This window comes from Variovorax boronicumulans, assembly GCF_030812215.1.
GTDB lineage: Bacteria > Pseudomonadota > Gammaproteobacteria > Burkholderiales > Burkholderiaceae_C > Variovorax > Variovorax boronicumulans_C.
In genome coordinates this window covers 956,214-1,012,485 of the sequence record NZ_JAUSSG010000001.1, presented here as the reverse complement: position 1 = coordinate 1,012,485, position 56,272 = coordinate 956,214, and the positions used below count along the sequence as shown (strand labels likewise).

Here is a 56,272-nt window from a genome sequence, read left to right as displayed (position 1 = left end):
CGGTGTGGACCGCATCTTCAAGCACGCGCCGTTCGCGCAAGCCTACAGGCAGGCCGGATTTCAATACGGCACCGACGTCCTGAAAAAGGCCTATCCCCATTTCTTTTCGTCGCTGACCGTGTCCTCGACGATCAGCGAGGCAGACATCAAGGCGGTGTACGGCAACGATGCGGCGGTTGTCATCGAAGACCACCGCACGCCGCAGTTCGAGAACGACGCCAACAACCAGCGCAAGATGTTCTACAAGATCCAGGAGGCGCACCGCCTGATGGCAGAGGACGGCGAAGCCTACGACCTCGTGCTGAGAATCAGGCCGGACCGCACCTTCCGTGCCGGCCCCGCGAAGCCCGACTGGGCGCAGATGGCCGAAGAGTGCCGCAGCCAGCGCGTGATCTATTTCAATAACCTCATGCTCACCAAGACGCTCTATGCGGGCGATCAATTCGCCATCGGATCGCCCGAGGCGATCGGCTGCTATGCCAATACGCTGAAGCTGCAGATGCAGGCGATCGAGGAAAAATGGTTCGGCTTCCCCGGGCGGCTGCGTTCCCATTGCTCGCTCGCGCACTCCCTGCTCTTCCAGGGCGTTCGGCGCCGGCCGCTGGAGAACATCCATCCGACCGAAGCCATGCCGGCCGCGTCGTACGGCAAGGACGAGCTGAAGAAATTGCTGTCCGCCGATTTGCCTTCGGGCCCGGTGAGCGAGATCGACAGATTGCTCTGGAACTCCCTCAATTGAAAAGAGCCGCCATTCCTTGAACGCCTGGCTCCGACTCCAAGAAATCGTCATGCGAATGTCTGCAAACGGCGTGGTGGCTCCGGCCATCCAGTTGCCATGGAAGCAGTTCTTCGCGGGGGGCACTATCGCGTGCGCCGCCTGTGTTCCGTCGGTGTCCGCGCAGGAATTGAAGGACTTTCCGGCGTGCAGGACCTCGAAGAATCAGCACCGCCTGGAGCTCGAGCAGAAATATGAGTTCAACGGCATCCGCGTTTTCTATACGCAAACGGGGCCCCATGCGCTGTACACCGTCGCAGATCTCAATCGCAACGGCGTGCCGGACATGGTCGAGGACGCTGCGCTTCACCTGGACACGGTGCGCCAGATCTTCAACCGCAACGGCTTCCGCGATCCGCTCGACAGCCCGAGATTTCGGCATGCCGAATCCATCGACATCGATTTCCTGAACTTCGATGTCTACAGCCCCGAGATCACGGACAAGCGGGGCCTGTCGTTCTCGGGCGTCATCCGCTATCCGGGGAGCCGCATCAGGGCCGACAAGTGCGCGATTTCGATGGCCATCAACTCCTCGCTCAAGGGCAACCACGAGCGGGTGAAGGACTACCTCATTCCGCATGAGCTGTTCCACCTGTACCAGTACGGCTACACCATGTTCCGTGCGAGCTGGTTCCTGGAGGGCATGGCGAAATGGGCGGAATGGGTCACGCTGGCGGAGAACGATCGCAATCCGACGTTGTGGAGCACGCCCCTGCCCGCGTCGGCGCAGGAATTGAACGAGCGAGTGTTCCTCAATCCCAATCCCTACGACGTCAGGCATTTCTGGAACCGGCTGGCGGAGCTCGCGAAGAAGAAGGAATTTCCGATGATCGTGCCGCCGGAGCTGCGAAACCGGAGATTCGCTGATGGAACCCCGGTGATCAGGGACAACATCTGGCGCGGCCGCGCCCTCATGCTGAAGATCCTGGAAGGGCTGGATGCGGAAGACGATGCCGCCGCCCAGGAAAACAAGATCCAGCCCTACGCATGGGCCAATGAAGAGCAAAGAAATACGGCGCACAACCCGCGGCTCATGAAGGTCGTGCAGCGCGCGCTGGCCTCCTATGGAATCGCCGGTGCCGAAGTCAGGCAGTTCCTCGCCATCGATCCGGTGCCGTCGACACCGAGAGAAGGAGAAAACAGGTTGATTCCATCGATTCCCGGCCGGGGACATGAGCGGTGATCATCATCACGTCCGCCGCCTATGTCGATTCCGAATTGCAATCCGAATTCGGCCGATTGCCCCCGGCTTTTCTACCCGTCGGCAACCGCCGCCTGTTCCTGCGGCAGTTCGCGGTCCTGCATGCGTGCTTTCCGGGCGAGAGCATCTACCTGTCGCTGCCCGAAAGCTATGCGATCCCCCACCGGGACGTCCGCGCGCTCGAAGCCGAGGCGGTGCAGGTGCTGCGGGTGCCGGACGGGCTTACGCTGGCCGATTCGGTGCTGTTCTCGATCAACACCATCGGCCGCTATGAGGAGGGGCTGCGCATCCTCCATGGCGACACGCTCATCCTTGACCTCCCGGCCGCCTGGGACTGCCTCTGCGTTGCGGAGTCGGCCGACGACTACAACTGGCATGCCGACCCGAGCCCCGACGCCGCGGCACGCGTGTGGTGCGGCTATTTCGCATTTCAATCGGCGGGCCGGCTCGCCAAGTGCCTGGTCGCCGCGCGCGGGTCGTTCGAAAAAGCCGTGGGTGCCTACGACCAGGCCTGCTATCTGGAGCGCGTCGACACCGAAAACTGGTCGGACTTCGGACACGTCAACACCTTCTATCGGTCGCGCGCCCGCATCACCACGCAGCGTGCGTTCAACGACCTCGCCATCGGCGACCGGCGCGTGCGCAAGACCGGCCGGCCCGCCGAAAAGATCAGGGCCGAAGCCGGGTGGTTCGAGGCGCTGCCTTCGCGGCTGCGCGTGTACGCCCCGCAACTGCTGGCGCAGGGCCCCATCGAGCCGGATGGCTACAGCTACGAGCTGGAATACATGTGCATGGCGCCGCTCAACGAGCTGTATGTGCACGGCCGGAACTCGACGGCGTTCTGGTCCCGCGTCTTCAGGCACCTGGCCGGCTGGTTCGCGGCCTGCCAGTCGGCCGTGCCCATGGGCGAGCGCGAGCGGCAGATGGCCGCCGACGACAGCCGGGGCATGCTGGCTGAAAAAACCCGCATCCGCATGGGTGCCCATGCGTCGGCCAATGGACTGAGCGTGTCGGCGCCGACGCGCCTGAACGGGCGCCCGCTGCCATCGCTTGCCGCCATCCTGGACCGCTGTATCGATGCCGCCGCGCGCGTACCGCTGGCGCCCGGCGTGCTGCACGGCGACCTGTGCTTCAGCAACATCCTGTTCGACACGCGTTCGGACTGCATCAAGGTGATCGACCCGCGCGGCCTCAATTTCGAGGGCGAGCCCCGGTTGCTGGGCGACCTGCGCTACGACCTGGCGAAGGTCTCGCATTCGGTGCTGGGCCTGTACGACTACATCGTGGCCGATGCCTTCGACATCGACGAGGGCACCGGACTGGACTTTCACCTGCGCATTCACGCCGACGAAGACGCGGCCGCCATCCAGAAGCTGTTTGCCGGCCTGCCGCTGCTGAACGGCATGACTGCGCGCCATGTCGCGCCGATCACCGTCATGCTGTTCCTGTCGATGCTGCCGATGCACCAGGACACACCGCGCCGCCAGCGCGCGATGCTCGCCAACGCACTGCGCCTTTTCGAGCAAATGGAGCACTGAAGAAATGTTTGTCATTCCCATGGTCGGCAAGAGCCGCCGTTTCACCGAGGCCGGCTATGCGCTGCCCAAGTACCGCCTGCCGCTGCACGGAGAAACGGTTTTCTTCCATGTCGTGAAGTCGTTCGAGCATTACTTCGAGGACGACCTGTTTCTGTTCGTGGTGCGCCGCGATCACGACGTCGCGGGGTACCTGAAGCAGGAGTTGAAGAACCTGGGCGTCAAGGAGTTCCGTATCGTCGAGCTCGACGGCGACACGCTCGGCCAGGCCGACACCGTCCACCAGGGGCTGCGGCAGGTCGACGCCGGCGATGCGCTCTACATCTTCAATATCGACACCATCCGGCCCGGGTTCAGGAAGTCGCCGCTGGCGGCCGGTGCGCAGGGCTACCTGGAGGTCTTCGAGGGCGAGGGCGAGCATTGGTCCTTTGTCGAGCCCGGTCCCGACCGCACGGTGCGAAGGACCACGGAGAAAGAGCGCATCTCCAACCTGTGCAGCGACGGCCTCTATCACTTTGCCGATGCGCGGGTGTTCGACGAGGCCTTCGAGCACCAGCGGTCGGGCAAGCTGCTGAACCGGGGCGAGTTCTACATCGCGCCTTGCTACAACGCATTGATCGCGAAAGGCGCGCGCGTCGTCTACGAGCTGATCGACCGGAGCGAGGTGGTGTTCTGCGGCAATCCGCAGGAGTACGAAGAGGCAGGGGCAACAAAATGGGCATGAACATCGCCGTCCGAAGCGACCGGGGAATCGCGCAATGAGCCTGGGCGAACTGCTGGCATCGGCCAAGCCGGCCCTTGCGGCGACGTGGGGCGAATGCGTGGCTGCGCCGGCTGCGGGCGTGCTCTTCATGTCGGTGTGCAACGGCAAGGAGCGCGCACACGTGGTGACGGTCCGCAGCAAGAATTTCGAAGAGGCCTGGCGCCGCGGCGCGCAGTTGCTCCAGGCCTGGTTGCGCAAGCAGGGCAGCGCGCCGCTCTGGCTGCGCGTGGACGTGGTGCACACGGTGCATGCCATGACATGGCAGGCGCTCAAGCAGGCGCTCGCGACCACCAAGCGCAATTACTTCCGCCACGGCATCGCCTTCGACGCCGAACTGTCGGTGGCCATGCTCGAGGAGGACATCGGCGCGAACGCCGTGCTGTACGACGGCAAGTTCGAAGAGGCGACGCCCAATGCCGCCAACCTGAAGCTCTTCGGCCAGCACCGCTACGGGCGCGAACTGCAATGGCCCACCGAGGCGCAGCAGCCGGTGTGGGTGTTCGACACGCGGGCGGTGTTCACCGACGGCAGCGAGTGCCATGCCATCGCGCACGAAGGGCGCTACCGCGGCCATCGGCGCCTGGCGACGTGGGACGCGGGCCGTGTCCACGACATCGTCTCCACCGGCGCGGCGTATCTCGCGCGGCAGGTGAGGTCATCGGGGGCCTATCACTACGGCTGGTTTCCATGTTTCGACCGTGCCATCCCTACCTATAACGCACTGCGCCATGCGAGTTCGACCTACGCGCTCATCGAAGGCTGGGAACTCACCCGCCGGCCCGAACACAAGGCGGCCATCGACCTGGCGCTGGGCTACCTGACCGGCACGCTGATCCAGCGTGCGGCGCTGCCCGGCGGCGAGGCCGCCGCCTTCCTCGTCGACACCGGCGGCGAGATCAAGCTGGGGGGCAATGCCGTGTGCCTGCTGGCACTGGTCAAGTACACCGAGCTCACCGGCGACAGGCAATACCTGGCGCTGCTGGAGCAGTTGGCGCTCGGCATTCTCCACATGCAGGATGCCCAGAGCGGGCGTTTCGTCCATGTGCTCAACCATCCCGACCTGAGCGTCAAGGAAGAGAGCCGCATCATCTACTACGACGGCGAAGCCGCCTTCGGCCTCATGCGCCTGTACGGGCTGACGCGGGATGCGCGCTGGCTGCAGGCGGTCGAGAAGGCATTCGAGCACTTCATCGCGGCCCGCCACTGGGAGGCGCACGATCATTGGCTGAGCTACTGCGTCAACGAACTCACGATCTACAAGCCGGACGCGCGCTACCTGCGCTTCGGCCTGGACAACGTGCGCGGCCACCTCGATTTCGTGCTCGACCGCATTACCACCTTTCCGACGCTGCTGGAGCTGATGATGGCGGCGCAGAAGATGATCGTGCGGCTGCAGGCGGAGCCCGAGCACGCGCACCTGCTCGAAGGTTTCGACATCGACAAGTTCTACCGCGCGCTGGAGCAGCGCGCGCGCTACCTGCTGACGGGCCACTTCTGGCCCGAGCTCGCGATGTTCTTCAGGAATCCGGCGCGCATCGTGGGGAGCTTCTTCATCCGGCATCACAGCTTTCGCGTGCGCATCGACGATGTGGAGCACTACCTGTCCGGCTTCGTGGCGTACCGCAAGTACCTGGAGGCCGGGGGGCGGCCCGCAGCGACGCAGGCGCCGGCTCAGTGCAGCTCGGCTGCCGCGTGAATCGTCTCGCGCACCCGCGGATAGATCTGCGCGTTCCACTTGCTGCCGCTGAACACGCCGTAGTGCCCGACGCCCGCCTGCAGGTGATGCGCCTTCAGATAAGGCCGGATGCCGCTGCAGAGGTCTTGCGCGGCCACCGTCTGGCCGACTGAACAGATGTCGTCGCGCTCGCCTTCCACGGTGAGCAGCGCGGTGCGGCGGATGGCGGCCGGGTTCACCGTGCGATCGCCCACGGTGAGCACGCCGCGCGGCAGGTCGTAGGTCTGGAACACGCGCTCCACCGTCTCCAGGTAGAACTCGGCCGGCAGGTCGTTCACCGCAAGGTACTCGTCGTAGAAGGTGCCGATGGTGCGGGCTTTTTCGACGTCGCCTTCCACGAGGTGCTGGAACATGTCCTGGAACTGCTTCTTGTGGCGCTCTGGGTTCATGCTCATGAAGGCCGAGAGCTGCAGGAAGCCGGGGTACACGCACCGCATCACGCCCGCATGTGGCCATGGCACATGGCTGATGAGGTTGCGGCGGAACCACTCGATGGGCTTGCTGGTGGCGAGCAGGTTCACGCCCGTGGGGTTGATGCGGCAATCGACCGGTCCCGCCATCAGCGTGAGGCTGCGCGGCGTGGCGGGGTTGTCGTCCTCGGCCATGAGGGCGGTGGCGGCGAGCGCGGCCACGCAGGGCTGGCAAACCGCGACCATGTGCACGCCCGGGCCGATGGTCTCGAGAAACTTGATGAGCTGCAGCGTGTAGTCGTCCAGGCTGAAGCCGCCATGCCACAGCGGCACGTCGCGTGCGTTGTGCCAGTCGGTCAGGTACACGTCGTGATCGCGCAGCAGGGTGCGCACGGTTTCGCGCAGCAGCGTCGCGAAGTGGCCCGAAAGTGGTGCGACCAGCAGCACGGGTGGATGCACCGCCTGTATGTCCTTGCGGAAGTGCAACAGCGTTCCAAACGGCGAGACCAGCGTTTTCTCTTCGTGGACAACGACTTGCGTGCCGTCGACCGTCACCGAGTCGATGCCGTAGGCGGGCCGGGAATGGGTCAGCCGCATGCGCGAGAACACCTCGAACTGGGCGGCGAGGCGCCGCATCATGGTGCGGTCCGTACCGTCTTTCCAGAGGGCCTTGCCCAGGTACTGCGCCGCGAGCCGCGAGGGCGAAAGGAGGTCGGCTTGGTTCTGATAGGCCCGGTACAGCATGCGGTGGATGCAGGCAAGTTGCGGGCCAGCAAGCGCCTGCTGCGTGGCATGGCGCTTGCACGCAAGCAAGCAACGTCAAGGAGCTTCCCGATGGCCAAACCCGTTCTCACCATCAGCAGCAAGAACTACGGTGCCTGGTCGCTGCGCGGCTGGCTGATGTGCAGGCTGGCGGGGCTCGATTTCAGCGAGAAGATCATTCCGCCCGACGACCCGGCCATGAAGGCCGAGATGCTGCTGCTCTCCTCGTCGATGCTGGTTCCCTCGCTGCAGCACGCTGGCGTGAAGGTGTGGGACACCCTGGCCATCGGCGAATACCTCAACGAGATCAAGCCCAAGGCCGGGCTGCTGCCGGCCGACGTGGCGGCCCGCGCGCACTGCCGCGCAATCTGTGGCGAGATGCATTCGGGCTTCGCGTCGATGCGCGGCGCGCTGCCGATGAACATCAAGGCCCACTTCAAGAACTTCAAGGTGTGGTCGCGCGCGCAGGCGGACATCGACCGCATCGTCGCCATCTGGCGCGAATGCCTGAAGGCCTACGGCGGCCCCTTCTTGTTCGGCAAGCAGCCGGGCATCGCCGATGCGATGTATGCGCCGGTGGTCACGCGCTTCCTGAGCTACGACGTGGCACTCGACAGCGTGTGCGCGGCCTACTGCAAGCGCGTGATGGAGCTGCCGGCAATGAAGGAGTGGGTGGCCGCGGCGAAGCAGGAGCCCGAGGAAATCGACGAACTCGACGCCGAGTTCTGAGCCCACGCTTCTAGCGCCGGAACATCCGCAGATCGAGCGCGCTTTCTTCGCCGAGCCACATCGCATGCGCCGTGTGATCGGCGAGGTCGTCGCCCGTCACGCCGTGCACGAAGACATCGAGGCCGTTGCGGTTGGCATCGAGCCATGCAATGACCTGGTCGAACTCGGCCGCGTCGAAGGCGAGCTGGCAGCTCCAGTGCGGATGGGGGCCCACAAGCCGTTCGTGCACGCGGCCCACGACGACCATCAGCTCGCGGCCCGCGCGTTCGCACAGGTCACGCGCCTGTGCCACCGTGGCGGGGGCGAAGTAGACGTGGGCGTGGTACTGGGGGTAGAGGTTTTCGGGGCGGCGCGGCATGGTGCGCTCATTGTGATCCCGCGCGCGGCATGGGGTGTGGGGGCAGGTGAAAGCGCCCGCTGTAGCGGAACACGTCGCCGAACCAGCGGTGGCGCAGCAGCATCTTCATCGTGAAGTGCTCAGGGCTCGATGGGTCGGGTCGTTCTTCGACATAGGCCGTGCCCATGAAGAGGCCGAGCGGCAGCGGAATGCGCAGGCCCGCGATGCGCCAGATATAGCACTTGTCGCGGAACACCAGCGCGCCGTCTTCGGCGCTCACCGCCAGGCGCATGCCGATGCCGAAGCGCACGTACTCGACCACCTCGGCGCCGTGCGCTGCGGTGTGTTCCATGTGCGAGCGGAAGTGGAAGGGCTTGCGGCCTGCGAAGTGGAAGACGCGGTCCCAGTACAGGTTGGCATCGCCGGGGTTGCAGCGGTAGTGCACTTCGATCGGCACCTCGGTGCCGGTGTAGGGCACGAGTGCGCCGAAGAGGCGGCCGAAGGGCATCAGCAGCGCGGCCCATGGCGCGTGATGCACCTCGTTCATGGTGCCGCGGACGCACACGTAGTCGTCGGAGAAGGGCATCATCGTGTAGTGCCGGCGGATCACGTCGCCCAGGCGTTCCCAGGCCGGGCCGAGCGCCTGCTGGAAGACCGGTGGGCGGGCCGTCATCCCGCCACCGCCACGGCGCCTTCGCTGCGCGCCTTGTAGAAGCGCAGGATGTGCTCGGCGCCATCGCCCAACAGGAACCCCGCGACCCGGTCCGCATACCAGTTGAAGCGCGTGCTCACGCGCCACGCCACATCGACGCGCAGCTCGGTACCGCCCTCGCGCGGCGTCAGCGTGAAGGCCGAGTCGCGCAGGTCGAAGTACTGGCCGCCGATCATCACGTGGTCGTCCAGCGCGCCGGGGGGAAAGGAGTCGGGCGTGAAGCGGTAACGCCACTTCAGCAGGCGGCCGGGTTGCCACTCGGTGATGACCTCCTCGAAGTGCACGTTCTTCTGCCAGAGCACCTTGCGCACGCGGCCTTCGGGCGTCTCCTCGGTCACGCCGGCGAGAGGCAGCGGCACGCCGATGCGGTAGGCCCAGGCGTCGTCGACTTCGGCGGGCTGGATGTCGCGCGCGTTGTTCAGTTCGTGCCAAACGCGCTCGGCTGGCGCGGCGATGAAGAGCGTGCGCGAGGTGGTCGAGAACTGGTCGGGGTTGGCCAGGTACGGCTCGATGGCGCCGAGCGCGAGCGGCAGCATCGCGAAGCTGTAGAGCGCGGGCTTGGGCCAATTGGTGACGCGGCACACCAACCCCATCGCCAGGCCGCCGACGCTGCCCATGACCGCGAAAAGCGGCACGATGACGACGGCGCAGATCATCCCCTCGATGAACACCAGCAGCGTGCCGATGACGAAGAGCGCGGTCGACACCCACGGCGCCCAGATGTAGTAGCCCCAGCTGCGCCGCTCCATGCGCTCGGCCATGTACACCGTGACCGCGCCGCACACCGCGGGCGCAAGATAGATGAAGGCGCCCAGCATCGCCGAGAAGGGGTGGCCCGGCCCGCCGCTGAAGGCGATGCGCAGCACGAGCGCGGCGGCCGCGCCGACCAGCAGCGGCCAGAACCAGGCGAAGGGCATGCGGCGGCGGGGCGTCTCTTCGGCCTCGTTCGAATCGGCGTCGACAGGGGCGAGCTCGGAGAGCCTGCTTTCTTCGGGTTCGGTGCTCATGGAAACGTCTTCTCCTCTTTTGTTTTTATCAGCTGGCGCGCTTGGCGCTCACCATGCAGTAGTCGAAGTCGCGCCAGAACATGCCCAGTGCGAGCGCGCAGTAGCTCGCCACGATGTGCTTGCGGCGCCACGGGCTCAGCCTGCCGCGCGCCTTCCAGAGTTCGGCCAGTGTGAAGCGTGTGGCCAGGACCGGGATGTGCAGCGCGCTGGGCGCGACGCGCCAGCGCAGCGACTTGAATTCGATGTCCTCGAAGCCGTTGTCGCGCAGCGCGTTGATGAAGTCGTCGCGCCTGGCCAGCGTGGGCACGGCCCAGCTGTCGGCCCAGAGGCGGTGCAGCCGGGCGGCGATGCGGCCGGGGTTCTTGCGCAGCAGAAAACCATCGACCACCACCAGCCGCGCACCGGGCTTGAGCAGGCGCGCGGCCTCGCGCACGAAGTCGGTCTTGGCGGTGCCTTCGGCATAGCAGGCGCTTTCCACCGCCCAGGCACCGTCGGCTTGCGCGGCAGGCAGGCCGGTGCGGGTGTAGTCGGCTTCGATGCGGGCCATGCGGTCGGCCACGCCGGCCGCGGCATCGAGCCGCGCGGAAATGCGGTTCTGCACAGGCACGTTGGTGACGGTGACCGCGTAGAGCGATGCGTCGTCGCCGACCAGCGTGCGCGCGGTGGCGCCGGCGCCGCAGCCCATGTCGATCACGCAGCGGCGTTGTCGGCCTGCTGCGGCGGGTTGCGATTCGTCGAGCCGCAGCGCGCGGCCGACGGCGCGGTTCATCTCTACCAGCATGCCTTCGCGACGCAGCGGGTTGAGCCCGGCGCGCCAGAAGCCGAAGTGCATGTTGTAGCTCGGGCTCCAGGCGCTGTAGTCGACCGCGACCTCGGTGAAGTAGTCCTGCGTGTCCTCGGCCGTGACCGGCGCGCTCGTGGCGTGCGCAGGGGCGCGAGTTGCAGTGGGCGGCATGCGGAAGTCGGGCTGGAAGACGTTGGGCATCGAGGCTCCTTCTGGCGTTGGCTCTTGTGATTCCCTGGGGGCGTGACAGCGTGATCGGTTCAGAAGCGGCAGTGGTCTTCGGCACAGGTGGCCGGCGCGATCGCGCCACGGCCCGCGAGGCGTGCGACCAGCCAGCGGGGCAGGCGGTAGCGGTTGCGTGCGAGCACGGCATAGGCGCGGTCGGCCAGCGCGCCGACGATGGGCAGGTCGAGCAGCGCGCCTCCTGCCGGCATGCCCACGGCCGCGCGGCAGGCGCGGATCGCCGCAACGCCGGACAGCACCCTGCCTGACGCGTCGACCGCGTGCATGGCCGTCATCAATGCCTCGCGCGGGGCCGGACCGGTGCAGAAACCGAGGGGCGAGCAGTCGACGAGATGGAGCCGTCCGGCCGTATCGCGTGCGCGCATCGCGCCCATCTCGGCCACGCAGAGCGGGCAGGTGGCGTCGTAGTAGACGGTCAGCGGGTACGCGGCAACGGCGAGGCGGCTCATGGTGTTTTTAGTTCCCGATATTTCAGTCAAAATAGAAATTGATTGGCAAAAAAAGAGAACTCAGATCATCGGCAGGCTGGCATGGTGCGCATCGGGGTCTTCGCCCTTGCCGGCAGGCGCCGTATCGCCGCGCACGAACTTCTGCACGCTGGCCCCGAGCGTCAGCACCTTGTCGAGCGTGCCGGGCGAGAGCCGCAGCATCTCGTCGGCCCAGGTGGCGAGCTTGTCCATGAGTTCCATCGTGGAGCGGATGCGGTCCTGCGCATCGGCCGGCTCCTTCTGGAAATCGGGGCTGGACACGAGCTCGTGCAGCACGCGGATGGTGGGGTCGAATTCGCGTTCCTTGCGCTCGCGCACCACGGTGCGGAACAGCTCCCACACGTCGACGCTGGTCTCGAAATAGTCTCGCCGGTCGCCCAGGATGTGGGTGATGCGCACGAGGTTCCAGGCCTGCAGTTCCTTCAGGCTGTTGCTGATGTTGGAGCGGGCCACGCCCAGGGTGTCGGAGAGCTCTTCGGCGTGCATCGGCTTGCCGTGGGCAAAGAGCAGCGCATGGATTTGCGAGACGGTGCGGTTGACGCCCCACATGGAGCCCATTTCGCCCCAGTGGACGACGAACTTGCGTTGAATTTCTGTGAGTTCCATGGCGCCGAGTCTAGGATTTCCTGAATTTCTGTCAATAGAGAAATAGAAAAATCACCGCCAGCCAAGGAATGGTGAAATACTGTATGAATACACAGTGAATTCATCGAAAGGATGTGCCATGCCACCCGCATCTCCCGTTCCCATCCACATCATCAAAGGCCGCGGCGCGGCCACCCGGCTGGCGCACCGTTTCTCCAAGGACGAGCGCAATGCCTTCGACGACGGCTGGGGCACGCTCGAAGAGGGCGCGGCCGAGGCCGAGGAGCTCATGCCCCTGGCGACCGAGGTGCGCTTCGAGGACGTGAAGTCGGTGCTCACCGAAAACGACTCGCCCGACATCTACTTCGATCGCGCGCTCAACCCGTACCGCGGCTGCGAGCACGGCTGCATCTATTGCTTCGCGCGGCCCACGCACAGCTACCTGAATCTCTCGCCGGGCCTCGACTTCGAGACCAAGCTCATCGCCAAGCGCAACATCGTCGAGGTGCTGCGCGCCGAACTCGGGCGCAAGAGCTACCGGCCGAGCCAGATCGCCATCGGCACCGCCACCGACTGCTACCAGCCCATCGAGCGCGAACTGCGGCTCACGCGCTCGGTCATCGAGTTGTTGAAAGAAGTGCGGCACCCGTTCGCGCTGGTCACCAAGTCGAGCGCCATCGAGCGCGACCTCGACCTGATCGCGCCGATGGCGGCCGAGCACCTCGCGGCGGTGTACGTGACGGTGACCACGCTCGACGGCGAACTCGCTCGCAAGCTCGAGCCGCGCGCGGCCGCGCCTCATCGGCGGCTGCGCACCATCCGCACCCTGGCCGAGGCGGGGGTGCCGGTGGGCGTGAGCGTGGCGCCGCAGATTCCCTTCGTCACCGAAGACATGGAGCACGTGCTCGAAGCCGCCTGGGAGGCCGGCGCGCGCAGCGCGTTCTACACGGTGGTGCGGCTGCCGTGGGAGGTGGCGCCGCTCTTCAAGGAATGGCTTGCGCTGCACTACCCGCAGCGCGCGGACCGCATCATGGCGCGCATCCACGAAATGCGCGGTGGCAAGGACTACGACGCCGATTTCGCCACGCGCATGAAAGGCTCGGGCCTTTGGGCCGACCTGATCCACCAGCGCTTCCAGAAGGCGACGAATCGCCTGGGCTTCAACCGCGAGCGCATCCCGATGGACCTCACCGCGTTCCGGCCGCCGGGGGCGGCGGGGCAGGGCAACCTGTTCTAGAGAATCCGTGCGCGGTGGCGACCTTCGCTTGGCGCTGCTCGAGCACCCGGCCGTTTCGGTTCCTACTTGTCGTGATGCAGGTAAGTCGCACGGCGCGGCAGCATCAGGCTGACCGCGAACACCACCACCATCATGGCCGTCACGTACCAGTAGAAGTACGACTCGTGGCCGATCGACTTCAGGCCCAGCGCCACGTATTCCGCGCTGCCGCCGAAGATCGCGTTGCCCACGGCGTACGACAGGCCCACGCCCAGCGCGCGCACTTCGGGCGGGAACATCTCGGCCTTCACGATGCCGCTGATCGAGGTGTAGAAGCTCACCACCGCCAGCGCCACGACGATCAGGATGCCGGCCAGCAGCGGGCTGGTCACGTTCTGCAGGCTGGTCAGCACGGGCACCGTGATCAATGCGCCGAGTGCGCCGAACAGCAGCATGTTGCTGCGCCGGCCGATGCGGTCCGACAGCGCGCCGAAGAGCGGCTGCATGCACATGTAGATGAACAGGCACGCCGTCATCACGTTGCTGGCCGTCTTGATCGACATGCCGGCCGAGTTCACCAGGTACTTCTGCATGTAGGTGGTGAAGGTATAGAAGATCAGCGAGCCGCCGGCCGTGTAGCCCAGCACCATGAAGAAGGCGCGCTTGTGGTGCCTGAACAGTTCGCCCATGGTGCCGGCGCCCTTGGCGGCGCGGGTCTGCGTGCTGGCGGTTTCGGTGAGCGAGCGGCGCAGCATGAGCGCCACCACGGCGGCCACCGCGCCCAGCACGAAGGGAATGCGCCAGCCCCAGCTCTTGAGCTCGGCGTCGTCCAGGAACTGCTGCAGCACCACCACGACCACGACCGCCAGCAACTGGCCGCCGATCAGCGTCACGTACTGGAAGGACGAGAAGAAGCCGCGCTGTCCGCGCATCGCCACTTCGCTCATGTAGGTGGCGGTGGTGCCGTACTCGCCGCCGACCGACAGGCCCTGCAGCAGCCGCGCGGCCAGCAGCAGCACCGGTGCCGCCGCGCCGATGCTGGCGTAGGTGGGCAGGCAGGCGATGACCAGCGAGCCCACGCACATCATCGTCACCGAGACCACCATCGAGGTCTTGCGGCCCTTGCGGTCGGCCAGCCGGCCGAAGATCCAGCCGCCGATCGGGCGCATCAGGAAGCCGGCGGCGAACACGCCGGCCGTGTTGAGCAACTGTGCGGTCGGGTCGGACTTGGGAAAGAACGCGGGCGCGAAGTAGATGGCGCAGAACGCGTAGACATAGAAGTCGAACCACTCCACCAGGTTGCCCGACGAGGCGGCGAAGATCGCGAAGATGCGCTTGCGCTTTTCCTCGAAGGTGTAGGGGGTGGAGGAGGCGTCGGTCGCGGGCGCGTCTGGGCTTGCTGTGCCGGTGGTGCTGGCAATGGCGGTCATGGGAGGTCCTTGTCTCTGGGCGCGGCCCGTGGGACCGCCTGAAGCTTGTGCCTGGGAGTCTGTCCCGCCGTCGCCGCGCCGTCGTCCGTAGCCGCCCGCCGCGTCCCTGCGTAGGTGTACGCAAGGGTAAATACCTAGAAAAGCCTACACGGCCTACAGCGCGTGTTCCCGCAGGAAGCGGTCGAGCTCGTGGCTGTTCGACAGGCCCAGCTTGGCGAACACATGGGCGCGGTGCGTCTCCACCGTGCGCAGCTCCAGCGGCGCAAGCTCGAGCGCGATCTTCTTGTTGGGCTTGCCCTCGGCGACCAGCCTGGCCACCTGCATCTCACGCGGCGTGAGCTTGGCCCACAGCAGTTGCGCGGCCTGCCGGGCCTGCCGGCGCACGGCGATGTCTTGCGCCTGGCCGAGGGCTTTGGCGATGCTCTCCAGCAGACGCTCGTCGTTGCAGGGCTTCTCGAGCCAGCCGAACGCGCCGTTCTGCACCGCCTCGACCGCCATCGGAATGTCGCCGTGCCCGGAGAGGAACAGCACCACCAGCGGACTGTCCTGCGCGCGCAGCGCATCGAACACCTGCAGCCCGCTCATGCCTTCCATGCGCAGGTCGAGCACGACGCAGCCCGCGCGCTGGGTGTCCGCGCTCGCCAGGAACGCCTCGCCCGAGGCAAAGGTCTGCACCGCGTAGCCGCGCGACAGCAGCAACAGTCCCAACGACCGGCGCACGGCCTCGTCGTCGTCGACCACGCACAGGTTGTTGGCAAGGGTGGCATTCACGTCGAAACCTCCAGCTCCAGTGTGAAGACCGTGCCGCCGCCGGCCCGGTCCGCGAAAGACAGTCGCCCGCGATGAGCCTCCACGATCGTGCGGCAGATGTTCAGGCCCAGCCCCAGCCCACCCGTCTTGGTGGTGAAGAAGGGCGCGAACACCTGCTCGGCCAGCGCCGCATCGATGCCGGGCCCGCGGTCGGCCACGCGGATATGCACGCGGCCTTCGACCACCTCGGCTTCTACCTCCACGGTCCGCTGTTCGGGCGGCGTGGCCTGCATGGCCTGCAGGCTGTTGGACAGGAGGTTCAGCAGCACCTGCTCCAGCAGCACGCGGTCACCGCGCACGGTGGGCAGCGCGGGCGGGATGCGAACCTCGGCGCGCACCTGCCGCAGCCGCATTTCACCCTGCAGCAGCGCCAGCGCATTCGCCACCAGCGCGCTCACCGCGCAGTCTTCGGCGCCGGCGGTGCGCTGGCGCACGAAGCCGCGGATGCGCCGCACGATCTCGGCGCTGCGCTGGGCCTGCGCCACGGTCTCGTCCAGGCTGTCGGCCAGCAGCGCCTGGTTGCCCTGTTCCGCAAAGGCCTTGGCGGCGCTCGCGAAATTGCTCAGCGCCATCAGCGGCTGGTTCAGTTCGTGGGCGAGGGTGGAGGCCATCTCGCCCAGGCTCGCCAGGCGCTGCGCATGCTGCAACTGCTCGTCGTTCTCGCGCTGGCGCAACTCGGCGCGCTTCTGCGCGGTGATGTCCACCACCGAGCTCATCCAGCCGCTGTGCTGGCCGCCGGCATCGATCAGGCGCGCGGTGTAGACCATGGTGATGACGTCGTGGCCGTCCCGGTGGCGCAGGCGCGATTCGAACCCCGAGAGATCGGCCTGCCCGCTCAGCATGGTGTCGTTGTGTCGCCAGTGCTGCGCCACGTCGTCGGGGTGCCAGTAGGGGTAGGGCGGCAGCCGCCCGAGCAGTTCGTCGGCGCCGTAGCCGACCATCTCGCAGAAGGCCGGGTTGACGTAGATGATCCGGCCCTCCAGGTTGCGCGCGCGCATGCCGACCAGGAGCGAGTCTTCCATTGCCTTGCGGAAGGCGTGCGCTTCGTCCAGCGCCCGGGTGCGCTCGCGCACCCGCTGCTCCAGGTCGCGCCGCGCATCGCGCTGCTCGGCGAAGCGGCGCTCGCGCAGTTGCCAGTACAGCCCGCCCAGCAGCAGCACGCCGGCGCCCAGCAGCCCGAGCATCCAGGTGCGCTCGCGGGCGTTGGTCACCTCCGCGTGGTCGGCCATTACCGTCAGGGTCCAGCCGAGATCGGGCAGCACCTCGTCCACAGCGAGGAAACGGCGCGAGCGGCCGTCGATATCGGTGCGCACGAGGTAGGCGGGCTTCCCGTCGTCGCCGCGTGCCACGGTCCAGGGCACCGCCGGGAAGCGGTTGCGATCGCCGTACTGCTGGTGGCGCTGTACCTCGCCCAGGTCCGCATCGCTCAGCGCCCGCGTGGAGCGGTACATCCACGACGGCACCGAGCTCAGGAACACGATGCCGTGGGCGTCGGTCAAGAGGATCGGGTCGCGCAGGAACGCCCACGCTGCCTGGCGCAGGACGACCTTGACCGCCATCACGCCCAGCACCGCACCGCTGTCCGAACGCACGGGCGCCGACACAAAGAGCCCGGGTTCGCCGGTGGTCTGGCCGACACCATAGAAGAGGCCCAGGCGCCCCGCGAGCGCATCGTTGAAGTAAGGCCGGTTGGCGTAGGACTGGCCGACGAAGCTCTGCGGCGTGGCCCAGTTGCTCGCCGCCAGCGTGAGGCCCTGTGGGTCGATCAGGTAGAGCACATCGGAGCCCGCGTCGCGGTTCACTTCCTCGATGTAGCGGTTCGCGCGCTGGCGCACGGCCGCATCCTGCGGATGCGCGAGCGCGGCGAGCACGTCGGGGTGCATGCCCGCGGTGAGCGGCAGGTAGCCGTATTTGCCGGCGGTGTCGCGCAGGCCCAGCACGTGGACTTCCATCGCGCGGCGGATCGAGTCCGTCTGGAAGGCGGTTTCGCGGTGCGCGGCCCATTGGCCCGCGGCGCCGATCAGCGCCATGGTCACCGCGACGGCGACCACCCAGCCAAACAACGCGCGGCGACCGGAGCGGGCGTGGGGCGTGGTTGATTCAGGCGGTTCTGGCGTGAGAGGCGGCATGGAAAGGCGGGGCCGGCTGACGCGGCGGATGAGATTCTGCACGCGCCGCCCGCTGGCGCCCCGCGCGCCGCGACCGCTCAGGCCGGCGCTTCCCAGTCGCCGCCGAGCGCCTTCACGAGAAACACCGCGGTCAAGAGGCGCTGGCCCTGCAACTGCGCGGCCTGCCGCTCGACCGTCAGCAGCGACTGCTGCGCGGTGATCACATCCAGGTAGGTCGACGCACCGCCTTCGTAGCGGCTGGTCGCCATGTCGAGCACGCGGCGCGCGGCGGCAACGGCCGCCTGCGCCTGCTTGGTGGCGCTGTCGAGCGCGGAGAGGCCGGTGATGCCGTCTTCCACTTCCTGCATTGCGACGAGCACCGTGCGGCGGTAGTTGCCCACGGTCGCGTCGTAGCCGGCCTCGGCGAAGGCTACGTTCGCGCGCACCCGGCCGCCATCGAACAGCACCTGCGTGGCCGACACGCCCACCGACCACAAGAGGCTCGGCCCGTTGAACAGCGACTCGATCAACCGGCTGTCCACGCCCACGGTCGGCGAGATGATGAAGCTCGGATAGAAGGCCGCGGTAGCCACGCCGATCTGCGCGTTCGCCGCTGCCATCGAACGCTCGGCCGAAGCCACGTCGGGCCGGCGCTGGAGGATTTCGGACGGTACGCCGAGCGGCACCGCGGGCGGACGGATCTCGCGCAGGTCCACCGGCAGCGCGAAGCTCGGCGCCGGCGTGCCGGTGAGAGTGGCGAGCGCGTGCTCGTACTGGGCACGCTGCTTCTTCAGCACATCGACCTGCGTCAGCGTGGTCTCGAGCAGCGCCTGCTGCTGCGCCACATCGAGGCCCGACACCGCGCCCAGGTCGTGCCGCGCCGTGACCAGCTCGAGTGCCCGGCGCTGCAGGCCGATGGAGCGCGAGAGCACGTCCAGTTCGATGTCGGTCGAGCGCAGGCTGAAGTAGTTGTTCGCCACGTCGGCGGTGAGCACGAGGCGCGTGTTCGCGAGGTCGGCGGCCGATTGCTCGGCCGAGGCCTTCGCGCCTTCGACGGTGCGCTGCACGCGGCCGGCCAGGTCGAGCTCGTAGCTGGCGTTGAGCGACAGCGCGAAGTCGTTCTGTACCGTCGACGAATTGCTGGTCGCGTAATTCGTGAGCGGCCGGTTGGCGGAAATCTTCAGGCGCGAGGCGCGGGCGCCAAGGCCCAGCTGCGGATACTGGCTCGCCGAATTGGCCGCGAGATTGGCGCGCGCCTGGGCGAGCCGCGCATTGGCGATGACCAGCGTCGGGCTGCCGGCGAGCGCCTTGTCCTGCAGCGCGTCGAGCTGCGCGTCGTTGAAGCGCTTCCACCACGGGCCCTTGTCGGCCACGTCGTTCGGCGTGGCCTGGCGCCAGGGCGCCTCGAGCGTCCAGCTGACGGGCAGCGGCGTTTCCGGTGTCTTGTAGTCGGGCCCGACCGCGCAGCCCGCGGCGAGCAGGGCCGCGGCGGCAATGACCAACAGTCTCACGCCGGTTCCTTCTTCGCGGCCGCCTTCGCCGCGGGCGCGGGTTCCTCTGGCGCCACCGTCACCACGTCGCCTTCGGCCAGCGAGTCGGAAGGGTTGAGCACCATGCGGTCGTTGTTGCCGAGGCCATCGATCACCTCGACGTTCTCGCCGTAGTTGCGGCCCAGCGTCACTGGCCGCAGGCCGATGCGTCCTTGCGCATCGACCACCGCGACGCGCGTGCCTTCGGCGCGGAACAGCAGCGCATTGGCCGGCACCGTGATCGTGCGGGCCGCGGCCAGGGGCAGCGACACCTGCACATAGGCGCCCGGCAGCAGTGCGCCGTCGCGGTTGGGCAGCGACACCTCGACCTGCATCATCCGCGTGGTCGCATCGATGGCGCCCGAGGTGCGGGCCACTTCGCCCTTGAAGGTCTGGCCGCGCAGCTCGGCCTGCGTCACCACCACCGGCTGGCCGGCCTTCACGAGCTGCGCATAGGCCTGCGGCACGTTGATGTACACGCGCAGCGGATCGGTCTGCGCCAGCATGAAGAGCGCGCGCCCGGCGCCGCCGCCCGCACCCGCATCGATCAGGTCGCCCACGTCGACATTGCGGCGCGTGATGACGCCCGCGAACGGCGCAACGACGCGCTTGAAGCCTTCGGTCTGCTTCAGGCGCTGCACGTTGGCATCGGCGGCGGCCACGTTCGAGGTGGCCTGCGCGACGGCGCTGCGGCGCTCGTCCAGGTCCTGCTGCGAGACCACGTCCTTCTTGCGCAGGTTTTCCCAACGCTCGGCCGTGCTTTGCGCGAGCGCGAGGCCCGAAGCGGCCTGCGCGCGCGCGGCAACGGCTTGCGAGAGCTGCTGGTCGATTTCCGGCGTTTCGATTTCCGCGAGCAGCTCGCCCTTTTCGACGCGGCTGCCGATGTCCTTGGTCCAGCGCTTCAGATACCCGCTCGCGCGCGCCGAGATCGGCGACTGCACGAAGCCCTGCAGCGTGCCGGGCAGCGCCAGCGTCTGGCCGGCGGTGGGCGTGCGCGGAAGGGCGGTCTGCACATAGAGCTTGGCGCGCTCCGCGGTGCCCGCCTCGAGCGCACGCGCATTCGCGATGCGCACGACCACTGTGCGCGCCGCACCGAGCGCCAGCAGCACCAGCACGATCACGACGAGCCAGCGCGTGCGCTTCAGGATCTGCCGGCGGCGCAGCAGTTCGCCTTCGCCCTCTTCGACGGCGATGGGGTGGATGGCCAATGCCGAGTGGCGTTGCTCCGTCATGAAATCAGTTCTCCTGGGGCGCTGCGCCCGCTGGCGGTTGCGCCGAATGGGGGGCTTCTTCGCGTACGGCCTTGCGATGCGCAAGCCGACTGTGCACCCCCGCGAACACGGCGGGCACGAAAAACAATGTCGACACCGTGGCAAAAAGCAGGCCACCGATGACCGCGCGGCCCAGCGGCGCGTTCTGCTCGGCGCCTTCGCCCAGGCCGAGCGCCATCGGGATCATGCCGATGATCATGGCCAGCGCCGTCATCAGCACCGGCCGGATGCGGGTGGCGCCGCCTTCGAGCGCCGCCGAGAGCGGCGGAATGCCGGCCTGCAGCCGCTCGCGCGCGAACGACACCAGCAGGATGGAGTTGGCCGTGGCCACCCCCATCGTCATGATCGCGCCCGTGAGCGCGGGCACGCTCAGCGTGGTTCCGGTGATGAAGAGCATCCATGCGATGCCGGCGAGCGCCGCGGGCAGGGCGGTGATGATGATGGCTGCATCGAGCCACGACTGGAAGGTGACCACGATCAGCAGGTACACCAGCACGATCGCCATCACCAGCCCCACGCCCAGGCCGATGAACGACGACTGCATCGTCTGCACCTGGCCGCGGATGGTGACCTGGCTGCCGCGCGAGAGCTTGGGCCGCATCTCGTCGACCAGCACCTGCACCTTGGACGCGACGCTCGCGAGGTCGGTGCCCTGCACGCTCACGTAGACGTCGATCACCGGCGCGATGTTGTAGCGCGACTGGATGGCCGGCTGGCGCGACGCCTGCGCATCGACCAGGTTGCCCAGCAGTTGCTGCGAGGCGCCGCTCGCGGCCGCCGCACCGCCCGTGCCCACCGGGATGTTGAGCAGCGAATCGAGCGAGTCGATGTTGTACTGCGGCGTCTGCACCGCGATGCTGTAGACCACGCCGTTCACGGGGTTGAGCCAGAAGGCCGGCGCCGTCTGCGAACTGCCCGAGAGCGCGATCAGCACGTTCTGCCCGACGTTGGCCGCCGTGAGGCCGTATTGCTGCAGCCGCGTGCGGTCCATCTGCAGGTTGAGGCTGGGGCCGTCCAGGCGCTGGTGCACATGCGCATCGACCGCGCCGGGAATCTGCTTGATCGCCTTCGTGAGCTCGGCCGCGCGGGCCGCGTTGCCCGCCATGTCGGCGCCGCTGAACTGCACGTCGATGGCCGCGGGCAGGCCGAAGTTCAGGATCTGCGTGACGATGTCCGCGGGCTGGAAGAAGAACTCGATGCCCGGAAAGCGCTTGGGGAGTTCCGCGCGCAGCAGCGTGACGAACTCCTCGGTGGGCCGGTGGCCGTCCTTCAGCGAGAGCAGCAGCTCGGCATCGAAGGTGCCGATGGTGCCGGCATTGCTGTACGAGAGGTTGATGCCGCTGTTGGGAATGCCCAGGTTGTCCAGGATCGTTTCGAGCTGGTCGGCCGGCACCAGCTCGCGGATCGCGACCTCGACGCGGTCGGTGAGGCGCGCGGTTTCCTCGATGCGGGTGCCGGTGGGGGCACGCACGTGCAGGCGGATCTGGCCGGCATCCACGGTCGGGAAGAAGTCGCGGCCCAGCACCGGGTAGAGCAGACAGGAAAGAAGACAGAAGCCGAGGAAGAGGCCGATGAAGCCGCCGCGCCTGGACAGCACCACCGACAGCAGCAGCGTGTAGGCGCGGCGCACGCGCTCGAAGCGGCGGTCGAAGCTCTGGTAGACGCGTTGCAGTGCGCTCGGCTTCCGGGGTGCGGCGCCTTCGGCCGGCTGTGCATGCACGCCGCCCATGAGCAGCATCACCAGCGTGGGCACCAGCGTGCGCGAGAGCAGGTAGGAGGCCAGCATCGCGAACACCACCGCCTCGGCCAGCGGCACGAACAGAAAGCGCGCCACGCCCGAGAGAAAGAACATCGGCACGAACACGATGCAGATGCACAGCGTGGAGACGAAGGCGGCGCTGCCGATCTCGCCCGCGCCGACCTCGATGGCCTCCTTCAGCGGCGTGCCCATGTGCAGGTGGCGCTCGATGTTCTCGATGGTCACGATCGCCTGGTCCACCAATATGCCCACCGAGAGCGCGAGCCCGCCCAGCGTCATGAGGTTGAGCGTTTCGCCAAGCGAATACAGCACCAGGATCGAGGCCAGGATCGACAGCGGAATCGTGAGGCCGATGATGAGCGTGCTGCGCCAGTTGCCCAGGAACAGCAGCACCATCGCGGCCGTGAGCGCGGCGGCCAGGATGGCCTCGAACACCACGCCCTTGACGGCCGCCTTCACGAACACCGATTGGTCGAAGAGCGGCGTGACCTTGATGTCCTGCGGCATCGACTGGGTGGCGATGGGAAGCATCGCGCGGATGTTCGCCACGATGTCCAGCGTGGAGGCGCCGCCGTTCTTCAGCACCGACAGCAGCACGCCGCGCACGCCGTCCTGCCGCACGATGTTGGTCTGCGGCGAGAAGCCGTCGCGCACGTAGGCCACGTCGCGCAGATAGGTGGTGGCGCCGTTCACGGTGCGCACCGGCAGGTCGTTCAGGCCCGCGATGGCATCGGGCGAGCCGTTCATGCGCACGCTGTATTCGGTGGCGCCGAACTTGGCGGTGCCCGAAGGAAGGATCAGGTTCTGCGTGTTGACCGCGTTCACCACGTCCGCCGGCGTGAGGCCGCGCGCCTGCATCGCCTGGGTGTCCAGGTCGACCGAGATCAGGCGGTTCTTGCCGCCGTAGGGAAAGGGAATGGCCGCGCCCGGCACGGTGATGAGCTGCGGTCGCAGCTGGTTGACGGTGGCGTCGAAGAGCGAGTTTTCAGAGCGCGTGGGGCTGGAGAGCGCGAGCTGGATCACCGGCACGCTCGAGGCCGAATACTTGATGACCAGCGGCGGCGTGATGCCCGGCGGCAGTTGCCGCACCTGTGCCTGCATCGAGGCCACCACCTGCGAGATCGCCATCTCGATGTTGGCCGTGGGCTGGAAGAACACCTTGATGATCGACACGCCCGCGAGCGACTGCGATTCGATGTGCTCGATGTCGCTCACCGTGGTCGTGAGGCCCCGCTCGACCTGGCCCGAGATGCGCTGGCCCATCTCCTGGGCCGGAAGGCCCGTGTAGTTCCAGATGACGCTGACGACCGGGATGTTGATTTCCGGAAAGATGTCGGTGGCCATGCGCGCCAGGACAAAAGGCGTGGCCAGCACGATCAGCATCGCCATGACGATGAAGGTGTACGGGCGACGCAACGCGAGCTGGACCATGGACAGGGCTCTCTGCTTCCGGCGGAAAAAGGTTTTGCATCATAAGGAAGTAGATTTAAGTTTGCCGAGGGCGCTTCTTTGGGTGTGGTGCTTTACCAAAAGGCTGACGGGGCGACTTCGGGGCGATTGCACGGGCCACCGGGTGCTCCCCTCCGCGAATGTCCTCCGGCCTTCGGCCTCCCCCTTGATTTCGCTGCGGGGAGCACCTGATGCCCCGCGCACTTGGGCACGCCGTGGGTGAACGCTCCTTGGGGAGGTCGTTCAGGGCTCCGAGGCCTTCAGCGCCAGCCGCAGTTGCGTGACGTTCGGGTTGCCCGGGTCGCGCCGCACCTTGAACCCCAGCTTGCGCGCGAGCGCCAGCATGCCGATGTTGTCGTAGAGCGTGATGTCCGCCAGCTGCTTCACGCCGGCCTCGGCCGCCGCGTCGATCAGCTTGCGCATGAGCTTTAGGGCGACGCCGCGGTGCTGCCAGGCATCGCCGATCACGACGGCGAATTCGGCGATGTGCGCCGTCTCGGGCGTGTCGCCGCGCACATAGCGCACCACGCCCATCTGCTGCTCCGCGCCATCGACCACGGTGGTCGCGATGAGCGCGAGCTCGCGCTCGTAGTCGATGTGGGTCATGCGCCAGAGCTCGTCGGGCTGGGGCTTGCGCGGCGAGAGCAGGCGGTGGTAGCCGGTTTCCTTCGAAAGCCCGTCGACGAAGGCGGTGTGCATCGCCAGGTCGTCCGCGTGGATCGGGCGGATGCGCACCGGCGTGCCGTCGGCAAGGTGCCAGTCCTCGATGAGGTGACTGGGGTAGCCGACGGCGGGCATGGCATCAGCCGATGACTTCGGGCCAGTCTGTGTGGAAGAACTGGCCTTCGGGCTTGTCGGTGCGCTCGTAGGTGTGCGCGCCGAAGAAATCGCGTTGCGCTTGCAGCAGGTTCGCCGGCAGGCGCTCCGTGCGATAGCTGTCGTAGTAGGCGAGCGATGCGCTGAACGCCGGCACCGGAATGCCGTTGCTCACCGCCAGCGCCACCACTTCGCGCCAGTTCTGCTGCGTGCGGTTGAGCAAGTCCTTGAAGAACGGATCGAGCATCAGGTTGGCCAGCGCGGGGTCGGTGCGGAAGGCATCGGTGATGCGGTTCAGGAAGCGCGCGCGGATGATGCAGCCGCCGCGCCAGATCGACGCGATGCCGCCCAGGTCGAGCTTCCATTCCTTCTTGTCGCCCATGGTCTTGATGAGGTCGAAGCCCTGGGTGTAGCTGATGACCTTCGATGCGTAGAGCGCGTCGTGCACCTTGGCCACCAGCGCCTTCTTCTCCAGGGAGAGTTCGACCTTCGGGCCTTGAAGCACCTTGCTGGCCACCACGCGCGCCTTCTTCTGCGAGGACAGCACGCGCGCCTCGACGGCGGCGTTGATGGTGCTGATGACCACAGCGTTCTCGGCCGCGTTGATGAGCGTCCACTGGCCCGTGCCCTTCTGGCCGGCCTTGTCCAGGATCAGGTCGACAATCGGCTTGCCCGTTTCCGGGTCCTTCTGCTCGAGCGCCTTGGCGGTGATCTGGATCAGGTAGCTCTGCAGCTCGCCCTCGTTCCACTCGTTGAAGATGGCGGCCATCTCGTCGGTGGTGAAGCCGGCGGCCTTGAACAGGCTGTAGGCCTCGCAGATGAGCTGCATGTCGCCGTACTCGATGCCGTTGTGCACCATCTTCACGTAGTGGCCGGCGCCGCCCGGGCCGATGTGAATGACGCAGGGTTCGCCGTCCACCTTGGCCGCGATGCTCTCGAAGATCGGCTTCATCACCTCCCAGGTGGAGAGCGGACCGCCCGGCATGATCGACGGGCCCTTGCGCGCGCCTTCCTCGCCGCCCGAGACGCCCGCGCCGATGAAGCGCAGGCCCTTGCTCGAGAGGTACGCATCGCGGCGCTCGGTGTCGGTGTAGAGGCTGTTGCCGCCGTCGATGACGATGTCGTCGTTCTCCAGCAGCGGAATGAGTTGCTCGATCACCTGGTCCACCGGCGCACCGGCCTTGACCATGATCTGGATCTTGCGGGGCTTCGCGAGGCTCTGGACGAACTCTTCGAGCGTCTTGGCGCCGACCAGCTTCTTGCCTGGATTCGCGGCGATGAACGCTTCGGTGGTGGCCTCGGTGCGGTTGTAGACGCTGACCTGGAAGCCGCGGCTTTCCACGTTCAGCACCAGGTTCTGGCCCATGACGGCCAGGCCAATCAGTCCGAAATCGCTTTTCTTGCTCATGTTTTCCCGGAGCCCTTCCTTGGTATGCGGTTGATGACGGTTGGATGTGGCGGTCATTGTGCCGGGGCCACCGCGGCCCAGCGTCGGAGGGCGTCTATACCCGCTTGGCAAACGGGCCCGGGCTGGCTATGTTTGGCGGATGACTCCCGCCGCCACCGCCGCTGTTTCCGCGCCCGTCGCCATCCACGCCTGGTCGACCGATGCCGTGCCGCCGCCGCAGCGGCTGGACTACTGGATCGGTGCGATCTGCGAAGGCTTTCTCGAAATGGACGTGACCAGCACCGAGGCTGGCGCGTTCGGCGCCACGCTCGAATCCGCGCCGCTCGGCCCCATCGGCGTGAACCGGGTGCGCGGCACCGCGCAGGACGTCTACCGCACGCGCCGCGCCATCGCCCACAGCCGCAACAACTATTACTACCTGCTCTGCAAGACCGATTCGCCCTGGGTGGCGGTGCAGGAAGAACGCTCCGCGCGCATGCTGCCCGGCGACGTGGTGCTGGTCGATTCGCGGCGCTGCTACGCGTTTCACCTGCAGCAATCGGCCGACACCCTCTCGCTCGAATTGCCGACCGCCTGGGTCGAGTCGTGGCTGCCCGAGGCCGGCGACCTCGTGGCGCGCCGCATCGATGGGCGCAGCGGCTGGGGCGGTGTGCTCAGTGCCTTCGCGCAGCAGCTGACACCCGAGGTGGCCGCGAAGCCACCGCTGACCCCGGCGCTGCTGACCGACCAATTGGGTGGCCTGCTCTCGCTGGCGTTCGGGCAGGAGGCGCTCGCGGCGTCGGTGACGCCCGACCAGGGCGGTCGCGCAGCCCTTCGCCGGCGCGTGCTCGACGCCATCCGCGAGCGCCATGCCGAGCCGGGCCTCACGGCCGCGGGCGTGGCGCGCGAGCTGGGGATTTCGGAGCGCAGCCTGCACCGGTGCCTGGCCGATGGCGCCACAACGTTCGCGACCGCGCTCGCGGGCTTTCGCATGCAGGTGGCGCAGCGCATGCTGGCCGATGCACGCTTCGACCGGTTGAGCGTCGCGGAGATCGGGTGCCGCGTCGGGCTCTGCGATGCCTCGCACTTCGTGCGGCAGTGCCGAAGGCACCTGGGGCGCACGCCGGGGGAGCTACGGCGCCTTCGCCCCTGAGGCCGGGGGCACGGCGGGCTCCTTCTTTCCCATGTCCATCGCCATGATCCACAGCGCCAGGAAGGCCGACAGGCCGAGCAGCGCCGAGAACCACAGGGCCCCGTCGTCCCATCGTTCCACTGCCAGCCCGAACAAGAAGGGTGCACCGGCCTGAACGATGCGCGCCGGCACCATGAGGAACCCCTGTCGCTGCCCGTAGCCCTCGGCACCGAAGATCAACAGCGGAAGCGTCCCGATGGCGATGGTCAGGATGCCGTTTCCCAAGCCGTGCAACACCGCGAAGACAGCAGCGGCCGAAGTACCGGACAAGCCAAGGCAAAGTGCGCCCAGCGGGTGAGCGAGCGTGGCCAATCGGGCCGAGAGCAGCGGGTGCGCGCGCTTTAGAAAAGTGAACTCGATCACCCGCCCCACCACCTGGGCCGGCCCGACCAGGGCGGCGATGCCAACCGCCGCGGCCAGCGTGGCGCCGCTGGCCAACAGCAACTCCGGAAGGTGTGCGGCCATCGCCGTGCTGATGAACCAGGTGACGGCAAAGACGTAGGCCATCAGGAAGGCGGCGCGACGCTGCTGCGCTGGTGCAAGTCCAGCGCCAGTGTCCTTCCGGGCGGCAGTTGCTTCATTCGACGACGCCTGGCCGGGGCGAGAGGCGCGTGGCAGCAGCACATTGAGTGGAAGACCGATCACCAGATGCAACGCCGCCCAGGCAAGGCACGCCCCGCGCCAGCCCACGGTGCTTTCCAGATAGGCCGACAACGGCCAACCCACGGTGCTCGCAAAGCCTGCGAACAGTGTGATGCCGGTGATTGCGCTGCGCGCATCCTGGCCATGCAGGCGCACCACGGTTGCGAACGCTGCTTCATAGAGCCCGCTGCCCATGGCCAGGCCCATCAGCGCCCAGGCGGCGAACACATGGCTGGCATGCGTGGCCTGGCTCAGCGTGGCCAGCCCTGCGGCAAACGCCACGTTGCTGGCGATGAGCACCGGACGCCCGCCGCGGCGGTCGATGAGCCGGCCGGCGTACGGCCCGATGCCGGCGGAAACGAGCAGTGCAACCGAGAAAGCGCCGAAGACCGTGGACGTGGAAATGCCGATGTCCTTGCCGATGGCGCCGGCCAGCACCGCAGGGAGGTAGTAGGACGAGGCCCACGCCAGGGTCTGGGCCACCCCGAGCAGCACGGTCGTCGTGGTCCTGTGTTGCACGCTGCGTTGGCCTTGCTCAGATGCTGCGCAGGTTGACCCGTCTGGACAGCGCCTCCGCGCTCTCGCGCCGCTCGCTGTAGCGGTCGACCAGGTAATCCGCGCAGTCGCGCGTGAGCAGGGTGAACTTCACCAGCTCTTCCATCACGTCGACCACGCGCTCGTAGTAGGGCGAGGGCTTCATGCGGCCGTTCTCCTCGAATTCGAGGAAGGCCTTCGCGACCGACGACTGGTTGGGGATCGTGATCATGCGCATCCAGCGGCCCAGCACGCGCAGTTGATTGACCGCATTGAACGATTGCGAGCCACCCGACACTTCCATCACCGCGAGCGTCTTGCCCTGCGTGGGGCGCACCGAGCCGACGGCCAGCGGGATCCAGTCGATCTGCGCTTTCATGATGCCGGTCATCGCGCCGTGGCGTTCGGGCGATGTCCACACCATGCCTTCGGCCCACTGCGCGAGTTCTCGCAGTTCCTGCACCTTCGGGTGACTGTCGGGTTCGGCGTCCGGGAGCGGGAGCCCGCGCGGATCGAAGACTCGCGTCCCCGCCCCCAGCGCGCGAAGCAGTCGTGCCGCTTCTTCCGTGAGCAACCGGCTGTAGGAGCGTTCGCGAACCGAGCCGTACAGAAGCAGGATGCGCGGCGCATGCGTCGAGCGCTGTGCTGGCGGCGGCAGCAGAAGATTTGGATCGGGTCTTGCGAACAGCGCGAGATCGACGTTGGGAAGCTCAGGATTCATACCAGTCCCGCGAAGAGTTCACGACCTTGACCACGGCCAGCATGATCGGCACTTCGATCAGCACGCCGACTACCGTTGCCAGCGCGGCCCCCGAGTGAAAGCCGAACAGGCTGATGGCTGCGGCCACCGCCAGCTCGAAGAAGTTGGATGCGCCGATCAGCGCTGAAGGACATGCAATGTTGTGCTTCTCGCCGAGCTTTCGGTTGAGCCAGTAGGCCAGGCCGGAGTTCAGCACCACCTGGATCAGGATCGGCACCGCGAGCATCGCGATCACCAGCGGTTGCCGGATGATGGCTTCGCCCTGGAAGGCGAACAGGAGCACGAGCGTCAGCAGCAGGGCTGCGATCGACCACGGTCCGATGCGATGCATGGCGCGCTCGAATGCGGCAGGCCCTGCCTTCAGCAACTGCTTGCGCAGCACCTGCGCGAAGATCACCGGCAAGACGATGTAGAGCGCCACCGAGGTGATGAGCGTGTCCCAGGGCACGGTGATCGCCGACAGGCCCAGCAACAGGCCGACGATGGGCGCGAAGGCGAACACCATGATGGCGTCGTTCAACGCGACCTGCGACAGCGTGAAGACCGGGTCCCCGCCCGTCAACCGGCTCCAGACGAAGACCATCGCTGTGCAGGGCGCTGCGGCCAGCAGGATCAGGCCGGCCACGTAGCTGTCGAGCTGGTCGGCCGGCAGGTGGCCGGCAAAGACCTGTCGCACGAAGAGCCACGCCAGGAAGGCCATGGAGAACGGCTTCACCGCCCAGTTGATGAACAGCGTCACGCCGATGCCGCGCCAATGGTTCTTCACCTGCGCAAGGGCCGCGAAATCGACTCGCAGCAGCATCGGGATGATCATTACCCAGATCAGCACGCCCACGGGGATGTTGACCTTGGCGATCTCGAGGCGACCCACTGCTTGGAATACCGCCGGGAACAGCTGTCCCAACGCGATGCCCACGACGATGCAAAGGAACACCCACACCGTCAGGTAGCGCTCGAACACGCTCATGGGGGCCGCGCTGGCGCGCGGGCTTTCGATGACTGCGCTCATGGTGTCAGTTCGCGGAAATGCGCTTGAGCCGCTCTTGCAACTCGGCGTCGCTCATCGCTTCCGGGTTGTCCAGCGCGAGCAGTTGCAGCATGCGATAGGAGATCGCCTGGCGCGTGAGCTCGAAGGCCTGGCGCTTGGCGTCGTCGCCGCCCTCGGCGTTGGACGGGTCCGGATATCCCCAATGCACCTTGACGCGCGTGCCGGGCCAGTACGGGCAGGCTTCCTGCGCCGCACTGTCGCAGACGGTGATGACCACATGCATGACCGGCGTGGCGAATTCATCCCAGCTCTTGCTGCGAAAGCCTTCGGTGTTCACGCCGGCAGCCTGCAGCACCTCGATGGCGAACGGGTTGATCCTTCCGCTGGGCGCGCTGCCGGCGCTGAACGCCTTCACGTCCTTGCCCAGCTTCCGGGCCCAGTGGTTGAGCATGCCCTCGGCCAGCACGCTGCGGGCCGAATTGTGGGTGCAGAGAATGAGTACGTTGAGCGTCATTGCGCAGCCTTTCGAACCTTGCCGATGTCGCGGATCTCGCGTTGGATGGCCATCGAGTCGAGCCGGGCCAGGGGCAGGGCCAGCATCAGCTCGATCCGGCGCTTCAGCGTGAGGGCCGTGTCCATGAACTGACGCTCGGTGGCCTCCTGCGGTCCCGCGAACGCCGCGGGATCGGCCACGCCCCAGTGCGCGGTCATCGGCTGGCCGGGCCATACCGGGCACACCTCGCCGGCGGCCTTGTCGCAGACGGTGAGAACGAAGTCCATCTCCGGCGCATCGGGCTTTGCGAACTCGTCCCAGTTCTTGCTGCGATAGCCGGTGGTGGCAAGGTGCATCTTGTCCAGCGTGAGCAATGCGTAGGCGTTGACCTTGCCGGCGGGATGACTGCCTGCAGAGTAGGCCTTGAATCGCCCTTTGCCCAGCTCGTTGAGCAGGCCCTCGGCCAGGATGGAGCGCGCGGAGTTGCCCGTGCAGATGAAGAGCACGTTGTAGGTTTTTTCAGCCATGACGATGTTTCTCGTTGGTGGAAGTCGGGTGATCTCTTTGAACATGCGGATGGTCGAGGCCGGGCACACGCGTTGGCGAGGCCAACGATCCATTTCGCATAGTCGGCTTCAACGCGCGTGGGCGCCGCAGCAAACAAGTTGGAGTAGAAGGCGATGCTCCTGGCGAAGTCATCGATGTGCAGGTGAACGTGAAGCGCTTTACAGGTGCTCCCTTTTCTTCAGCAATCGCACGGAGCGGCGCCTTCGACGAGGCACGCTTCTCCCTGGCAGCAGTTCTCGGTGAGGTAGCCGAGCAGGGCGTTCATCCGGTCGAACGACGCGCGATAAATGAGGTTGCGGCCCTGTCGCTCCTGCGAGATCAGGCTCGCATGCACGAGCTCCTTGAGATGGAAGGACAAGCCTGTGGCAGAAACCTCCAGCGCTTCAGTCAGCGCACTGGGTGTCAGGCCCGCCGGGCCGGCCACCACCAGTGCGCGAAACACCCTCAGGCGAATCGGCTGCGCGAGGGCAGCCAGGGATCGGACGACGTCATTTTCTTCCATAATTCAAGTATCTTTGAATTATTGAATAATGGCAACCCCGGCAGATGGCACGAATCGGCCATGGGCCTGGCAGTCCGCGGCCATCCGGAGCGCGCCCCCGTTCCTACAGTCGTTCTCCTTTCCACCGAAGAAGGAGACATCCATGTCCGACACCTACGTTCTCGTCCATGGCGCCTGGCACACCGGCGCCGAAATCGAAGCCGTGGCCGATCACATGCGCAAAGCCGGCCACGCGGTGCATTGCCCGACGCTGGCGGGCAACCGGCCCGGCGACGACCGGGCGGCCACCGGCCTCGACGATGCAATCGCTTCGGCCGTTCGCTACATCGAGGAGAAAGACCTGACCGAAGTGCGCCTCGCGGGCCACAGCTACGGCGGCATGGTGATCTCGGGCGTGGCCGATCGCATCGCGCACCGGTTGAAGCGGCTGGTCTACATCAACGCCTTCGTGCCGCTCGACGGCGAATCGCTCAACGACATGGTGCCGCCGCATTACGTGGCGATGTTCGACGTCATCGCCGGCGCGAACGGCAATGCGGTGACCTTGCCGTTCGAAGTCTGGCGCGATGCGTTCATCAACGATGCCGACCTCGCGCTCGCGCAGGCGGCCTACGACAAGCTGAACCCGCACGCGTACCGCACCTTCACCGACAAGATCCAGCTGAAGCAGCCGCTCGCAGCCCTTGCGCTCGGCAAGTCCTACGTCAACTGCCAGCAGGACATCGCGCTGCCGCACAGCCTGCCGTGGCATCCGCGCCTGTCGGAGCGGCTGGGGCTTTTCAGGCTGGTGGAGTGCCCTGGCAGCCACGAGATGTTCTTCTCCAATCCCGCCCGGCTCGCGCAGGCGATCCTGGAGGCGGGGCGGGACTGAAGGCGCTGCTCGCCAGCAGTTCTCTTGAATATCCAGGCCTGTTGGACGTATCCACAGTGCATCTGCACTGTGGACGATTGATTGAAGATAGTTGCGAACGTCGTGCGCGGTCCAAAATCGTAAAGAGTCGGACCGCGCTCACCTGACTTGCCATGACTTCTTGGTGTACATCGCCATGTCCAGCAGTGTTGGTCAGGGCATCGCCCTCCTTCGGACTGCGCCGTTGGCCAGACCCGGTGCAGCATTTCAAGGCCCGCGCAGTCCTCGTACAGCGTCCAATGTTTTCAAGAAACGGGCTCTTTCCTCAAGTGGAAAGCACTCTGCAACGATCTTCGTTGCTTGCGTGGTCGAGTGAACGGCCGTTGCACATTCCAAGGGGAATCCTTGTGCGGAGCCTTGGGCGCCGTACTCAATTTGTTCATACCCAATCACCCAGCGCTTATATCTGCGCGCCTTCGGAGTCGGGTAGCGCTTGGCTACTTGGTCAACAAGTGGGGGGTACAGCAAGCTGGTTTGAACTTGGACAGCGCGAGGCCCGGCCCTTATCCCAGCCACTGTCGTGACGGATTCGGCTTTCTTTCCGATTGCAATCGCCACCTTGCGCCGGTCGAACTCGCTGGCGTAAGGGTGTGCTGGCTTCGGACCTGAGTAGCGCTCGACCATTACTGACTGGGAAATTTCGCAAGCAGTCCGACTAAGCCCGTCGATCAAAACGGCAGGAGGAGTTGAGCACTCCGGAAGATGCGAATCGGCAATGGTTGCGCGCATCACAAAAACAAGCGAAAGGCAAAGCAATACCTTGTCAAACCGCATCATTCAAATGACTCCAAATGCTGGTGAATGCAGTTTGCCGCTCGTTCCCATGCAAGGGGACTCTGTTCGCACTACCGCGATTGACAATCCCACCTACACGCGTAACGTTTCGCGGTGCGGTGCCAGCATCTGCTTCAGCGTTTGCACGTTCTCTCGCCCAGTAGAAACCAGATGCGTCACAAGCATTCAAATCATCTGAGGCTAGCAATAGAGGGTTCGGGTCAGTAGTGAAATTGCGACCGCGAAAAGTGCTGTAGCTTGTGTAGTTGCGTCGTCCGGTAATCTGCAGAAACCCTCGCCCCCGGAATCTAGGGCCATCTCCTCCCTGCCCACCTGTCGCCGAGCTTGCCAATCCGTTGTCCATGCCCTGGGCCTTGATTACGAGGACACCAGGTCTACGCGCTGCGTATGTTTGCTCACTCTCCCCTCTCTGGACAAGATTGAAGCGTTGGGCGATTCCAGATCGATAGTCCGCCGCCGCTTCCGAGACGGTAATTACCTCGTACATGGTCCGAAAATGCCTCTCATTGCCGAGTTCTTCTCGAAACTGCCACCACCCAGTCTCATGACCTACTTGTGCGAGGAAGTGTGCTGTTCGTTGGCGACTGCTCGCCGCACGGTATTTGCGCAGCATCTCATTCATGGGGACACGTAATGCGTCTGCACGAGTCCTTCCTGCAGGTGGCGCGGTACTTAGCGTTCTTGAAAGCTCCATCTTGCTCAACCACCCACACATCCTGAAATGCTTGATGAATTCCCTTGGGTGGAAATGCCAGTGCTTGATCGTCAGGCGGCTCTTGTCTTCGGCAGGCAGTTCTTCCCAGAAGCAAAGCTTCTGCGCGAAGTCCGTCATTTCCGTGAAGTCGGTTTCGTCTTCCAGCGGATACGGCACAGAAGGATTGCCGGTCTCCCTCGTCCATGCCCAGCGCTTGCGCACCTCGTCCTTTGCCCATTCGGTTGGAAACTTGCAAATGGTCTTGGCCAATTTCTCCTGCACGTCGGGTTTGCACAGGTTTCGCATGCGATCGGCCGCCTTCTGCACTGGTGTAAGGACCGTCGTGGCGCCGGGTTGAGGCGGCGAGGTCAGCATCGCGTTGATCGCGGTTGAGTCACATCGGCTGTTGTCGTCGGTGGCGTCGTCGTCAATCAGCTTCCAGCCTGCCCAATGTGGGAAATCGGCATCGCTGAATTTCCTGGTGTTGGCGGCATTCAGATTGATCCAGACGCCGCCCGGCTGACCCGGCACGACGACCTTGCGCCAATGGGCTGCATTGAAAGGCAAGGGGTCAACGCCCAGATTGCGACCGAAGCGCAGCAACTCGTACCAACCACTGGGGCTGCTGATGAGTTGGTCGGCTGTGCTCAGGTGGCCATGGCGCGCGCTTGCTTCGGTGTAAAGGTTGTATTCGGCGCCGGTTTCTTGGGGTGCCGTACCAACGATGTCGCCGTTGAGTTTGTGGGTGGTGAGCGTCGCGCTCCCCGTTTCATACCGAATGGCAACGATCAAGTCGTCGTTGCCAGTGTCCCCCGTGGCCGCGGGAGCGGTAACGCCGGCCGGCTGAGCACCGTAGCACGGGCTCTTGGCGGGCATCAGCACGTACATCTGGCCGTAGACCGCGTCCGAGCGACCGTTGCCGCCAATTGCCAATTCGCCTGTGCTGCGACCGACGAGTTTGAGGGTGTCGGCGTCGCCCGCGATGATTTCCAGATGGATGCGGTCGCTCTCGCCGTGGATGGTGCCGGCCAGTCCGAGCCTGTCCTTGCGGTAGATGGTCCTGCCGACAGCGGGCAGATCGCGATCCAGTTGCCGTAGATGTTGGGTGATGGAGTAGTAGGTGGCAGTCACGGGCGTGGTGCCCTGCGCGCCGATCTCGGTCACGTGGCGGATCACAACGCAACCGGTCGAGTGGTCCTCGTTGTCGTAGCGCGCGTTGCCCGCGTCGCGCCTGAAAATCACGGTGCCGTCGGCGATGGCGCGCACGGGCTCCATGTTGGTCGGCGCATGGATGTGAAGCCCACCATGCCAGCCCATGGCCTGACTGATCGGGTAGGCGCCGCTGCCAACAATGCCACCTAGCATGACATCCCTGACACACTGCCCGTCATAAACGGGGATGTCGCTCAGCGAGAGAAAAGGAGGGCTGATGATCATGTGCCTCAGGCTTTAGACAGAAAAACGGAACTTGCCGTGCTTCTTCGGCAGCACCTGGGGCGAGTCGAAGGAAGTAATCGGGACTGGCAGACAGTCCGGCCCCACCAAGCTGTGCGTAGCCGCATGCTCGCGCCACACACCATTGGTGCCATGCACGATGCCCGAGGCATCCCATCGGGTGTAGCTACTCCCTCCGTTGATCAGGATCTCTTCTTTTGCGGTGATGCTGATCCTGTTGGCTTCCAGCTTGATGTCTAGCTTGGCCATGAGCTTGATGCTGTCCTGCAGCGCCACGATGTCGATGCCCGCGGTGGCCGCCGTCAGGCGAATGGCCTTGTAGGCGAAGAGGCGCATAGCGTCCTTGACGCTGGCCAACAGGCTCTTGCCTGCGCTGATGCTGGTATGGCCGCCACTGCTCAGTGCGGTGTGCGCGACGCTTGCGATGTGCGTCGCCGTGCCGGCGGTGCTGTGAATGCCTGCCGGGCTGGCAAGCACCAGATGGGCTTCGTTGAGTTCCGGGAAGTGGCCCTGCGCCGTGTTGCCGCTCTTGCCCTTGATCGCGTCGTTGTGTTCTTTCAGGACCTTCGTGACGGCGTCCTGATCGCCCGTCTTGTGTGCCTTGGCCTGCTGCGCCATCTCGCTCAGCCCCTCATGCAGATCGCGCGCCTGCGTGAGCCTGAAGATGGTCTCGCCCATGTCGGTGATGTGCGCCTGCGCATTGGGCCTGGCCTCCGTGGTGAGCAGCAAACCCTTGGCGGCGCGGACGGCGCCATGGCCGTCCGTGCGCAGTTCGACACCCTGGCCCCGGTCATCCTTGCGACCTGCCGTGTCTTCGATGCGCCCGATGTATCCGAGACTCAGGCTGCTGCTCAGGTGATCGCTCTTGAGCTGCGCCTGGATCTTGCCGGGATGGTCGTCGAGTTCCAGGTGGTTGCCTCGCGCACCCAGCCCGCTGCCATCCGGGCTCAGTTCGCGGCTGCGAAAGCCCGAGAGATTCTTCTGTGCGGGCAGTAGCCTGGGCGGCATGTTCAGCCGGTTGTAGACGCGCCCCGTGACGATGGGCCGGTCGGGGTCGCCATTCTCGAAGTCGACGATCACTTCCTGACCAATGCGAGGAACCTGCATGCCGCCAAAGTTGGTGCCAGCCCAAGGGGAGGCCACGCGGATCCAGCAGGAGGAGTTCTCGTCCTTGGTGCAGTAGCGGTTCCAGTGAAAGCTGACCTTGATGCGGCCGTACTCGTCGGTCCAGATTTCCTGCCCATTCGGGCCGGTGACGATGGCCGTTTGCGGGCCCGTGGTGTGGGGCTTGGACTGGGTCTGCGGGGAGCGGAAGATCTTGTTGGCGGGCTGAACCTCGAAGTCTGTATGGCAAACGTAGTCTTCCTGGCCGCTGGCATGCCCGCTTTCGTGCAGGCGCAGAGTGCTGGCGATGACCAGATACTCCCGGTTCGCCGCATCCTGCGGATAGTTGACCAGCGAGAAGGTGCACCCCGTCACCACCGCGCGCAGGTTGCCGCTTCCCCGGCCACGGCTACCGGGTGCGCCCGTCGCTTCCATGCGGGTTCGCGCGAGGTCGTAGCCTTCGCCCGGGTCGCTGTAGTCGCCCGGCCACTTGTAGATCTCCTGCGTGCTGTTGCCCGTGTTGCGCGGCATCCGGGAGGTCTGCTGGAGCCTTGCGCGCGGCTGGGTGAAGTCGAAATCGTCGGTAACCCACTGGCCCGATTCGAGGTTCTCGATGCTGCAGAAGTTGTCGCAGTATTCCTCGTCGATCTTGTAGCCTGGCGGGTGGTAGCTGATGGTTCGGTAGGCCTCGCTCTCGGACTTCTTGTGGGCCCCGAGATCGTCCAGCAGCACCAACCTGTGCGCACCTTCCTTGTGCTCGAAGAAATAGTAGATGCCGAATTCCTGCATCAGCCGGGTGATGAATTCGAAGTCGGTCTCGCCGTACTGGACCTGAAACACGCGCTTTGGATAGCGATGGGTGACGCGCCTTTCAGTGGGGAAGTTGTAGTCCGCGAGGACCTGCTCGATGATCTCCAGCGGCGTCTTGTTCTGGAAGATCCTGTAGTCGCTGGTACGTGTGGCAAGGATCAGCCACGGCCGCAGAGTGATTTCGTAGATGCCTCGGCGGCTCTCGTGCTGCACGAACCGGGCGCTGGTCACCAAGCCGTTGATCTCCCGCGTACCGGCGCCCATACGGACCGCAAAGCCTTTGCCGTCCAGTTCGATGCAGACGCTGAACTCTTTGCCGATCAGTTGCTTGATCGGCACATTGGCGGTTATGTATTCGGTGAGCGCTGGGCTGTCGGGGGTCTGCAGGCGGACGGTGTATTCGAAGAGTTCGCCCAACGCCTCGCGGCCGTCAAGCGACTTGAACTCCAGCGCGGGGTTGCCCAGCAGGCTGGGCATGGCGGCGCTGCCGACGGAAATGGTCCGCGAAACGGCAAAGATGGAAGAGGGCACGCACAGACCTTGACGAGTGATCGTTCAAAAAGTCTGAGGCCTCTATGTCCAGCACCTTTGCAAACAATGGTCGCTCGGCCGCAATCACCGAACAAACCCAAAAGAGTGCGGAGTAGTTGGCAGACTCTGCCGTGCTGCGAGATACAGACAGACACTGCAAAGAGCGGAATAGAGGACGCAGCTCGTGCAGTAAGTTGCACTTGCCCAACAGGCTGCCGTGATAGCGCCAGTTTCCACTCCATCAGCGGAAGGGTTAGGCGCCGGCAAACAGCGCGTCGTACACGCGGATCGACGCATAGGCATCGTTCGCCGCGTAGCGGATCTGCGATTCCGTCAGTTGCCTGTTGGCCCAGTTCGAGGTGGTCGCCTTGCGCGACTTCATGAAGCGCCGGTCGAACACCAGCGCCACCGCCGTCTTCACGCCCACCGACTTGCGGTAGCCGCGGCGGCGGAATTCGTTGTCGATGTCGTACACCGCGCCCGGCTCGATGTTCAGCCGGTTGCGGATCAGCGTGAGGTCGGTCGAGAGGCCGAAGCCCACCTTCTTCAATTCGCTCGAGGCGATCAGCGCGGCGACCACCGGGTTGCATTCGATGCGGTGCAGCTGGAAGAGCCAGGCCCGCTCGCGCGTGGAGAACTGCACCACGTGCGGGCCGCCCGAAACCTCGTTCTTCGCGAATGTGGGCTTGGATTCGGTGTCGAAGCCGGCGACACCCGCGGCCAGCAAGGTCGCGGCTGCGTGCTCGGCCTCCTGCAGCGTGGCGACGACGACGATGTCCTTCAGGTCCAGGCCGTCGAAGGGCTGGAGCAGGGCGATCTGCTCGCGTTCGGGGAGGGGTGGCAACGAAGAGGTGTTGTCGCTCACCGAGGGGCTGCTTTCTTGGTCTTCACTGGGGCTTTCTTTGCGGGTGTCTTTTTCGCTGCGGCTTTCTTCGCTGCTGCGGCTTGGGGGTGGACTTTGGCTTGGGCTGTTTGGGCGGCTGGCCCGAACGCAGGGCGGCTTCGTAGGCGAGGCGGCCCCAGCGCGCGGCTTCTTCGCGGTCCTCGAAGAGATCCGCGGGCGCGAGGCGGTACGACATCGGCATCTCCTTGCCTTGCCGCACATAGGTGAAGGGCGGCAGGTTCAGCCGGTCGAAATGCTCGGCGCTGCCGGCATCGGACTTCAGGTAGAGCGTGTCCTTCGCGACGAGCGCGATCATGCGGCCCTCGTGCCATACGCCGTGTCCGCCGAACATGCGGCGCGTCTGGATGCGGCCCAGGCGCTCGAAGACCTCGTGCAGGCTCTGGACGAAATCGCTCATCGCGGCGCGTTCGGCCTGACCGGCGTCGATGCCTCCGCGCCGACCACCGTGTTCCAGGCCTTCACCCGCCAGCCCGTCACGATGCCGTTGAGCACATACGGATCGGCCTTGGCGAAAGCCGCCGGCACATCGGGCGAGTCGGTTTCGAACAGCAGCACGGCGCCGTCGGGCGGGTTGCCGGTGGCGCCTCCGAGCAGCAGCTCGCCGCGCTCCACTGCCTGCCACGCGAAGGCCAGGTGCACGTCGCGGAATTCGCCGCGGCGTTCCAGGTAGTCGGGGGCGGTGTCGTAGATCAGGAGGTAGTGCACGGGGTGTTCCTTCGCCCTCAGGCCGTGATCTCGATGCGGTTGCCGTCGGGGTCGAGCACCACGCTCTCGTAGTAGCCGTCGCCGGTGCGGCGCGGGCCGTCGAGCAGCGGATAGCCGTCGGCCTTCAGGCGCTGCGTGAGTTCATCGACAGCGGCATCGGAGCCCACGCTGATCGCCAGGTGCGTCCAACCCATGCGCTGCGCACCGGGTTCGGCCGTCACGGGCGCGAGCGTGCTGGTCGTCATCGCCTCGATGCGGGCGCCATCGCCCAGGCTCAGGAAGCACGAGGCGAAACCCTTGGCCGGATTGACATAACCCGCGCCGGCCGTCGCGCCGAAGTAGTCGATATAGAAGCGCTTGCAGCGTTCGAGATCGGTGGTCCAGAGTGCGATGTGATCGATGCGCATGTGGAAGAAGAAATGAAGGGCCGCTCAGCTCACGCGCCATGGCGGGCGGGAGGGCGACCAATGGTAGGCGATGCGTTCGCGACCGCTGGTCGGGTGCCGGTCGACCGTACCGCGCACGAGGCCGTAGCGTTCGTAGAAGCGCTGCGCGGCGGTATTGGTGGTGGCCACGTGCAGGCGCCAGCCGGTCGGTATGCGCACGCATGCCTCGTCGAGCAGCGCCTGCCCGAGGCCCTGGTTGCGCAGGTGCGGCTCGACGAAGAGCTGCGCCACGTACTCGCGCCGCTCCAGCAGCACCATGAACGCGAGCACCTGGCCATCGCGCTCGGCCAGCACCACATCGGCCGGCGGCACGAATTCGGTCTGCACGCGCCGCAGCCAGTGTGAGATCGGTTCGGTGAAGGCGGCGTTGCGGTTGGCCGAGATCCATGCGCGGCGCCAGATGCCGGCCAGCACGATGCTCTCTTCGGCGGTGCCATCGCGCGACCGCAGGTGGAAGGCGGGAATTTGGGCGGCGGACATGCGTTTCATGATACGGCGCGTGCCCGCCGTCGTCGATCAGGGCTGCTGCGCGTGCAGCGATTGCGCGTGGTGCGCGATGTGGTCGGCCATGAAGCTCTGGATGAAGTAGTAGCCATGGTCGTAGCCCGCGTGCCGGCGCAGCGTGAGCGGCTGGCCCGCGGCGAAGCAGGCCCCCTCGAAGGCCTCGGGGTGCAGTTGCTCCGCGAGGAATTTGTCGGCCAGCCCCTGGTCGATGAGGATGCCCTGCGGATACGGCGCGACGGTCTGCGAGCGCATGAGCGCACTGGCGTCGTGCGCGAGCCACTGCGCGCGGTCCACGCCCGGCGCACCGAGGTAGCCGTTGAACGCCTTCTCGCCCCACGGGCACTGCGTGGGCGCGCAGATCGGCGCGAAAGCCGAGAGCGACTTGAAGCGCCCCGGGTGCCGCAGCGCCAGCGTGAGCGCGCCATGGCCGCCCATCGAGTGGCCGAAGATGCCGATACGCTGCCCGTCGATCGCGAAGTGCTGCGCCACCAGCGGCAGCAGCTCGTGGACGATCCAGCTCTCCATGCGCCAGTGCGTGGCCCAGGGCTCGCGCGTGGCGTCGAGGTAGAAGCCTGCGCCGATGCCGAAGTCCCAGTCGTCCTTCGCGCCGGGCACGCACTCGGCGGCGGGGCCGCGCGGGCTGGTGTCGGGCGCGATCAGCGCAAGGCCCAGGCTCGCGGCCATGCGCTGCGCGCCGGCCTTGATGGCGAAGGTCTCCTCGTTGCAGGTGAGGCCCGCGAGGTAGAGGAGCGCCGGCACCGGTCCGTTCGCAGCCTGCGGCGGCAGGTAGACCGAGAAGCGCATCGGAAGCCCGATCTCTTGCGAGGCGTGTTCGTGAAAGCTCTGCACGCCGCCGAAGCAGGGGTGTTCGGACAGGGTCTTGGGTGTGTGGTCGGTCATGGCTTTTCGTTGCGCAGTGCGGGCACCAGTTCGAGCACGGCGTCGGCGAAGGTGCGGGGCGCTTCCTGCGGCAGGTTGTGGCCCGCGCCGGGCACGAGGCGGTGCGAGCGCGGTCCGCTGAAACGGTGCGCGTGGGCCGACGCGTCGGCCGGTGGCCGCACACCGTCGTCGATGCCGTCGAAGGTGATGGCGGGCACGGTGATCATGGGCTGCGCGGCGAGGCGGCGTTCGATGTCCGCATACGCCGGGTCGCCGGGCACGAGGCCAAAGCGGTGGCGGTACGAGTGGATCACCACGTCGACGAAATCCGGATGATCGAACGCGGCGGCGCTGCGCGCGAAGGTGGCGTCGTCGAACTGCCAGGTCGGCGACCACAGTTTCCACAGCAGCTTCGCGATGGCCTTGCGGTCTTTCGCAAGCCCGGCGCGGCCGCGTTCGCTGTGGAAGTAGTACTGGTACCAGAGGCTGTGCTCGTTCTCGGCCGTGTCCGGCTCCATCGCCTTCGCGATGTTCTGGATGTTGTAGCTGTTGAGCGAGACCAGCCCCGCGCAGCGCTCGGGCCACAGCGCCGCGACCACGCAGGCGGCGCGGCCGCCCCAGTCGTAGCCGGCGAGCACCGCGCGGTCGATCTTCAGCGCGTCGAGCAGCGCGAGCAGGTCGGCGCCGAACGCCGCCTGTTCGCCCGAGCGCGGCGTGGCGTCGGCGAGGAAGCGCGTGGCGCCATAGCCGCGCATGTACGGCACGATGACACGGCAGCCTTGGCCTGCGAGCATCGGCGCGACTTCGGCATACGTGTGGATGTCGTACGGAAAGCCGTGCATCAGCAGCACGGGCGGGCCATCTGCGGGGCCGGTGTCGTGGTACGCGACTTCGAGGACGCCCGCTTCGATCTTGCGCAATGGCTCCATGCGGTTCATGGCTGCTGGTGCCTCGCGGTGCTCAGTACAGGACCACGCCGCGAATCGATTCGCCGCGCTTCATCAGATCGAACCCTTTGTTGATGTCTTCCAGCGGCATGGTGTGCGTGATCAGGTCGTCGATGTTGATCTTGCCTTCCATGTACCAGTCCACGATCTTCGGCACGTCGGTGCGGCCGCGCGCGCCGCCGAAGGCCGAGCCTTCCCACTTGCGGCCGGTGACCAACTGGAACGGCCGCGTGCTGATTTCCGCACCCGCCTCGGCCACGCCGATGATGATGCTGCGGCCCCAGCCCTTGTGCGTGCATTCAAGTGCCTGGCGCATCACCTTGGTGTTGCCGATGCACTCGAAGCTGTAGTCCGCGCCGCCGTCGGTCAGCTGCACGATGGCATCGACCACGTTCTCGGTGTTCGTCGGGTTGATGAAGTGCGTCATGCCGAACTTGCGGGCCATGGCTTCGCGCTCGGGGTTGAGGTCCACGCCGATGATCTTGTCGGCGCCCACCATCTTCGCGCCTTGAATGACGTTCAGGCCGATGCCGCCGAGGCCGAACACCACCACGTTGGCGCCGGCTTCGACCTTGGCCGTGAAGATCACCGCGCCGATGCCGGTGGTGACGCCGCAGCCGATGTAGCAGACCTTGTCGAAGGGCGCGTCCTCACGGATCTTGGCGAGCGAGATTTCGGGGGCGACCGTGTAGTTGCTGAAGGTCGAGGTGCCCATGTAGTGCGCGATGGGCTTGCCGTCGAGGCTGAAGCGCGAGGTGCCGTCGGGCATCAGGCCCTTGCCCTGCGTGCCGCGGATCAGCTGGCAGAGGTTGGTCTTGCGCGAGAGGCAGAACTTGCAGTGGCGGCACTCGGGCGTGTAGAGCGGGATGACGTGGTCGCCCTTTTTCAGCGTCGTGACGCCGGGGCCCACATCGACCACGATGCCCGCGCCTTCATGGCCGAGGATCGCGGGAAAGATGCCTTCGGGGTCGGCGCCCGAGAGCGTGTAGTAGTCGGTGTGGCAGATGCCGGTGGCCTTGATCTCGACCAGCACTTCGCCGAACTTCGGTCCTTCGAGGTCCACGGTTTCGATGGTGAGCGGGGCTCCGGATTTCCAGGCGACGGCGGCTTTGGTTTTCATGGCGGGTTCGGGGGGGAAGAGAGGGTGGGGAGGCGAGGCCCCAAGAATACTCAGGCAGGGCCAGCAGGGAAGATACCCGACATCCCGATGAACCCGGGGAGGTGTCGGAAATCCCAGACCCAGTTGCGGAGGGCCGGAAACTCATCCAGCGAGATGCCGCCTTCGCCGGCCAGTGCGACATACGGAAAGCAGGCGAGGTCGGCAATCGTCGGATCGGGTGACGACGCGAGCCAGCGAAGGCCCGCGCTGGCCTGTTCGGCGAGGTGGTCGTCGAGCACGCGAAACACGGCGCGCGCGCCGCTGCGGCAGGCGTCGATGTCCAGGTGGTGGTAGCCAAGTGCGTCGTGCAACCGGGCGGCCGAGGCGGTGCGCGTGATTTCGTCGGCCGTGGCGAGCCACATCGCGACCTGGCCGCGCAGCTTCGCATCGTTCGGATACCAGCGGTGCTGCGCGTCGTGGCGGCTCGCGAGGTAGACCAGGATGGCCTGCGCATCGCGCAGCATGAAGCCGCCGTCGTCGATTACCGGGATCTGCCCGAGCGGATTGACCTTTGCGAGAAATGCGGCCGACTTGTGCGCACGCCCGGGATAAAAATCCACCGGCACGGCTTCGTGTGCAACGCCGAGCCACGCCAACATCTGCCGCACCTTGAAGCAGTTGCCCGAGAGCGGGTGGTCGTAGAGCTTGAGCATCCCGCTCATGCCGCGGCCCTCGTGCCGAAGCGCATGCCACGCTCGCGCAGCCAGCGTCGGTAGGCCACCGAGGACGTGTCCCCGCGCGTCGGCGTCTCGGCGCGGCCTTCGAGCGGCATGCGCTTGAAGGCGTGGTTCTCCAGGATCGGCTTGTCCTGCCCGAAGATCGTCTGCTGGAAGGCGATGAGTTCGGCGTCCGTGGAGACGTCGTCGAAGCAGGCAAGCATTGTGTGGGCGATCACGTGCTCGTCGTCGATCGGCTGCAGGAAGAGGGCGATGGCGTCCTGCGCGTCGGGGCGCATGCTCGACTTGTAGAGCATGGCCGAGAAGGGCTGCATCACGCGGTACTTGTAGAGCACGTTGGCGCCGGTGTCGTGTGCGGCCGAGGCGCGGGGTTGCCAGAAACGGCAGTCGGTGGCCCAGATTTCGCCGGTGGCGGGGTCGATGTTCACCTGGTAGGGCGCGACCTCGGTGTGCGGAACCTGGCCGAGGTAGTTGGCGTGCACGAACGGGAAATGCGCCATGTCGAGGAAGTTCTCGATCACGCGCAGGCCCGACACCGCGACGCCGATGCCGCCGCAATCGACGGTGCGGCGGCCGGCTTCGGTGTACTCCGGGAATGCGAAGAGCGGGCGCGCGGGGCGGCCGCTCGGGCAGACCCAGAGGTAGCCGTAGCGCGATTGCACGGCCAGCGGCTGTGCGGCGAGGCGGCATTGCGGTGCGCCGTCGGCATCGGCCCAGAGCGCCAGCGTTTCACCGAGCAGGCGGGTGGCATGCGGTTGCTGTCCGGAGGCGCCGGCCAGCGCAGTAGCGGGCCCGACGACCAGCCAGTCGTCGAGCATGTTGGCGTCGTCGGTGATGAAGGGCATCGCGGTCGTTCCTTCAGCCTTGTGTTTCGATGGCGCCGCGCAGGTTGCGCGCGGCCGTGTGCAGGGTCTTCATCGCGTCGGAGCCGGGGGATGCCTCGGTCCACAGGTGGACGAAGGTGAGCTGCGGCTGCGCGTCGAGCACCAGTGCAACGGACTGCACCCCTTCGAGCACGCCGCGAAATGCGCCCGCTGCCGTATCGGCCGCCAAGCCGTGCTGTGCAAGCGCATCGCGCACGTCCTTTGCGCCGGCGCGCAGCGTCAGCGTGCGGCAGAAGTGCCAGCCGGCCGGCACGGCATCGGCCAGCGACGGCGGCGCGGCAGACGCGTCTTGCGACAAAAGATTGACCCACAACATGCCGGCCGCATCGACCGCGCCGAACACCTTGGCGCAGACGTTGCGCGGCGCCTGCATCGCCGGGTGGGCCGGAATGCTCACGCACTGCCCGTTGCCCGCGGCGTACTGCCAGCCGTGGTACGCGCAGGAGAGGCGGTCTTCGACCACCCGGCCGAGCGTGAAGCGCACGCTGCGGTGCGGGCACCGGTTGTCCCAGGCCTGCGCCGCGCCGTCGGCCGAACGCCAGAGCGCGAGCTCCTGGCCTTCTGCGAAGCCGGCGACGATGTTGGCGCCGGGGCGCAGGTCGGCCGAGAGGGCCACGGGATACCAGCGAGGCATGTCGTGGGAAGCAGGGGCAGTGTTCATGGGGTGTGTTTCACAGGGCCGTGGGGCGACCATAATTGTCGTCTCTGCCTCGACCAGACCCCGATTCACCATGAAGAAAATCCTCGTCCTCAACGGCCCCAACCTCAACCTGCTCGGCACGCGCGAGCCCGAGCAATACGGACGCGACACGCTGGCCGATGTCGAGCGCCTATGCAAGGAAACCGGCGTGAAGCTCGGCGTCGAGATCGAATGCCGCCAGTCGAACCACGAAGGCGTGCTGGTCGACTGGATCCAGGAAGCGGGCCGCGAAGTGGCCGCGGGCAACATGCTCGGCGTGGTGATGAACCCCGGCGCCTACACCCACACCTCGATCGCGCTGCACGATGCGATCAAGGGCGCGAGCGTGCCGCTGATCGAGCTGCACATCTCGAACGTGCATGCGCGGGAAGAGTTTCGCCACAAGTCGTACATCTCGCCTGCGGCGCGCGGGATCATCGTCGGGCTGGGCGTCAAGGGCTACACGCTGGCGATTGCCGCGCTGGTCCCCTGAACCGCCGGCGAATCAATAAAGCTGCTTGGGCGCCGTGGCCTTCCAGCTGCGGCTGATGCGCCCCGCACTGTCGATGCTTTCGAGGTGCACATCGAAACCCCAGAGCCGCGCAACGTGCTTGAGCACTTCCTCCGCGCCGTCGTGCAGCGGCAGGTTGTTGCGCTGCGTGTGACGCAGGGTGAGCGACCGGTCGCCGCGCGTGGCCACGCTCCACACCTGGATGTCGGGCTCGCGGCTGCTGATGTCGTACTGGCGTGACAGCGATTCGCGCAGCGACTGGTAGCCGCTGTCGTCGTGGATGGCGGACACCTCGAGTTCAGCCTCGCTCTGGTAGTCGCGGATCGCGAACAGCCGGAAGTCGCGCATCGTCTTCGGGCTCAGGAACTGGCCGACGAAGCTCTCGTCCTTGAAGTTGCGCATCGCGTAGTCGAGCGTCTTGACCCAGTCGGTGCCCGCGAAGTCGGGGAACCAGCGGCGGTCTTCCTCGGTGGGCTTCTCGCAGATGCGCCGCAGGTCGGTGAACATCTTGAAGCCCAGCGCATACGGATTGATGCCGCTGTAGGCGCGGTGGCCCACCGGCGGCTGGAAGATCACGCCCGTGTGCGAGCTGAGCCATTCCATCATGAAGCCATCGGCCAGCTGGCCGCGTTCGTACATCGTGTTGAGCAGCGTGTAGTGCCAGAAGGTGGCCCAGCCTTCGTTCATGACCTGCGTCTGGCGCTGCGGATAGAAGTACTGCGCGATCTTGCGCACGATGCGCACCACCTCGCGCTGCCAGGGTTCGAGCAGCGCGGCGTTCTTCTCGATGAAGTACAGCAGGTTCTCTTGCGGCTCCGAGGGGAAACGGCGCGTCGCGTCGGACTCGGCCGCCTGCTCGGCGCGCTTGGGCAGCGTGCGCCAGAGATCGTTCACCTGCTGCTGCATGTGGCGTTCGCGGTCGGCACGCTGCGCGCTCTCTTGTGCCAACGAACGCTTCTGCGGACGGCGATAGCGGTCGACGCCGTAGTTCATCAGCGCATGGCAGGAGTCGAGCAGTTCCTCGACTGCATCGAGGCCGTGCCGCTCCTCGCACTCGGCGATGTAGTGGCGCGCATAGACGAGGTAATCGATGATCGACGACGCATCGGTCCACATCCGGAACAGGTAGTTGCCCTTGAAGAAGCTGTTGTGGCCGTAGGCCGCGTGCGCGATCACCAGGGCCTGCATGGCCATGGTGTTTTCTTCCATCAGGTAGGCGATGCACGGATCGGAGTTGATGACGATCTCGTAGGCCAGGCCCATGTGGCCGCGCTTGTAGTTCTTCTCGGTCGCGATGAACTGTTTGCCGTACGACCAGTGGCGGTAGATCATCGGCATGCCCACGCTGGCATAAGCGTCCATCATCTGCTCGGCGGTGATCACCTCGAGCTGGTTGGGGTAGGTGTCCAGGCCGAAGCCCTTGGCGGTCTTGGCGATCTCGGTGTGGTAGGTCTCGATGAGCTCGAAGGTCCAGTCCGAGGGACTGGGCAGGCGCTCCAGCTTCAGGTCCGAAGGAGGGCGGTCGGTGGCGGCGGTGGTGTTCATGAGGTGACCCCTTCCTTCTTGAACAGGTCGCGGAACACGGGGTAGATGTCCTGTGCGTCGGACACCTTGCGCATGGCGAAGTTGGGCTGCACGCCTTCGAGCTGCGCGTACTCCTGCCACAGGTTCTGTTCGGTCTCGGCCACCTGCACGTAGGCGTAGTAGCGCACCACCGGCAGGATGTCGTTGACCAGCAGTTCGCGGCAGCGGCCGCTGTCCTGGTGCCAGTTGTCGCCGTCGCTGGCCTGCGCGCCGTAGACGTTCCATTCGCCGCTGGGGTAGCGCGCCTTGATGATCTCGTCCATCAGCACCAGCGCGCTCGAGACCACGGTGCCGCCGGTTTCGGTGGCGTGGAAGAACTCTTCCTCGGTCACTTCCTGCGCCTGCGTGTGGTGCCGCAGGAAGACGAGGTCGATCTTCTCGTAGTGCCGCGTGAGGAACATGTACAGCAGCATGAAGAAGCGCTTGGCCATGTCCTTGCGCGCCTCGTCCATCGAACCGGACACGTCCATGAGGCAGAACATCACCGCCTTCGCGCTGGGCACCGGCGTCTTCACCCGGTTGCGGTAGCGCAGGTCGATAGGGTCGATGTAGGGCACGTGCCGCATCGTGCGGCGCAGCTCGGCGATGCGCTCCTCGGTCTCGCGGATTTCCGTCTGGATCAGCGCCGAGGCGGCCTGCGGATGCTGCTTCAAGTGTTCCAGATGCAGCTCCAGCCGCTTGAGTTCCTTGCGGGGTTCGCCGCCGAGCGCGATGCGGCGCGCGAGTGCCCCGCGCATCGAGCGCACCACGTGCAGGTTGTTGGGCGAGCCGTCGCTCGTGAAGCCGGCGCGGTGGCTTTTCCACTCGGGCACGTCGGCGATCTGCGTGCGAATGAGGTGCGGCAGCGCGAGGTCGTCGAAGAAGACGCGCATGAACTCCTCGCGCGTGAGGCGGAAGACGAAGTCGTCCTCGCCCTCGCCGCTGTCGCTCGCCTCGCCGCTCCCGGAGCCGCCGCCACCCTGGCCGTCGGGACGGGCGATGCGGTCGCCCTTGAGGTACTCCTGGTTGCCCGGATGCACGTACTCGCGGTCGCCGCCGCGGGCATGTCCGAACACCGGTTCGGACACATCGTGGCGCGGCAGGGTCACGTCTTCGCCTTGCTCCAGTTCGCGGATGTTGCGGCCGCTGACTGCGCGCCGCACCGCCTCCTGGATCTGCCCCTTGTAGCGCCGGAGAAAGCGCTCGCGGTTGCCAATGGACTTGTTCTTGCCCGATAGCCGGCGGTCGATGATCTGCTGCAGGATGGCCACGATGGTGTCAAAGCTCCTTGCAAAAAGAGGACGAACGAAGGGTCGTCGTTATGAACTCTTGCGAACGCGCAGGTACCACTCGCACAAGAGGCGGACCTGCTTGGCGGTGTAGCCCTTCTCGACCATGCGCGTGACGAAGTCCTCGTGCTTCTTCTGCTCGTCGGCGCTGCTCTTGGTGTTGAAGCTGATCACCGGCAGCAGCTCCTCGGTGTTGGAGAACATCTTCTTCTCGATCACCGCACGCAGCTTTTCGTAGCTGGTCCACGCCGGGTTGCGCCCCGCGTTGCCGGCCCGCGCGCGCAGCACGAAATTGACGATCTCGTTGCGGAAGTCCTTCGGGTTGCCGATGCCGGCGGGCCGCTCGATCTTCTCGAGCTCGGCGTTGAGCGAGGCGCGGTCGAACACCTCGCCGGTGTCCACGTCGCGGAACTCCTGGTCCTGGATCCAGTAGTCGGCGTAGGTCACGTAGCGGTCGAAGATGTTCTGGCCGTACTCGCTGTAGCTCTCGAGGTAGGCGGTCTGGATTTCCTTGCCGATGAATTCGGCATAGCGCGGCGCCAGCAGCTCCTTGATGTAGCTGATGTACTTCTGCTCGACCTCCGGCGGGAACTGCTCGCGCTCGATCTGCTGCTCGAGCACGTACATCAGGTGCACCGGGTTGGCGGCCACCTCGGAGCTGTCGAAGTTGAAGACCTTGGAGATGATCTTGAAGGCGAAGCGCGTGGAGACGCCGCTCATGCCCTCGTCGACGCCCGCGTAGTCGCGGTACTCCTGGATCGACTTGGCCTTGGGGTCGGTGTCCTTCAGGTTCTCGCCGTCGTACACCTGCATCTTGCTGAAGGTGCTGGAGTTCTCGGGCTCCTTCAGGCGCGTGAGCACCGACAGCTGCGCCATCATGCGCAAGGTGCCCGGGGCGCAGGGCGCCTGGGCGAGCGACGAGTTGCGCACCAGCTTCTCGTAGATCTTGATTTCTTCCGAGGCGCGCAGGCAGTAGGGCACCTTGACGATGTAGATCCGGTCGAGGAAAGCCTCGTTGTTCTTGTTGTTGCGGAAGGCCTTCCACTCGCTCTCGTTGCTGTGCGCGAGCACGATGCCGTCGAACGGGATGGCGCCAAAGCCTTCGGTGCCCTTGAAGTTGCTCTCCTGCGTGGCCGTGAGCAGCGGGTGCAGCACCTTGATGGGCGCCTTGAACATTTCCACGAACTCCAGGAGGCCCTGGTTGGCCAGGCACAGGCCCCCCGAGTAGGCGTAGGCGTCCGGGTCGTCCTGGGCGTAGGTCTCCAGCTTGCGGATGTCGACCTTGCCGACCAGCGAGGAGATGTCCTGGTTGTTCTCGTCGCCCGGCTCGGTCTTGGCGACTGCAATCTGCCGGAGCACCGAAGGGAAGCGCTTGACCACCTTGAACTGGCGGATGTCGCCGCCGTATTCCTCCAGGCGCTTGACGGCCCAGGGGGAGAGAATTCGATTCAGGTAACGGCGCGGGATGCCGTATTCCTTTTCAAGGATCTCGCCGTCCTCGATCGCATCGAAGAGCCCGAGCGGCGATTCGTTCACCGGCGAACCATGGATCGCATAGAAGGGCACGTGCTCCATGAGCTGCTTCAGGCGCTCCGCGATCGAACTCTTGCCGCCGCCGACCGGCCCGAGGAGGTAAAGGATTTGCTTCTTTTCCTCCAGCCCCTGCGCGGCGTGGCGGAAATAGGACACCACCTGTTCGATGGCGTCCTCCATGCCATAGAACTCCTTGAACGCCGGATAGATCTTGATGACCTTGTTGGCGAAGATGCGGGAAAGCCGGGGGTCGTTGCGGGTATCGACCAGTTCGGGCTCCCCGATGGCCTTGAGCATGCGCTCGGAGGCGGTGGCGTAGGCAGTGGGATCGCGCTTGCAGATATCGAGGTATTCCTGCAGGGAGATCACCTCCTCGCGGGTGCGCTCGTAGCGGGCGGCAAAGTTGCTGATCACATCCATGGTCACGCCTCCATCAGGTCAGTGGGGCTTTTGGCCCCGAAGCCTGCAGCAAAGGCAATGCGCGCATTTAAAGGTGCCCGCCTCCGCTGCATGCGGTGAAAAACTCCCTACAGCATTCTGCTAACAATCAGGATAAAGCAAACATTCAAAGCGGCAAATGTTTTATTTATTGGGGACCCCACTCCTGAGTAAAGTTCCAAAAAAATCCAAACTAGTTTTCAGAATCTCAGATAAATTAAAAGGCTCGCTTGCGCAATTCTCTCCGGGTGAAATACCTATATCGAACGGCATTGGTGTTTTCCCGGGAGCACAACGCCTATTGAGCGCAGTAGCTCAATAAAACATCTGCCCTGCTGCAATAACGCGCGATCTACCGTTTGGTTTATTGCACATCCGAAAATTATCTAAAAGCAATCCTCGCGCCACATTTACATGAGCGGGTGGCGCATGCCCGCGTGGGAAAGCAGCGCAACGCCCGGTCGGTCCGTACCGTCACGGTGCGGAGGGCACCGGCTCTGTGCTCTACGGCGTTTGCAGGGGCCTGGATGCACCGGCTTGGCGAAGCGGGCCAGGCGGCGCAAGGAAGACGCCACGGCAGCCGCTGCAGACAAAGAAAAGCCCCGAGGCTCTGCAGCAACCGTTGCTCGCAGAGGCTCGGGGCCTGATCGTTCCCGCACGCCCTTGGTGCCGGACGGAGCGGGTTTTTCTCTCTCAGATCAGCTGAAGAATTCCTTGGCCTTGTCGAACCAGCCCTTGTCGGTGGGACTGTGCTTGTCGCCGCCTTTCTTGAGCGACTCGTCCAGTTCCTTCAGCAGCTTGCGCTGGTGCTCGGTGAGCTTCACCGGCGTCTCGACGCGCACGTGGCAGTACAGGTCGCCCGGATAGCTCGACCGCACGCCCTTGATGCCCTTGCCGCGCAAGCGGAACTGCTTGCCGCTCTGCGTGCCGTCGGGAATGTCGATGGCCGCTGCGCCCTTGAGCGTGGGCACGCTGATTTCTCCGCCGAGCGCCGCCGTGGTCACGCTGACCGGCACCACGCAGTGCAGGTCGTCGCCGTCGCGCTCGAAGAGCTCGTGCTTCTTCAGGCGGATCTCGATGTACAGGTCGCCCGGAGGCCCGCCGTTGGTGCCCGGCTCGCCGTTGCCGGTGCTGCGGATGCGCATGCCGTCGTCGATGCCCGCGGGGATCTTCACCTCGAGTGTCTTGTTGTTCTTGATCTTGCCCTGGCCATGGCACACCGTGCAGGGTTCGGGAATGATCTTGCCGCTGCCGTGGCAGGTCGGGCAGGTCTGTTGCACGCTGAAGAAGCCCTGGCGCATCTGCACCGCGCCCGCGCCGTGGCAGGTGGTGCAGGTGATCGGCTTGGTGCCCGGCTTGGCGCCCGAGCCCTTGCAGGTGTCGCAGTTGTCCCAGCTGGGAATGCGGATCTGGGCTTCCTTGCCCTCGGCCGCTTCCTCGAGCGTGACTTCCATCGCATAGCTCAGGTCGCTGCCGCGGAACACCTGGCGCCCGCCGCTCTGGCGGCCGCCGCGCGCGCCGCCGAACACGTCGCCGAAGATGTCGCCGAAGGCTTCCGCGAAGCCGCCGAAGCCCTCCGCGCCCGGGCCGCCGCGCATGTTGGGATCGACGCCGGCGTGGCCGTACTGGTCGTAGGCCGCGCGCTTCTGGCCGTCGGACAGCATTTCGTACGCTTCCTTCACCTCCTTGAACTTGGCCTCGGCGTCCTTGCTGGTGTCGCCGTGGTTGCGGTCGGGGTGGTGCTTCATCGCAAGCTTGCGATAAGCCTTCTTGATTTCTTCCTCGCTGGCGTTCTTGGGGACGCCGAGGGTTTCGTAATAGTCGCGTTTGGTGGCCATGGCAGGTCGATCGGGAGGCTCGTGAGGCAGCGGGAACTCGGGTAACTGGAAGCGAGAAAGGCTGGAGCACCCTTGCAGGTGTTCCAGCCTTGGTCAAGCGGCTGGCGATCAGCCCTTCTTGACTTCCTTGACTTCGGCGTCGACCACGTTGTCGTCGGCCTGCGCGTGCGCAGCAGCTTCCGCGCCAGCCGGGCCGCTCGTTGCCGAGGCGCCTGCCGCGGCTTGCGATTCCGCGTACATCTTCTCGCCCAGCTTCTGGCTTGCGGTCATCAGCGTGTTGGTCTTTTCCTCGATCGCGGTCTTGTCTTCACCCTTGAGGGCTTCTTCCAGGTCCTTGATCGCGGCTTCGATCGCTTCCTTTTCGGCGGCTTCCAGGCTCGCACCATGCTCGCCCAGCGACTTCTTCACGCTGTGCACCATGGCTTCGCCCTGGTTGCGGGCCTGCACGATCTCGAGCTTCTTCTTGTCGTCTTCGGCGTTGAGCTCGGCGTCCTTCACCATCTTCTGGATCTCGTCTTCGCTCAAGCCCGAGTTCGCCTTGATGGTGATCTTGTTTTCCTTGCCCGTGCCCTTGTCCTTCGCGCCGACGTGCAGGATGCCGTTGGCGTCGATGTCGAAGCTCACCTCGATCTGCGGCGTGCCGCGTGCTGCCGGCGGAATGCCTTCCAGGTTGAACTCGCCCAGCGCCTTGTTGCCCGAGGCGATGTCGCGTTCGCCCTGGAACACCTTGATCGTCACGGCCGGCTGGTTGTCCTCGGCGGTCGAGAAGGTCTGCGCGAACTTCGTCGGGATCGTGGTGTTCTTCGTGATCATCTTGGTCATCACGCCGCCCATGGTCTCGATGCCCAGCGACAGCGGGGTCACGTCCAGCAGCAGCACGTCCTTGCGGTCGCCCGAGAGCACCTGGCCCTGGATGGCGGCGCCGACGGCCACGGCTTCGTCGGGGTTCACGTCCTTGCGCGGCTCCTTGCCGAAGAAGGCCTTCACCTTTTCCTGCACCTTGGGCATGCGCGTCATGCCGCCGACCAGGATCACGTCGTTGATGTCGCTCACGCTGATGCCGGCGTCCTTGATGGCCAGGCGGCAGGGCGCGATGGTGCGCTCGACCAGCTCGTCGACCAGGCTTTCCAGCTTGGCGCGGGTGAGCTTGATGTTCAGGTGCTTCGGACCCGAGGCATCGGCCGTGATGTAGGGCAGGTTGATGTCGGTCTGCGCGCTGTTCGACAGTTCGATCTTGGCCTTTTCAGCGGCCTCCTTCAGGCGCTGCAGAGCCAGCACGTCCTTGCTCAGGTCGACGCCCTGTTCCTTTTTGAACTCGGCAATGATGTAGTCGATGATGCGCTGGTCGAAGTCTTCGCCACCCAGGAACGTGTCGCCATTGGTCGACAGCACTTCGAACTGCTTCTCGCCGTCCACGTCCGCGATTTCGATGATCGACACGTCGAAGGTGCCGCCGCCCAGGTCATACACGGCGATCTTGCGGTCGGCCTTGTCCTGCTTGTCGAGGCCGAAGGCCAGCGCCGCAGCGGTGGGCTCGTTGATGATGCGCTTGACGTCCAGGCCCGCGATGCGGCCGGCGTCCTTGGTGGCCTGGCGCTGCGCGTCGTTGAAGTACGCCGGCACCGTGATCACGGCTTCGGTGATGGTTTCGCCGAGATAGTCTTCGGCGGTCTTCTTCATCTTGCGCAGGATGTCGGCGCTGACCTGCTGCGGGGCGATCTTCTTGCCGCGCACTTCCACCCATGCGTCGCCGTTGTCGGCCTTGGCGATGGTGTAGGGCATCAGGTCGATGTCCTTCTGCACTTCCTTTTCCTCGAACTTGCGGCCGATCAAACGCTTGATCGCGTACAGCGTGTTCTTGGGGTTCGTGACGGCCTGGCGCTTGGCCGAGGCACCGACCAGCACTTCACCGTCTTCCTGGTACGCGACGATCGACGGCGTGGTGCGCGCACCTTCCGAGTTCTCGATCACACGCGTGGTGTTGCCTTCCATGATCGACACGCACGAGTTGGTGGTGCCGAGGTCGATGCCGATGATCTTTGCCATGTTCTTTACTCCTGAAAGCCTGAAAAAAATGTTGTTATGAACTTGTGGATAACCCGGCTCGATTCAAGGGGATGAAGCGGGGATTTCCTGTGGGAATCGTGTGTGCTCGGAAGACTTATTTCGGCGCGCTGACCGTGACCAGCGCCGGACGCAGCACGCGATCGTTGATCGTGTAGCCCTTCTGGAGCACGCTCACCACGGTGTTGGGTTCCTGCTCGGGAGCGGGCACCACCGAGATGGCCTGGTGCTGGTGCGGATCGAACTTGGTGCCGGCGGCCGGGGCCACTTCGATGACCTTGTTGCGTTCGAGCGCGCTCTTGAGCTGGCGCAGCGTGGCTTCGGCGCCTTCGCGGATCTGCTCGGGGGTGGCGTCCTTGATGGCGAGACCGGCTTCCAGGCTGTCGGTCACCGGCAGCAGGCTTTCGGCAAAGGCCTCGACCGCGAATTTGCGGGCCTTGGTGATTTCGTCTTCGGCGCGGCGGCGGGCGTTTTGAACGTCGGCCTGGGCGCGCAGGTATTGGTCGGCCAATTCGGCGTTCTTGGCCTGCAGCGTTGCCAGCTCGCCTTGCGCAGCGGCCAATGCGTCGGCTTCGTTGGCGGCCTGCGCGGCCTCCAGTTCTTCGGGACTGGGCTCGCCTTGCAGCATTTGCGAATTCTGTGCGGATTGTTGCGGGTCAGACATTTTTCAAAGAACCGGCGTGCGCCGGGAAAACAAACGATAGCCAGCCACTTGGGGCTGGCCAGAGGCATTTCAAGCGAAAAAATGCGGCCAAATGGGCCGCTGCACGGGGTTTTGAGGCTGTTTTCTCGCGAGACACCGCGGAACCGGCTTTGCCGGGCCGCTGGTGTTGCCCCCGGTAGGGGGGGCGAAGCGACACGAAGTGCGCGCAGCCTGGGGGCGAGCCTGGCTAGATCAGTGCGCGTCGAGCAGTTCGACGTCGAACTTCAAAGTGGCGTTCGGAGGGATCACGCCGCCGGCGCCGCGGGCGCCATAGCCCAGCGATGCGGGAATGATCAGCGTGCGCTTGCCGCCGATCTTCATGCCGGCGACGCCTTCGTCCCAGCCCTTGATGACCTGGCCGGCGCCCAGCGAAAACGCGAAGGGGTCGTTGCGGTCGCGGCTCGAATCGAACTTGGCGCCTTGCACGCCGTCGTTGTAGAGCCAGCCGGTGTAGTGCACATGCACGTGCTGGCCAGCCTTGGCTTCGGCGCCGGTGCCGACTTCTGTGTCTTCGTACTGGAGGCCGGAGGGGGTGGTAGGCATGGGAAAACGCTCCTTGCGTCGATGAATGGTGAATTGGATCGAAGGCGCGGAGTTTACCGATGCCGGCCGGCGGCCTGCTCAGCTCGCCGTGTCGACGGGCGGTGCGGGGGGCGGCGGGGAAGAAGGCGAGGAGGACGAGGAGGGCGAGGAGGGCGCCGGAGGCGTCACGGGCGCCGCCGAGGCAGCAG

Annotated in this window: 52 protein-coding genes and 1 pseudogene (1 of these 53 running past the window's edge); 10 read left to right on the top strand and 43 right to left on the bottom strand. The window is 65.7% G+C overall.

Annotation, left to right across the window (positions count from 1 at the left end; all coding sequences use genetic code 11):
- The 5 genes in view from J2W23_RS04750 to J2W23_RS04730 are tightly spaced (at most 34 nt apart) and all read left to right on the top strand, a layout consistent with a single transcriptional unit that may run on beyond the window.
- On the top strand, positions 1-739 hold the end of the coding sequence (locus tag J2W23_RS04750) for a hypothetical protein (RefSeq protein WP_176658607.1). The gene continues 1,049 nt to the left of window position 1, outside the view; the window shows 739 of its 1,788 coding nt (coding positions 1,050-1,788); the start codon falls outside the window, past its left edge; the stop codon is at positions 737-739.
- A 16-nt stretch (positions 740-755) separates the two neighbouring features.
- Entirely contained in the window at positions 756-1,958 is a 1,203-nt protein-coding gene (locus J2W23_RS04745) for a hypothetical protein (protein ID WP_307647843.1), read from the top strand.
- Entirely contained in the window at positions 1,955-3,514 is a 1,560-nt protein-coding gene (locus tag J2W23_RS04740) for a phosphotransferase (RefSeq protein WP_176658605.1), read from the top strand. Before J2W23_RS04745 ends, J2W23_RS04740 begins: the two co-directional genes overlap by 4 nt.
- A 4-nt stretch (positions 3,515-3,518) precedes the next feature.
- Positions 3,519-4,235, top strand: coding sequence for a glycosyltransferase family 2 protein (locus J2W23_RS04735; protein WP_307647842.1), 717 nt, complete (start codon positions 3,519-3,521; stop codon positions 4,233-4,235).
- Between the two features lie 34 nt (positions 4,236-4,269).
- Positions 4,270-5,970, top strand: a complete 1,701-nt coding sequence (locus tag J2W23_RS04730; protein WP_307647841.1) for a Mur ligase — start codon at positions 4,270-4,272, stop codon at positions 5,968-5,970.
- Here the strand turns inward: J2W23_RS04730 and J2W23_RS04725 are convergent.
- Positions 5,946-7,163 carry a polyhydroxyalkanoate depolymerase gene (locus tag J2W23_RS04725; RefSeq protein WP_307647840.1) on the bottom strand — a complete coding sequence of 406 codons (1,218 nt, stop codon included), beginning with the start codon at positions 7,161-7,163 and terminating at the stop codon, positions 5,946-5,948. The genes J2W23_RS04730 and J2W23_RS04725 overlap by 25 nt on opposite strands.
- Positions 7,164-7,253: 90 nt before the next feature.
- On the opposite strand from J2W23_RS04725, the gene J2W23_RS04720 reads away from it, so the two are divergent.
- Complete coding sequence (locus J2W23_RS04720) at positions 7,254-7,910, top strand: glutathione S-transferase (RefSeq protein ID WP_176658602.1); 657 nt, start codon at positions 7,254-7,256, stop codon at positions 7,908-7,910.
- A gap of 10 nt (positions 7,911-7,920) precedes the next feature.
- Here the strand turns inward: J2W23_RS04720 and J2W23_RS04715 are convergent, their stop codons facing one another.
- Genes J2W23_RS04715 through J2W23_RS04690 form a run of 6 tightly spaced genes read right to left on the bottom strand, consistent with a single transcriptional unit; the run spans position 7,921 to position 12,087 of the window.
- Positions 7,921-8,268 carry a DOPA 4,5-dioxygenase family protein gene (locus J2W23_RS04715; protein ID WP_307647839.1) on the bottom strand — a complete coding sequence of 116 codons (348 nt, stop codon included), beginning with the start codon at positions 8,266-8,268 and terminating at the stop codon, positions 7,921-7,923.
- A 7-nt stretch (positions 8,269-8,275) separates the two neighbouring features.
- Complete coding sequence (locus J2W23_RS04710; RefSeq protein ID WP_307647838.1) at positions 8,276-8,920, bottom strand: DUF4166 domain-containing protein; 645 nt, start codon at positions 8,918-8,920, stop codon at positions 8,276-8,278.
- Positions 8,917-9,966: an SRPBCC domain-containing protein gene (locus J2W23_RS04705; RefSeq protein ID WP_307647837.1), complete on the bottom strand. Its 1,050-nt coding sequence runs from the start codon at positions 9,964-9,966 to the stop codon at positions 8,917-8,919. Before J2W23_RS04705 ends, J2W23_RS04710 begins: the two co-directional genes overlap by 4 nt.
- Before the next feature lie 28 nt (positions 9,967-9,994).
- On the bottom strand, positions 9,995-10,951 hold the full coding sequence (locus tag J2W23_RS04700) for a class I SAM-dependent methyltransferase (RefSeq protein WP_307647836.1): 957 nt from the start codon (positions 10,949-10,951) through the stop codon (positions 9,995-9,997).
- 59 nt (positions 10,952-11,010) lie between these two features.
- Entirely contained in the window at positions 11,011-11,442 is a 432-nt protein-coding gene (locus J2W23_RS04695; protein ID WP_307647835.1) for a thiol-disulfide oxidoreductase DCC family protein, read from the bottom strand.
- A 60-nt stretch (positions 11,443-11,502) separates the two neighbouring features.
- On the bottom strand, positions 11,503-12,087 hold the full coding sequence (locus J2W23_RS04690) for a GbsR/MarR family transcriptional regulator (protein ID WP_176658595.1): 585 nt from the start codon (positions 12,085-12,087) through the stop codon (positions 11,503-11,505).
- Between the two features lie 118 nt (positions 12,088-12,205).
- On the opposite strand from J2W23_RS04690, the gene J2W23_RS04685 reads away from it, so the two are divergent.
- The gene (locus tag J2W23_RS04685; RefSeq protein WP_307647834.1) at positions 12,206-13,303 is read left to right on the top strand and encodes a PA0069 family radical SAM protein; all 1,098 of its coding nucleotides are present in this window, start codon (positions 12,206-12,208) and stop codon (positions 13,301-13,303) included.
- 62 nt (positions 13,304-13,365) lie between these two features.
- On the opposite strand, the gene J2W23_RS04680 is transcribed toward J2W23_RS04685, so the two are convergent.
- The 8 genes from J2W23_RS04680 to gnd form a co-directional block, all read right to left on the bottom strand.
- Positions 13,366-14,712, bottom strand: coding sequence for an MFS family transporter (locus J2W23_RS04680; protein WP_307647833.1), 1,347 nt, complete (start codon positions 14,710-14,712; stop codon positions 13,366-13,368).
- A 153-nt stretch (positions 14,713-14,865) separates the two neighbouring features.
- Positions 14,866-15,483, bottom strand: a complete 618-nt coding sequence (locus tag J2W23_RS04675) for a response regulator transcription factor (RefSeq protein ID WP_307647832.1) — start codon at positions 15,481-15,483, stop codon at positions 14,866-14,868.
- Positions 15,480-17,651 (bottom strand): ATP-binding protein, encoded by a 2,172-nt coding sequence (locus tag J2W23_RS04670; protein ID WP_307647831.1) that lies wholly within the window; start codon positions 17,649-17,651, stop codon positions 15,480-15,482. Before J2W23_RS04670 ends, J2W23_RS04675 begins: the two co-directional genes overlap by 4 nt.
- Positions 17,652-17,728: 77 nt before the next feature.
- A complete protein-coding gene (locus tag J2W23_RS04665) occupies positions 17,729-19,141 on the bottom strand; it encodes an efflux transporter outer membrane subunit (protein WP_307647830.1) in 1,413 nt (470 codons plus the stop codon).
- Positions 19,138-20,391, bottom strand: coding sequence for an efflux RND transporter periplasmic adaptor subunit (locus J2W23_RS04660; RefSeq protein WP_307647829.1), 1,254 nt, complete (start codon positions 20,389-20,391; stop codon positions 19,138-19,140). Before J2W23_RS04660 ends, J2W23_RS04665 begins: the two co-directional genes overlap by 4 nt.
- 4 nt (positions 20,392-20,395) lie before the next feature.
- Complete coding sequence (locus J2W23_RS04655) at positions 20,396-23,626, bottom strand: efflux RND transporter permease subunit (RefSeq protein WP_307648065.1); 3,231 nt, start codon at positions 23,624-23,626, stop codon at positions 20,396-20,398.
- Between the two features lie 255 nt (positions 23,627-23,881).
- A complete protein-coding gene (locus J2W23_RS04650) occupies positions 23,882-24,436 on the bottom strand; it encodes a GNAT family N-acetyltransferase (protein ID WP_307647828.1) in 555 nt (184 codons plus the stop codon).
- 4 nt (positions 24,437-24,440) lie between these two features.
- Positions 24,441-25,862: a decarboxylating NADP(+)-dependent phosphogluconate dehydrogenase gene (gene gnd / locus J2W23_RS04645; protein WP_307647827.1), complete on the bottom strand. Its 1,422-nt coding sequence runs from the start codon at positions 25,860-25,862 to the stop codon at positions 24,441-24,443.
- A gap of 139 nt (positions 25,863-26,001) precedes the next feature.
- Here gnd and J2W23_RS04640 point away from each other — a divergent pair, with 139 nt between their 5' ends.
- The gene (locus tag J2W23_RS04640) at positions 26,002-26,994 is read left to right on the top strand and encodes an AraC-like ligand-binding domain-containing protein (protein WP_307647826.1); all 993 of its coding nucleotides are present in this window, start codon (positions 26,002-26,004) and stop codon (positions 26,992-26,994) included.
- Here J2W23_RS04640 and J2W23_RS04635 read toward each other — a convergent pair.
- The 7 genes and pseudogenes from J2W23_RS04635 to J2W23_RS04605 form a co-directional block, all read right to left on the bottom strand.
- Positions 26,974-28,194: an MFS transporter gene (locus J2W23_RS04635; protein ID WP_307647825.1), complete on the bottom strand. Its 1,221-nt coding sequence runs from the start codon at positions 28,192-28,194 to the stop codon at positions 26,974-26,976. The two genes, J2W23_RS04640 and J2W23_RS04635, sit on opposite strands and share 21 nt — an antisense overlap.
- A 16-nt stretch (positions 28,195-28,210) precedes the next feature.
- A complete protein-coding gene (gene arsH, locus J2W23_RS04630; protein ID WP_307647824.1) occupies positions 28,211-28,930 on the bottom strand; it encodes an arsenical resistance protein ArsH in 720 nt (239 codons plus the stop codon).
- Positions 28,920-29,978: an ACR3 family arsenite efflux transporter gene (gene arsB, locus J2W23_RS04625; RefSeq protein ID WP_176658581.1), complete on the bottom strand. Its 1,059-nt coding sequence runs from the start codon at positions 29,976-29,978 to the stop codon at positions 28,920-28,922. Before arsB ends, arsH begins: the two co-directional genes overlap by 11 nt.
- 4 nt (positions 29,979-29,982) lie before the next feature.
- A complete protein-coding gene (locus J2W23_RS04620) occupies positions 29,983-30,471 on the bottom strand; it encodes an arsenate reductase ArsC (RefSeq protein WP_307647823.1) in 489 nt (162 codons plus the stop codon).
- Positions 30,468-30,977, bottom strand: a complete 510-nt coding sequence (locus J2W23_RS04615; protein ID WP_307647822.1) for an arsenate reductase ArsC — start codon at positions 30,975-30,977, stop codon at positions 30,468-30,470. Before J2W23_RS04615 ends, J2W23_RS04620 begins: the two co-directional genes overlap by 4 nt.
- Before the next feature lie 83 nt (positions 30,978-31,060).
- Positions 31,061-31,159: pseudogene (locus tag J2W23_RS04610) on the bottom strand (ArsI/CadI family heavy metal resistance metalloenzyme); the annotation flags it as partial.
- Positions 31,160-31,195: 36 nt separating this feature from the next.
- Positions 31,196-31,519: an ArsR/SmtB family transcription factor gene (locus tag J2W23_RS04605; protein WP_176658578.1), complete on the bottom strand. Its 324-nt coding sequence runs from the start codon at positions 31,517-31,519 to the stop codon at positions 31,196-31,198.
- 142 nt (positions 31,520-31,661) lie between these two features.
- On the opposite strand from J2W23_RS04605, the gene J2W23_RS04600 reads away from it, so the two are divergent.
- Positions 31,662-32,390 (top strand): alpha/beta fold hydrolase, encoded by a 729-nt coding sequence (locus J2W23_RS04600; RefSeq protein WP_176658577.1) that lies wholly within the window; start codon positions 31,662-31,664, stop codon positions 32,388-32,390.
- 246 nt (positions 32,391-32,636) lie between these two features.
- Here J2W23_RS04600 and J2W23_RS04595 read toward each other — a convergent pair whose 3' ends face one another.
- The 14 genes from J2W23_RS04595 to J2W23_RS04530 form a co-directional block, all read right to left on the bottom strand.
- A complete protein-coding gene (locus J2W23_RS04595) occupies positions 32,637-33,206 on the bottom strand; it encodes a hypothetical protein (RefSeq protein ID WP_307647821.1) in 570 nt (189 codons plus the stop codon).
- Positions 33,193-35,355 carry a hypothetical protein gene (locus tag J2W23_RS04590; protein WP_307647820.1) on the bottom strand — a complete coding sequence of 721 codons (2,163 nt, stop codon included), beginning with the start codon at positions 35,353-35,355 and terminating at the stop codon, positions 33,193-33,195. The genes J2W23_RS04595 and J2W23_RS04590 overlap by 14 nt, the downstream gene beginning before the upstream one ends.
- A 12-nt stretch (positions 35,356-35,367) precedes the next feature.
- Positions 35,368-37,764 carry a type VI secretion system Vgr family protein gene (locus J2W23_RS04585; RefSeq protein WP_307648064.1) on the bottom strand — a complete coding sequence of 799 codons (2,397 nt, stop codon included), beginning with the start codon at positions 37,762-37,764 and terminating at the stop codon, positions 35,368-35,370.
- Between the two features lie 307 nt (positions 37,765-38,071).
- Complete coding sequence (locus J2W23_RS04580; protein ID WP_176658576.1) at positions 38,072-38,683, bottom strand: 3'-5' exonuclease; 612 nt, start codon at positions 38,681-38,683, stop codon at positions 38,072-38,074.
- A gap of 22 nt (positions 38,684-38,705) precedes the next feature.
- Positions 38,706-39,119 (bottom strand): TfoX/Sxy family protein, encoded by a 414-nt coding sequence (locus tag J2W23_RS04575; RefSeq protein ID WP_307647819.1) that lies wholly within the window; start codon positions 39,117-39,119, stop codon positions 38,706-38,708.
- A complete protein-coding gene (locus J2W23_RS04570; protein WP_176658574.1) occupies positions 39,116-39,427 on the bottom strand; it encodes a YciI-like protein in 312 nt (103 codons plus the stop codon). Before J2W23_RS04570 ends, J2W23_RS04575 begins: the two co-directional genes overlap by 4 nt.
- A 17-nt stretch (positions 39,428-39,444) precedes the next feature.
- On the bottom strand, positions 39,445-39,834 hold the full coding sequence (locus J2W23_RS04565) for a VOC family protein (protein ID WP_307647818.1): 390 nt from the start codon (positions 39,832-39,834) through the stop codon (positions 39,445-39,447).
- A gap of 24 nt (positions 39,835-39,858) precedes the next feature.
- Complete coding sequence (locus J2W23_RS04560) at positions 39,859-40,353, bottom strand: GNAT family N-acetyltransferase (protein WP_307647817.1); 495 nt, start codon at positions 40,351-40,353, stop codon at positions 39,859-39,861.
- A gap of 36 nt (positions 40,354-40,389) precedes the next feature.
- Positions 40,390-41,277: an S-formylglutathione hydrolase gene (gene fghA / locus J2W23_RS04555; protein ID WP_307647816.1), complete on the bottom strand. Its 888-nt coding sequence runs from the start codon at positions 41,275-41,277 to the stop codon at positions 40,390-40,392.
- Positions 41,274-42,194 carry an alpha/beta fold hydrolase gene (locus J2W23_RS04550; protein ID WP_307647815.1) on the bottom strand — a complete coding sequence of 307 codons (921 nt, stop codon included), beginning with the start codon at positions 42,192-42,194 and terminating at the stop codon, positions 41,274-41,276. Before J2W23_RS04550 ends, fghA begins: the two co-directional genes overlap by 4 nt.
- A 22-nt stretch (positions 42,195-42,216) precedes the next feature.
- Positions 42,217-43,323 (bottom strand): S-(hydroxymethyl)glutathione dehydrogenase/class III alcohol dehydrogenase, encoded by a 1,107-nt coding sequence (locus tag J2W23_RS04545; RefSeq protein ID WP_307647814.1) that lies wholly within the window; start codon positions 43,321-43,323, stop codon positions 42,217-42,219.
- 50 nt (positions 43,324-43,373) lie between these two features.
- Entirely contained in the window at positions 43,374-44,024 is a 651-nt protein-coding gene (locus tag J2W23_RS04540; RefSeq protein ID WP_307647813.1) for a glutathione S-transferase family protein, read from the bottom strand.
- A complete protein-coding gene (locus tag J2W23_RS04535) occupies positions 44,021-44,884 on the bottom strand; it encodes an aromatic ring-hydroxylating oxygenase subunit alpha (RefSeq protein WP_307647812.1) in 864 nt (287 codons plus the stop codon). Before J2W23_RS04535 ends, J2W23_RS04540 begins: the two co-directional genes overlap by 4 nt.
- 13 nt (positions 44,885-44,897) lie before the next feature.
- Positions 44,898-45,584 carry a Rieske 2Fe-2S domain-containing protein gene (locus tag J2W23_RS04530; protein WP_307647811.1) on the bottom strand — a complete coding sequence of 229 codons (687 nt, stop codon included), beginning with the start codon at positions 45,582-45,584 and terminating at the stop codon, positions 44,898-44,900.
- Between the two features lie 70 nt (positions 45,585-45,654).
- Here J2W23_RS04530 and aroQ point away from each other — a divergent pair, with 70 nt between their 5' ends.
- The gene (gene aroQ / locus J2W23_RS04525) at positions 45,655-46,095 is read left to right on the top strand and encodes a type II 3-dehydroquinate dehydratase (protein ID WP_307647810.1); all 441 of its coding nucleotides are present in this window, start codon (positions 45,655-45,657) and stop codon (positions 46,093-46,095) included.
- A gap of 12 nt (positions 46,096-46,107) precedes the next feature.
- On the opposite strand, the gene J2W23_RS04520 is transcribed toward aroQ, so the two are convergent.
- The 7 genes from J2W23_RS04520 to J2W23_RS04490 all read right to left on the bottom strand — a co-directional run bounded on the left by J2W23_RS04520 (position 46,108) and on the right by J2W23_RS04490 (position 56,084).
- Positions 46,108-47,658 (bottom strand): SpoVR family protein, encoded by a 1,551-nt coding sequence (locus J2W23_RS04520; RefSeq protein WP_176658566.1) that lies wholly within the window; start codon positions 47,656-47,658, stop codon positions 46,108-46,110.
- The gene (locus J2W23_RS04515) at positions 47,655-48,947 is read right to left on the bottom strand and encodes a YeaH/YhbH family protein (protein ID WP_176658565.1); all 1,293 of its coding nucleotides are present in this window, start codon (positions 48,945-48,947) and stop codon (positions 47,655-47,657) included. Before J2W23_RS04515 ends, J2W23_RS04520 begins: the two co-directional genes overlap by 4 nt.
- Before the next feature lie 48 nt (positions 48,948-48,995).
- Positions 48,996-50,918, bottom strand: coding sequence for a PrkA family serine protein kinase (locus tag J2W23_RS04510; RefSeq protein ID WP_176658564.1), 1,923 nt, complete (start codon positions 50,916-50,918; stop codon positions 48,996-48,998).
- Between the two features lie 716 nt (positions 50,919-51,634).
- Positions 51,635-52,774 carry a molecular chaperone DnaJ gene (gene dnaJ, locus J2W23_RS04505; protein WP_042578582.1) on the bottom strand — a complete coding sequence of 380 codons (1,140 nt, stop codon included), beginning with the start codon at positions 52,772-52,774 and terminating at the stop codon, positions 51,635-51,637.
- A 108-nt stretch (positions 52,775-52,882) separates the two neighbouring features.
- On the bottom strand, positions 52,883-54,820 hold the full coding sequence (gene dnaK / locus J2W23_RS04500; protein ID WP_307647809.1) for a molecular chaperone DnaK: 1,938 nt from the start codon (positions 54,818-54,820) through the stop codon (positions 52,883-52,885).
- Between the two features lie 115 nt (positions 54,821-54,935).
- On the bottom strand, positions 54,936-55,502 hold the full coding sequence (grpE, locus tag J2W23_RS04495; protein WP_307647808.1) for a nucleotide exchange factor GrpE: 567 nt from the start codon (positions 55,500-55,502) through the stop codon (positions 54,936-54,938).
- Between the two features lie 231 nt (positions 55,503-55,733).
- Complete coding sequence (locus J2W23_RS04490; protein ID WP_013540334.1) at positions 55,734-56,084, bottom strand: FKBP-type peptidyl-prolyl cis-trans isomerase; 351 nt, start codon at positions 56,082-56,084, stop codon at positions 55,734-55,736.
- Positions 56,085-56,272: the final 188 nt, after the last annotated feature.

Bases quoted from the DNA above. Each gene is read 5' to 3' on its own strand.
- J2W23_RS04545 (WP_307647814.1), bottom strand. From the start codon at position 43,323: ATGAAAACCAAAGCCGCCGTCGCCTGGAAATCCGGAGCCCCGCTCACC.
- J2W23_RS04560 (WP_307647817.1), bottom strand. From the start codon at position 40,353: ATGTCCGCCGCCCAAATTCCCGCCTTCCACCTGCGGTCGCGCGATGGC.
- J2W23_RS04710 (WP_307647838.1), bottom strand. From the start codon at position 8,920: ATGACGGCCCGCCCACCGGTCTTCCAGCAGGCGCTCGGCCCGGCCTGG.
- J2W23_RS04730 (WP_307647841.1), top strand. From the start codon at position 4,270: ATGAGCCTGGGCGAACTGCTGGCATCGGCCAAGCCGGCCCTTGCGGCG.
- J2W23_RS04585 (WP_307648064.1), bottom strand. From the start codon at position 37,764: ATGCCCAGCCTGCTGGGCAACCCCGCGCTGGAGTTCAAGTCGCTTGAC.
- J2W23_RS04510 (WP_176658564.1), bottom strand. From the start codon at position 50,918: ATGGATGTGATCAGCAACTTTGCCGCCCGCTACGAGCGCACCCGCGAG.
- J2W23_RS04575 (WP_307647819.1), bottom strand. From the start codon at position 39,119: ATGAGCGATTTCGTCCAGAGCCTGCACGAGGTCTTCGAGCGCCTGGGC.
- dnaK (WP_307647809.1), bottom strand. From the start codon at position 54,820: ATGGCAAAGATCATCGGCATCGACCTCGGCACCACCAACTCGTGCGTG.
- J2W23_RS04535 (WP_307647812.1), bottom strand. From the start codon at position 44,884: ATGCCCTTCATCACCGACGACGCCAACATGCTCGACGACTGGCTGGTC.
- J2W23_RS04690 (WP_176658595.1), bottom strand. From the start codon at position 12,087: ATGGAACTCACAGAAATTCAACGCAAGTTCGTCGTCCACTGGGGCGAA.
- arsH (WP_307647824.1), bottom strand. From the start codon at position 28,930: ATGAATCCTGAGCTTCCCAACGTCGATCTCGCGCTGTTCGCAAGACCC.
- J2W23_RS04705 (WP_307647837.1), bottom strand. From the start codon at position 9,966: ATGAGCACCGAACCCGAAGAAAGCAGGCTCTCCGAGCTCGCCCCTGTC.
- gnd (WP_307647827.1), bottom strand. From the start codon at position 25,862: ATGAGCAAGAAAAGCGATTTCGGACTGATTGGCCTGGCCGTCATGGGC.
- arsB (WP_176658581.1), bottom strand. From the start codon at position 29,978: ATGAGCGCAGTCATCGAAAGCCCGCGCGCCAGCGCGGCCCCCATGAGC.
- J2W23_RS04550 (WP_307647815.1), bottom strand. From the start codon at position 42,194: ATGAACCGCATGGAGCCATTGCGCAAGATCGAAGCGGGCGTCCTCGAA.
- dnaJ (WP_042578582.1), bottom strand. From the start codon at position 52,774: ATGGCCACCAAACGCGACTATTACGAAACCCTCGGCGTCCCCAAGAAC.
- J2W23_RS04680 (WP_307647833.1), bottom strand. From the start codon at position 14,712: ATGACCGCCATTGCCAGCACCACCGGCACAGCAAGCCCAGACGCGCCC.
- J2W23_RS04520 (WP_176658566.1), bottom strand. From the start codon at position 47,658: ATGAACACCACCGCCGCCACCGACCGCCCTCCTTCGGACCTGAAGCTG.
- J2W23_RS04530 (WP_307647811.1), bottom strand. From the start codon at position 45,584: ATGAACACTGCCCCTGCTTCCCACGACATGCCTCGCTGGTATCCCGTG.
- J2W23_RS04565 (WP_307647818.1), bottom strand. From the start codon at position 39,834: ATGCGCATCGATCACATCGCACTCTGGACCACCGATCTCGAACGCTGC.
- J2W23_RS04660 (WP_307647829.1), bottom strand. From the start codon at position 20,391: ATGACGGAGCAACGCCACTCGGCATTGGCCATCCACCCCATCGCCGTC.
- J2W23_RS04695 (WP_307647835.1), bottom strand. From the start codon at position 11,442: ATGAGCCGCCTCGCCGTTGCCGCGTACCCGCTGACCGTCTACTACGAC.
- J2W23_RS04620 (WP_307647823.1), bottom strand. From the start codon at position 30,471: ATGACGCTCAACGTACTCATTCTCTGCACCCACAATTCGGCCCGCAGC.
- fghA (WP_307647816.1), bottom strand. From the start codon at position 41,277: ATGACCGACCACACACCCAAGACCCTGTCCGAACACCCCTGCTTCGGC.
- J2W23_RS04605 (WP_176658578.1), bottom strand. From the start codon at position 31,519: ATGGAAGAAAATGACGTCGTCCGATCCCTGGCTGCCCTCGCGCAGCCG.
- J2W23_RS04600 (WP_176658577.1), top strand. From the start codon at position 31,662: ATGTCCGACACCTACGTTCTCGTCCATGGCGCCTGGCACACCGGCGCC.
- J2W23_RS04725 (WP_307647840.1), bottom strand. From the start codon at position 7,163: ATGCTGTACCGGGCCTATCAGAACCAAGCCGACCTCCTTTCGCCCTCG.
- J2W23_RS04650 (WP_307647828.1), bottom strand. From the start codon at position 24,436: ATGCCCGCCGTCGGCTACCCCAGTCACCTCATCGAGGACTGGCACCTT.
- J2W23_RS04615 (WP_307647822.1), bottom strand. From the start codon at position 30,977: ATGGCTGAAAAAACCTACAACGTGCTCTTCATCTGCACGGGCAACTCC.
- J2W23_RS04595 (WP_307647821.1), bottom strand. From the start codon at position 33,206: ATGATGCGGTTTGACAAGGTATTGCTTTGCCTTTCGCTTGTTTTTGTG.
- J2W23_RS04715 (WP_307647839.1), bottom strand. From the start codon at position 8,268: ATGCCGCGCCGCCCCGAAAACCTCTACCCCCAGTACCACGCCCACGTC.
- J2W23_RS04590 (WP_307647820.1), bottom strand. From the start codon at position 35,355: ATGATCATCAGCCCTCCTTTTCTCTCGCTGAGCGACATCCCCGTTTAT.
- J2W23_RS04720 (WP_176658602.1), top strand. From the start codon at position 7,254: ATGGCCAAACCCGTTCTCACCATCAGCAGCAAGAACTACGGTGCCTGG.
- J2W23_RS04735 (WP_307647842.1), top strand. From the start codon at position 3,519: ATGTTTGTCATTCCCATGGTCGGCAAGAGCCGCCGTTTCACCGAGGCC.
- aroQ (WP_307647810.1), top strand. From the start codon at position 45,655: ATGAAGAAAATCCTCGTCCTCAACGGCCCCAACCTCAACCTGCTCGGC.
- J2W23_RS04685 (WP_307647834.1), top strand. From the start codon at position 12,206: ATGCCACCCGCATCTCCCGTTCCCATCCACATCATCAAAGGCCGCGGC.
- J2W23_RS04540 (WP_307647813.1), bottom strand. From the start codon at position 44,024: ATGAGCGGGATGCTCAAGCTCTACGACCACCCGCTCTCGGGCAACTGC.
- grpE (WP_307647808.1), bottom strand. From the start codon at position 55,502: ATGTCTGACCCGCAACAATCCGCACAGAATTCGCAAATGCTGCAAGGC.
- J2W23_RS04700 (WP_307647836.1), bottom strand. From the start codon at position 10,951: ATGCCCAACGTCTTCCAGCCCGACTTCCGCATGCCGCCCACTGCAACT.
- J2W23_RS04490 (WP_013540334.1), bottom strand. From the start codon at position 56,084: ATGCCTACCACCCCCTCCGGCCTCCAGTACGAAGACACAGAAGTCGGC.
- J2W23_RS04640 (WP_307647826.1), top strand. From the start codon at position 26,002: ATGACTCCCGCCGCCACCGCCGCTGTTTCCGCGCCCGTCGCCATCCAC.
- J2W23_RS04670 (WP_307647831.1), bottom strand. From the start codon at position 17,651: ATGCCGCCTCTCACGCCAGAACCGCCTGAATCAACCACGCCCCACGCC.